Annotated in this window: 53 protein-coding genes (2 of these 53 cut by a window edge); 17 read left to right on the forward strand and 36 right to left on the reverse strand. The window is 66.4% G+C overall.

Annotated features, from left to right (window positions below; genetic code table 11):
- On the reverse strand, window positions 1-966 hold the beginning of the coding sequence (locus AC1MEQ_RS04845; protein WP_479794451.1) for a bifunctional polysaccharide deacetylase/glycosyltransferase family 2 protein. Its footprint begins 1,209 nt before the window's first position; the window shows 966 of its 2,175 coding nt (coding positions 1-966); the start codon lies at window positions 964-966; its stop codon lies beyond the left edge, outside the window.
- Window positions 963-1,244 (reverse strand): hypothetical protein, encoded by a 282-nt coding sequence (locus AC1MEQ_RS04850; protein WP_479794453.1) that lies wholly within the window; start codon window positions 1,242-1,244, stop codon window positions 963-965. The genes AC1MEQ_RS04845 and AC1MEQ_RS04850 overlap by 4 nt, the downstream gene beginning before the upstream one ends.
- Before the next feature lie 195 nt (window positions 1,245-1,439).
- On the opposite strand from AC1MEQ_RS04850, the gene AC1MEQ_RS04855 reads away from it, so the two are divergent.
- Entirely contained in the window at window positions 1,440-2,684 is a 1,245-nt protein-coding gene (locus tag AC1MEQ_RS04855; protein ID WP_479794455.1) for an MFS transporter, read from the forward strand.
- Between the two features lie 9 nt (window positions 2,685-2,693).
- Here the strand turns inward: AC1MEQ_RS04855 and AC1MEQ_RS04860 are convergent, their stop codons facing one another.
- Both AC1MEQ_RS04860 and AC1MEQ_RS04865 read right to left on the reverse strand, forming a co-directional pair.
- Window positions 2,694-3,425, reverse strand: a complete 732-nt coding sequence (locus AC1MEQ_RS04860) for a GAF and ANTAR domain-containing protein (RefSeq protein ID WP_479794457.1) — start codon at window positions 3,423-3,425, stop codon at window positions 2,694-2,696.
- Between the two features lie 162 nt (window positions 3,426-3,587).
- Window positions 3,588-3,929 carry an ArsR/SmtB family transcription factor gene (locus AC1MEQ_RS04865; RefSeq protein ID WP_479794459.1) on the reverse strand — a complete coding sequence of 114 codons (342 nt, stop codon included), beginning with the start codon at window positions 3,927-3,929 and terminating at the stop codon, window positions 3,588-3,590.
- Window positions 3,930-4,028: 99 nt separating this feature from the next.
- Here AC1MEQ_RS04865 and AC1MEQ_RS04870 point away from each other — a divergent pair, with 99 nt between their 5' ends.
- Window positions 4,029-5,072, forward strand: coding sequence for an NAD(P)-dependent alcohol dehydrogenase (locus AC1MEQ_RS04870; RefSeq protein ID WP_479794461.1), 1,044 nt, complete (start codon window positions 4,029-4,031; stop codon window positions 5,070-5,072).
- Between the two features lie 85 nt (window positions 5,073-5,157).
- Here AC1MEQ_RS04870 and pstS read toward each other — a convergent pair whose 3' ends face one another.
- Complete coding sequence (pstS, locus tag AC1MEQ_RS04875; RefSeq protein WP_479794462.1) at window positions 5,158-6,270, reverse strand: phosphate ABC transporter substrate-binding protein PstS; 1,113 nt, start codon at window positions 6,268-6,270, stop codon at window positions 5,158-5,160.
- A gap of 158 nt (window positions 6,271-6,428) precedes the next feature.
- Between pstS and AC1MEQ_RS04880 the strand changes: the two genes are divergently transcribed.
- The 4 genes from AC1MEQ_RS04880 to AC1MEQ_RS04895 are packed head-to-tail and all read left to right on the forward strand — an operon-like array spanning window position 6,429 to window position 8,567.
- Window positions 6,429-6,740, forward strand: a complete 312-nt coding sequence (locus AC1MEQ_RS04880) for a thioredoxin family protein (protein WP_479794464.1) — start codon at window positions 6,429-6,431, stop codon at window positions 6,738-6,740.
- A gap of 34 nt (window positions 6,741-6,774) precedes the next feature.
- Window positions 6,775-7,170, forward strand: a complete 396-nt coding sequence (locus tag AC1MEQ_RS04885; protein WP_479794466.1) for a VOC family protein — start codon at window positions 6,775-6,777, stop codon at window positions 7,168-7,170.
- Between the two features lie 40 nt (window positions 7,171-7,210).
- Window positions 7,211-7,891, forward strand: a complete 681-nt coding sequence (locus AC1MEQ_RS04890; RefSeq protein WP_479794467.1) for a haloacid dehalogenase type II — start codon at window positions 7,211-7,213, stop codon at window positions 7,889-7,891.
- A 31-nt stretch (window positions 7,892-7,922) separates the two neighbouring features.
- Complete coding sequence (locus tag AC1MEQ_RS04895) at window positions 7,923-8,567, forward strand: MBL fold metallo-hydrolase (protein ID WP_479794469.1); 645 nt, start codon at window positions 7,923-7,925, stop codon at window positions 8,565-8,567.
- A 278-nt stretch (window positions 8,568-8,845) separates the two neighbouring features.
- Here the strand turns inward: AC1MEQ_RS04895 and AC1MEQ_RS04900 are convergent, their stop codons facing one another.
- The gene (locus AC1MEQ_RS04900; RefSeq protein WP_479794471.1) at window positions 8,846-10,558 is read right to left on the reverse strand and encodes an ABC1 kinase family protein; all 1,713 of its coding nucleotides are present in this window, start codon (window positions 10,556-10,558) and stop codon (window positions 8,846-8,848) included.
- Window positions 10,559-10,563: 5 nt separating this feature from the next.
- Window positions 10,564-11,106 (reverse strand): PadR family transcriptional regulator, encoded by a 543-nt coding sequence (locus tag AC1MEQ_RS04905; RefSeq protein ID WP_479796060.1) that lies wholly within the window; start codon window positions 11,104-11,106, stop codon window positions 10,564-10,566.
- 358 nt (window positions 11,107-11,464) lie between these two features.
- On the opposite strand from AC1MEQ_RS04905, the gene AC1MEQ_RS04910 reads away from it, so the two are divergent.
- Window positions 11,465-11,986, forward strand: a complete 522-nt coding sequence (locus tag AC1MEQ_RS04910; protein WP_479794473.1) for a GNAT family N-acetyltransferase — start codon at window positions 11,465-11,467, stop codon at window positions 11,984-11,986.
- A gap of 80 nt (window positions 11,987-12,066) precedes the next feature.
- Here AC1MEQ_RS04910 and AC1MEQ_RS04915 read toward each other — a convergent pair whose 3' ends face one another.
- From AC1MEQ_RS04915 to AC1MEQ_RS04925, 3 genes are all read right to left on the reverse strand, one after another.
- On the reverse strand, window positions 12,067-13,035 hold the full coding sequence (locus AC1MEQ_RS04915; protein ID WP_479794475.1) for a CPBP family intramembrane glutamic endopeptidase: 969 nt from the start codon (window positions 13,033-13,035) through the stop codon (window positions 12,067-12,069).
- 113 nt (window positions 13,036-13,148) lie between these two features.
- Window positions 13,149-13,277 (reverse strand): hypothetical protein, encoded by a 129-nt coding sequence (locus tag AC1MEQ_RS04920; protein WP_479794477.1) that lies wholly within the window; start codon window positions 13,275-13,277, stop codon window positions 13,149-13,151.
- Between the two features lie 191 nt (window positions 13,278-13,468).
- Window positions 13,469-15,241, reverse strand: coding sequence for a PucR family transcriptional regulator (locus AC1MEQ_RS04925; protein ID WP_479794478.1), 1,773 nt, complete (start codon window positions 15,239-15,241; stop codon window positions 13,469-13,471).
- A gap of 128 nt (window positions 15,242-15,369) precedes the next feature.
- On the opposite strand from AC1MEQ_RS04925, the gene AC1MEQ_RS04930 reads away from it, so the two are divergent.
- Together AC1MEQ_RS04930 and AC1MEQ_RS04935 are read left to right on the forward strand one after the other, a co-directional pair.
- On the forward strand, window positions 15,370-16,863 hold the full coding sequence (locus AC1MEQ_RS04930; RefSeq protein ID WP_479794480.1) for a CoA-acylating methylmalonate-semialdehyde dehydrogenase: 1,494 nt from the start codon (window positions 15,370-15,372) through the stop codon (window positions 16,861-16,863).
- 15 nt (window positions 16,864-16,878) lie between these two features.
- A complete protein-coding gene (locus AC1MEQ_RS04935; RefSeq protein WP_479794482.1) occupies window positions 16,879-18,270 on the forward strand; it encodes an aminotransferase class III-fold pyridoxal phosphate-dependent enzyme in 1,392 nt (463 codons plus the stop codon).
- Between the two features lie 75 nt (window positions 18,271-18,345).
- Here the strand turns inward: AC1MEQ_RS04935 and AC1MEQ_RS04940 are convergent, their stop codons facing one another.
- Window positions 18,346-19,512: a 3-isopropylmalate dehydrogenase gene (locus AC1MEQ_RS04940; protein ID WP_479794484.1), complete on the reverse strand. Its 1,167-nt coding sequence runs from the start codon at window positions 19,510-19,512 to the stop codon at window positions 18,346-18,348.
- Between the two features lie 98 nt (window positions 19,513-19,610).
- On the opposite strand from AC1MEQ_RS04940, the gene AC1MEQ_RS04945 reads away from it, so the two are divergent.
- Window positions 19,611-21,149 (forward strand): aldehyde dehydrogenase family protein, encoded by a 1,539-nt coding sequence (locus AC1MEQ_RS04945; protein ID WP_479794486.1) that lies wholly within the window; start codon window positions 19,611-19,613, stop codon window positions 21,147-21,149.
- 52 nt (window positions 21,150-21,201) lie between these two features.
- Window positions 21,202-21,984 carry an SDR family NAD(P)-dependent oxidoreductase gene (locus tag AC1MEQ_RS04950; RefSeq protein ID WP_479794487.1) on the forward strand — a complete coding sequence of 261 codons (783 nt, stop codon included), beginning with the start codon at window positions 21,202-21,204 and terminating at the stop codon, window positions 21,982-21,984.
- 316 nt (window positions 21,985-22,300) lie between these two features.
- On the opposite strand, the gene AC1MEQ_RS04955 is transcribed toward AC1MEQ_RS04950, so the two are convergent.
- From AC1MEQ_RS04955 to AC1MEQ_RS04975, 5 genes are read right to left on the reverse strand one after another with little or no spacing between them, the layout of a single operon-like run.
- A complete protein-coding gene (locus tag AC1MEQ_RS04955; protein ID WP_479794489.1) occupies window positions 22,301-23,692 on the reverse strand; it encodes an amidase in 1,392 nt (463 codons plus the stop codon).
- Window positions 23,693-23,745: 53 nt separating this feature from the next.
- Window positions 23,746-25,548, reverse strand: a complete 1,803-nt coding sequence (locus tag AC1MEQ_RS04960) for a dipeptide ABC transporter ATP-binding protein (RefSeq protein WP_479796062.1) — start codon at window positions 25,546-25,548, stop codon at window positions 23,746-23,748.
- Window positions 25,549-25,562: 14 nt separating this feature from the next.
- A complete protein-coding gene (locus AC1MEQ_RS04965) occupies window positions 25,563-26,420 on the reverse strand; it encodes an ABC transporter permease (RefSeq protein WP_479794491.1) in 858 nt (285 codons plus the stop codon).
- Window positions 26,421-26,430: 10 nt separating this feature from the next.
- Window positions 26,431-27,378: an ABC transporter permease gene (locus tag AC1MEQ_RS04970; RefSeq protein WP_479794493.1), complete on the reverse strand. Its 948-nt coding sequence runs from the start codon at window positions 27,376-27,378 to the stop codon at window positions 26,431-26,433.
- A gap of 21 nt (window positions 27,379-27,399) precedes the next feature.
- Entirely contained in the window at window positions 27,400-28,929 is a 1,530-nt protein-coding gene (locus AC1MEQ_RS04975; protein ID WP_479794495.1) for an ABC transporter substrate-binding protein, read from the reverse strand.
- 219 nt (window positions 28,930-29,148) lie between these two features.
- Between AC1MEQ_RS04975 and AC1MEQ_RS04980 the strand changes: the two genes are divergently transcribed.
- Window positions 29,149-29,898 carry a FadR/GntR family transcriptional regulator gene (locus AC1MEQ_RS04980; protein ID WP_479794497.1) on the forward strand — a complete coding sequence of 250 codons (750 nt, stop codon included), beginning with the start codon at window positions 29,149-29,151 and terminating at the stop codon, window positions 29,896-29,898.
- Between the two features lie 97 nt (window positions 29,899-29,995).
- Here AC1MEQ_RS04980 and AC1MEQ_RS04985 read toward each other — a convergent pair whose 3' ends face one another.
- From AC1MEQ_RS04985 to AC1MEQ_RS05030, 10 genes are all read right to left on the reverse strand, one after another.
- On the reverse strand, window positions 29,996-31,432 hold the full coding sequence (locus tag AC1MEQ_RS04985; protein ID WP_479794499.1) for an amidase: 1,437 nt from the start codon (window positions 31,430-31,432) through the stop codon (window positions 29,996-29,998).
- Complete coding sequence (locus tag AC1MEQ_RS04990) at window positions 31,429-32,712, reverse strand: M20 family metallo-hydrolase (protein ID WP_479794501.1); 1,284 nt, start codon at window positions 32,710-32,712, stop codon at window positions 31,429-31,431. Before AC1MEQ_RS04990 ends, AC1MEQ_RS04985 begins: the two co-directional genes overlap by 4 nt.
- A 77-nt stretch (window positions 32,713-32,789) precedes the next feature.
- Complete coding sequence (locus tag AC1MEQ_RS04995; protein ID WP_479794503.1) at window positions 32,790-34,133, reverse strand: MFS transporter; 1,344 nt, start codon at window positions 34,131-34,133, stop codon at window positions 32,790-32,792.
- Window positions 34,134-34,221: 88 nt separating this feature from the next.
- The gene (locus tag AC1MEQ_RS05000; RefSeq protein WP_479794505.1) at window positions 34,222-35,136 is read right to left on the reverse strand and encodes a LysR family transcriptional regulator; all 915 of its coding nucleotides are present in this window, start codon (window positions 35,134-35,136) and stop codon (window positions 34,222-34,224) included.
- A gap of 320 nt (window positions 35,137-35,456) precedes the next feature.
- Complete coding sequence (locus AC1MEQ_RS05005) at window positions 35,457-36,503, reverse strand: PDR/VanB family oxidoreductase (RefSeq protein ID WP_479794507.1); 1,047 nt, start codon at window positions 36,501-36,503, stop codon at window positions 35,457-35,459.
- Between the two features lie 36 nt (window positions 36,504-36,539).
- Complete coding sequence (locus tag AC1MEQ_RS05010) at window positions 36,540-37,346, reverse strand: amino acid ABC transporter ATP-binding protein (RefSeq protein ID WP_479794509.1); 807 nt, start codon at window positions 37,344-37,346, stop codon at window positions 36,540-36,542.
- Complete coding sequence (locus tag AC1MEQ_RS05015) at window positions 37,343-38,338, reverse strand: amino acid ABC transporter permease (RefSeq protein WP_479794511.1); 996 nt, start codon at window positions 38,336-38,338, stop codon at window positions 37,343-37,345. Before AC1MEQ_RS05015 ends, AC1MEQ_RS05010 begins: the two co-directional genes overlap by 4 nt.
- 9 nt (window positions 38,339-38,347) lie before the next feature.
- Window positions 38,348-39,283, reverse strand: a complete 936-nt coding sequence (locus AC1MEQ_RS05020) for an ABC transporter substrate-binding protein (RefSeq protein WP_479794513.1) — start codon at window positions 39,281-39,283, stop codon at window positions 38,348-38,350.
- 153 nt (window positions 39,284-39,436) lie between these two features.
- Complete coding sequence (locus AC1MEQ_RS05025; protein ID WP_479794515.1) at window positions 39,437-39,883, reverse strand: hypothetical protein; 447 nt, start codon at window positions 39,881-39,883, stop codon at window positions 39,437-39,439.
- Between the two features lie 2 nt (window positions 39,884-39,885).
- Window positions 39,886-40,935 carry a Rieske 2Fe-2S domain-containing protein gene (locus tag AC1MEQ_RS05030; protein ID WP_479794517.1) on the reverse strand — a complete coding sequence of 350 codons (1,050 nt, stop codon included), beginning with the start codon at window positions 40,933-40,935 and terminating at the stop codon, window positions 39,886-39,888.
- Between the two features lie 158 nt (window positions 40,936-41,093).
- On the opposite strand from AC1MEQ_RS05030, the gene AC1MEQ_RS05035 reads away from it, so the two are divergent.
- The 4 genes from AC1MEQ_RS05035 (at window position 41,094) to AC1MEQ_RS05050 (ending at window position 43,853) form a co-directional block, all read left to right on the forward strand.
- Complete coding sequence (locus AC1MEQ_RS05035) at window positions 41,094-41,747, forward strand: GntR family transcriptional regulator (RefSeq protein WP_479794519.1); 654 nt, start codon at window positions 41,094-41,096, stop codon at window positions 41,745-41,747.
- The gene (locus tag AC1MEQ_RS05040) at window positions 41,716-41,844 is read left to right on the forward strand and encodes a hypothetical protein (protein ID WP_479794521.1); all 129 of its coding nucleotides are present in this window, start codon (window positions 41,716-41,718) and stop codon (window positions 41,842-41,844) included. Before AC1MEQ_RS05035 ends, AC1MEQ_RS05040 begins: the two co-directional genes overlap by 32 nt.
- A gap of 14 nt (window positions 41,845-41,858) precedes the next feature.
- Window positions 41,859-43,151 (forward strand): M20 metallopeptidase family protein, encoded by a 1,293-nt coding sequence (locus AC1MEQ_RS05045; RefSeq protein WP_479794523.1) that lies wholly within the window; start codon window positions 41,859-41,861, stop codon window positions 43,149-43,151.
- A gap of 144 nt (window positions 43,152-43,295) precedes the next feature.
- Complete coding sequence (locus tag AC1MEQ_RS05050) at window positions 43,296-43,853, forward strand: LysR substrate-binding domain-containing protein (protein WP_479794524.1); 558 nt, start codon at window positions 43,296-43,298, stop codon at window positions 43,851-43,853.
- On the opposite strand, the gene AC1MEQ_RS05055 is transcribed toward AC1MEQ_RS05050, so the two are convergent.
- The 8 genes from AC1MEQ_RS05055 to AC1MEQ_RS05090 form a co-directional block, all read right to left on the reverse strand.
- On the reverse strand, window positions 43,839-44,879 hold the full coding sequence (locus AC1MEQ_RS05055) for a CPBP family intramembrane glutamic endopeptidase (RefSeq protein WP_479794526.1): 1,041 nt from the start codon (window positions 44,877-44,879) through the stop codon (window positions 43,839-43,841). The two genes, AC1MEQ_RS05050 and AC1MEQ_RS05055, sit on opposite strands and share 15 nt — an antisense overlap.
- An 83-nt stretch (window positions 44,880-44,962) precedes the next feature.
- Window positions 44,963-45,976 (reverse strand): sugar phosphate isomerase/epimerase family protein, encoded by a 1,014-nt coding sequence (locus AC1MEQ_RS05060; RefSeq protein ID WP_479794528.1) that lies wholly within the window; start codon window positions 45,974-45,976, stop codon window positions 44,963-44,965.
- A gap of 38 nt (window positions 45,977-46,014) precedes the next feature.
- Entirely contained in the window at window positions 46,015-47,136 is a 1,122-nt protein-coding gene (locus AC1MEQ_RS05065; RefSeq protein WP_479794530.1) for a Gfo/Idh/MocA family protein, read from the reverse strand.
- Between the two features lie 31 nt (window positions 47,137-47,167).
- Window positions 47,168-48,007: a carbohydrate ABC transporter permease gene (locus tag AC1MEQ_RS05070; RefSeq protein ID WP_479794532.1), complete on the reverse strand. Its 840-nt coding sequence runs from the start codon at window positions 48,005-48,007 to the stop codon at window positions 47,168-47,170.
- Window positions 48,000-49,004 carry a carbohydrate ABC transporter permease gene (locus AC1MEQ_RS05075; RefSeq protein ID WP_479794534.1) on the reverse strand — a complete coding sequence of 335 codons (1,005 nt, stop codon included), beginning with the start codon at window positions 49,002-49,004 and terminating at the stop codon, window positions 48,000-48,002. Before AC1MEQ_RS05075 ends, AC1MEQ_RS05070 begins: the two co-directional genes overlap by 8 nt.
- A gap of 44 nt (window positions 49,005-49,048) precedes the next feature.
- Window positions 49,049-50,374 carry an ABC transporter substrate-binding protein gene (locus AC1MEQ_RS05080; RefSeq protein ID WP_479794536.1) on the reverse strand — a complete coding sequence of 442 codons (1,326 nt, stop codon included), beginning with the start codon at window positions 50,372-50,374 and terminating at the stop codon, window positions 49,049-49,051.
- An 88-nt stretch (window positions 50,375-50,462) separates the two neighbouring features.
- Window positions 50,463-51,572, reverse strand: coding sequence for a Gfo/Idh/MocA family protein (locus AC1MEQ_RS05085; protein WP_479794538.1), 1,110 nt, complete (start codon window positions 51,570-51,572; stop codon window positions 50,463-50,465).
- On the reverse strand, window positions 51,569-52,372 hold the full coding sequence (locus tag AC1MEQ_RS05090; RefSeq protein WP_479794539.1) for a sugar phosphate isomerase/epimerase family protein: 804 nt from the start codon (window positions 52,370-52,372) through the stop codon (window positions 51,569-51,571). Before AC1MEQ_RS05090 ends, AC1MEQ_RS05085 begins: the two co-directional genes overlap by 4 nt.
- A gap of 250 nt (window positions 52,373-52,622) precedes the next feature.
- On the opposite strand from AC1MEQ_RS05090, the gene AC1MEQ_RS05095 reads away from it, so the two are divergent.
- On the forward strand, window positions 52,623-53,813 hold the full coding sequence (locus AC1MEQ_RS05095) for an ROK family transcriptional regulator (RefSeq protein WP_479794541.1): 1,191 nt from the start codon (window positions 52,623-52,625) through the stop codon (window positions 53,811-53,813).
- A 118-nt stretch (window positions 53,814-53,931) separates the two neighbouring features.
- On the opposite strand, the gene AC1MEQ_RS05100 is transcribed toward AC1MEQ_RS05095, so the two are convergent.
- Window positions 53,932-55,029 (reverse strand): DNA cytosine methyltransferase, encoded by a 1,098-nt coding sequence (locus AC1MEQ_RS05100; RefSeq protein ID WP_479794543.1) that lies wholly within the window; start codon window positions 55,027-55,029, stop codon window positions 53,932-53,934.
- A gap of 49 nt (window positions 55,030-55,078) precedes the next feature.
- A protein-coding gene (gene drmB / locus AC1MEQ_RS05105; protein WP_479794545.1) for a DrmB family protein crosses the window boundary here: on the reverse strand, window positions 55,079-56,492 show its 3' portion. Its footprint extends 407 nt past the window's final position; the window shows 1,414 of its 1,821 coding nt (coding positions 408-1,821); the start codon falls outside the window, past its right edge; it ends in the stop codon at window positions 55,079-55,081.

Genomic DNA, 56,492 nt, shown 5'->3' on the forward strand with positions numbered 1-56,492 from the left:
CAGCACCAGGGTGACGGAGATGGCGCCGACGACGACGTCGGTGATCCGGATGCCCCACAAGAACGCCTGGCCGGTGACCTCATCGGTGACGGTGGCGTCGGTCGTCGTGTCCACTCCGATGGAGTCCCCGACGGTGGTGAAGTGCTGGCCCGCCGACGAGTCCAGCGCCGTGGAGAGCGCCTGGACGGTTTGGGTCCTGTTGCCGCCGCCGTCGTGCATCAACACGGTCTCGCCGCGCACCCCCGGCTGGGTCAGCTTCTGGGCGATGACCTCGGCACCGGGGCGTTCGTCGTCGCCGCTGTCGACGGTGGACAGCGCGGTGAGGTAGCCCTCGTCCGCGACGGTCTGCATGGCGGACCATTGGTCGTTGGTGACGTCCTCGTTGCGCGAGGTGTAGGGCAGGCGCAGCAGGGCCGGAGCCTGCCCGGTGATGCCGGCCACCGCCTTCTCGGCGGCGCGGACCTCGAGCCGGCGCTGCCAGGTCGGGGCGACGGCCAGGTCGGCGTGGGTGAGCGTCTGGATGCCGATCTCGTGTCCTTCGTCCACGATGCGCCGGGTCAGGTCGGGGTTCTCGATGGCGGCGTCGCCGGTGACGAAGAACGTCGCGTGGACCCCGTGCTCGCGCAGCACGTCGAGGATGCGCGGCGTCCACTGCGGGTCGGGTCCGTCGTCGAAGGCCAGCGCCACGCTGTCCTTCGCGGGGGTGGCGGTGTGGACGCCGTCGCCCACGGGGTCAACGACCGGCCCGCCGTGGCTCACGGCCCGCGGGACGTCGCCGGAGGCGCGGCTGGTGGCGGCCGGGGGCTGGTCGATCCCCGACATGTGGTTCATGTACCCCTCGGCGGCCATGGCCAGCCCGAGGGTCAGCACGACGACGGCCATGAGGAGCCAGTGCGTCTTGATGCCGCCCGGACGGCGGGTCCGCCGGGCCCGGCGGGCCCGGCGGGCCCGATGCACGCCGCTCACCGGCGGGTCTGCTGCGCCAACGGGGACGGGTGTGCGGCGACATGGTGTGCCGGGGCCGCGGCCCGCGGCTGGTCCTGGGCCGGCAGGTCGGGGGTGTCGACGGTGGTCCCGCCCAGGAAGGCCATCAGCATCAGGACCACGTAGGTCGCCATGAGGCCGATGACGAGCGCGCCGATCTGCTTGCCGCGCCGCAGGCGTCGGCCGGTGGGATCGACGAAGATCGGGTCACTCGTGGTGGCGGGCGTGCTGCGGGCGGAACGTTCGGTGGTAACTGGCATCGCCCATCAACGCTAGGGCAAAAACCGAAATGTCACAAAATGATCACGACGGCGGCGCCGGGCTCCGTGCGCCGGCCCGGGGCCGGTGACGGCGCGGCCCCCGGCGGCAGCTGCAGACGGGCCGTGCACTGCGGACTATGATCCGAATCACCGGTGATGCACCCCACCGGGGTCGACGAACAGGGCAGGTGAACCATGTCCGGAACCGGAACCGGATCCGCACCCCGGCCCGCCGTGCGGATGACGGCCTGGTCGTTCATCCTCGCCTTCGGCTGGATCAGCCTGCTGGGTGACTTCGTCTACGAGGGCGCCCGCTCCATCACCGGCCCGTTGCTGGCGTCGCTGGGCGCATCGGCCGTCCTGGTGGGCCTGGTCACCGGTGCCGGAGAGGCGGTCGCCCTGTTGTTGCGGCTGGTGTCGGGTCCGCTGGCCGATGTGACCCGCCGCTTCTGGATGTTGGCCATCACCGGCTATGTGCTGACCGTCGTCGCCGTGCCGCTGCTGGGCTACTCCGCTGCCCTGTGGGTCGCCGCCACCCTGGTCATCCTCGAGCGCGTCGGGAAGGCGGTACGCAGCCCGGCGAAGGACACCATGCTCTCCCACGCCACCTCGGCGGTGGGACGCGGGAAGGGGTTCGCCGTCCAGGAGGCCATGGACCAGGCCGGCGCCGTCCTCGGGCCGCTGGTCGTGGCGGGCATCCTGGCGCTGACCGGCAACGACTACGGCCCCTCGCTGCTCGTCCTGGCCATCCCGGGCGTCGCCCTGCTCGCCGTGCTGTTCTGGGTCCGGGCCAGGGTTCCGGCCACCGAAGCCTACGAGGTCCATCCGATCGCAATCGCCGAATCCCCGGCACGGCCCTCCGGCGCGCGCCCTGCGCCGCTGCCGCGGGAGTTCTGGTGGTATGCAGCCTTCACCGCCTTGACCGCCTCGGGATTCGCCACGTTCGGCGTATTGTCCTTCCACATGGTCGAACAGGGCATCATCGCCGCCGCGGCGGTTCCCGTCGTCTACGCGGCGGTGATGGGCGTCGATGCCCTGGCGGCGCTGGCCACCGGGTGGCTGTATGACCGCCACGGGGCGCGGGCACTGCTCCTGTTGCCCGTCGTGGCGGCCCTGGTTCCGGTGTTCGCGTTTGCCGGCAGTGTGGTGCCCGTGGTCGTCGGTGCCCTGCTGTGGGGATGCGTCATGGGTATCCAGGAGTCGACCCTGCGCGCCACCGTCGCCGACATCGTGGGTCCAGCGCGCCGGGCCACGGCGTACGGGATCTTTGCCGCCGTCGTCGGAGCCGGCGCCCTGGCCGGAGGCGTCCTGGCGGGATCGCTGTACGAGGTGTCCCCGACGGCGCTGGTCCTGGTGACCATCGGCGTCCAGCTCGCCGCATTGCTCGTGCTGCTGCGGACCCTGAGGCACCGGCGAGGGGCGGTGCCCACCCCCGGATAGGGCCCCGGGCTACCGGTCGAAGTGGGTGACCGGCTCCTTCTCGCCCGAGCTGCCGACGATGACGGCGGCGATGTCGCGCAGCTTGATGTTCCGGCTGCCCGATGCCGACTTCAGCACGCCGAGGGCCTCCTGCTGGCTGCAGTGGTTCTGGCCCATGATGATCCCGACCGCCAGGTCGATCGTGGTGCGCGACTTCATCGCCTCCAACAGGTCGGCCTCGGCCTCCCGGTGTTGGGCCAGCCGGACGGACAGGGCCAGCGCCTGCGAGGCCTGGCGGGCATATTCCTGCGCGACGGCGATGGACTCGTCCGTGAATTTCCCGACCTCGCGTGCATACACGTTCAGGGCCGCGTGATCCCCCGAATCGAGGTCGAACGGGACGGCCAACGCCGAGCGGATGCCGTGCCGGCCGACGTCACGGGCATACTCGGGCCACCGGGCATCGTCCTGCAGGTCGGGGGACACGACCAGCGACTGGGTGCGGGCGGCCGTCAGACAGGGCCCGTCCGCGTACTCGTACTGGACCTCGTCCATCGCCTGGGCGAGCTCGCTGCTGCTCGCCACGGTGCCGGCACGCTTGTTCCGCAACAGGGTGATCCCGCAGAGCACCTCGTCGTCGGGGCTCGACAGCTCCTGGACGGCCAACCGGGTCACGGCGTTGAGGAAGGCCTCGATCTCGTCGAATTCCCGGATGACCCCGTACAGGTACTCACTGACGGTGGAGGTCGCTGATGCTGCCATGCTGGGGTTTTCCTTCTCGAAGCACGTATCGGGGCTCAGCATCGGATCCGCCCCCCGCCTTACCTTTGCTGCATCAATTGTCCGCTGCACCGGGGCAAAATGCCAACACGGCAAACCGGGGCACGACGGCGATGCACCGCTCTCCGGGTTCCTCCCGGGCCGCTACGGGGTCGGCAACCCCGCCCCGGTCGGCGCCTCGGCCCCGACGATCGCGGCCAGCAGCCCGGGGAAGCGCTCCTGCAGGCAGGTGGTGCGCAGCGAGTTGAGGATCGCGGTGCCCCGGTATTGCTGTTCGATGATCCCGGCCAGGCGCAAGACGCGGAAGTGGTGGGTCGCCGTGGACCGGCTGACGGGCAGTTCGAAGGCGATGCAGGCCTGGTCCTCGCAGCCGCCGGCCAGCTGGACGACGATCCGCCGGCGCATCGGGTCCGCCAGTGCGGACAGGACGGCGTCCAGGTTCAGCTCCACGACGTCGGGGTGCTCCAGGGTGCGGGGGGTGCTCATCATTCCAATCCATCTTCGACACGGTTCCGAATTCGCTACGACGATGATCATCGTACTACGCTGTCCATCGTACTTCCGTCCCCCACCCCGAAGGACACCATGAAGACCGTCAACGCCTATGCAGCACCCGCGGCCGGGGCACCCCTGGCCCCCACCACCATCGAGCGCCGCGACGTCGGCGCGAACGACGTGCTGATTGACATCAAGTACGCCGGCATCTGCCACTCCGACATCCACACCGTCCAGGGCGACTGGGGTCCCCAGCAGTACCCGCTGGTCCCCGGCCACGAGATTGTCGGCTTCGTCTCCGAGGTCGGCTCCGACGTCACCACCCACCAGGTCGGTGACCGCGTCGGCGTCGGCTGCATGGTCAACTCCTGTGGGCAGTGCAAGCAGTGCCAGCGCGGCGAGGAGCAGTTCTGCACCCAGGGCAACACCGGAACCTACGGTGCCGTGGACCGCGACGGCACCATCACCCAGGGCGGCTACTCCACCCATGTCGTCGTCGACGCCGGCTTCGTCCTGACCATCCCCGAGGCCCTGGACTTCGCCTCCGCGGCCCCGCTGCTGTGCGCGGGCATCACCACCTATTCCCCGCTGCACCACTGGAAGGTCGGCCCCGGATCCCGCGTCGCCGTCGTGGGCATGGGCGGACTGGGCCACATGGGCGTGCAGATCGCCCACGCCCTGGGCGCCGAGGTCACCGTCCTGTCCCAGACGCTCTCCAAGGAGGCCGACGGCAAGCGTTTCGGCGCCGACCACTACTTCGCCACCAGCGACCCGGAGACGTTCACGCGCCTCGCCAGCTCGTTCGACTTCATCCTGAACACGGTCAGCGCCGAGATCGACCTGGACGCCTACCTGTCGCTGCTGGACGTGGACGGCACCATGACCAACGTCGGCGCCCCGCCGGCGGCACTGCCGGTCACCCCCTTCACCCTCATCGGCGGGCGCCGCTCCTTCGCCGGCTCGCTCATCGGCGGCATCCGCGAGACGCAGGAGATGCTCGACTTCTGCGCCGAGCACGGCATCAACGCGGCCACCGAGCTCATCGGGGCCGACCAGATCAACGAGGCGTACGAGCGCGTGCTCTCCTCCAAGGTCCGCTACCGCGCCGTCATCGACACCTCGACGCTCGGCTAGCAACACAGCACCACTGAGTACGACGGCGGCGCGAAACTTGCGCCGCCGTCGGTGCGTTAAGTCGGTGCGTTAACGCGGCGGCCGGCTAGCGGAGGCTGATGGAACCGATGGCCGCGCGCGCCTTCTCGGCCAGCGCGTCCGGCATGGGTGCGCTGCCGACGGATTCCGCTGCGAGCCTCTGCCCTTCCTCGCTGACGACATGCCCTCCGAAGGCCTTCACCAATTCCACGGTGTTCGCGTCCACGTAGGACGTGCAGTAGATCTGGTAGGAGACCAGCACCAGCGGATATGCGCCGGCCGCGGTGGTGGTCCGGTCCAGGTCGAGCGCCAGATCGTTTTCCCCGGCGCCGTCCACCTGGCTGGCCGCTTCGACGGCTTTCGCCGCCGCCTCGGCTCCCACCTCAACAAAGTGGTCTCCGACTTTCAGCCGTGCCTTGCCGGTCTCGTCCCCGGTGACGGAATCGTCGACGTAGCCGATGGCCCCTTCGGTGCGGGTGACGGTGCTCATGACCCCGGAGTTTCCCTTCGCGTTTTCCCCGCCCAACGCGGAGGGCCATGATCCGCCGGCCTCCTCCGTCCAGGTCCCGGGGGCCGTCGCGTGGAGGTAATCGGTGAAGTTCTCGGTGGTCCCCGAGTCGTCCGAGCGGTGGACCGGGGTGATCGCCATGTCGGGCAGGTCCACGTTCTCGTTCAGGGCAGCGATGCGTGGATCGGCCCATGAGTCGATCTCGCCGCGGAAGATCAAGGCAGCAGTTTCGGGGTCGAGGTCGATTTGCTTGATCCCGGGCAGGTTGAAGGCCATGGCGATCGGCGAGATGTAGGCGGGGATGTTCATGGCCCCGCCTGGCCCACAGGCCTGCCGGGAGGCCTGTTGCTCCTCCGCGTCAAGGTAGGCGTCGGAGCCGGCGAAGTCCAGGCCTCCCGCCAGGAAGGCGGTACGTCCTGCCCCGGAACCCGCCGGGGAGTACTGGACCTGGACCTCGGGGTTCTCCGACATGAAGCTCGACATCCAGGTGGCCATGGCCGCGCTCTGGGCCGATGACCCGACTCCGGTGATGGTTCCGGAAAGGTCCGAGGAGTTTTCTTCGGCGGCCCGGCGCTGTTCCTCCCCCAAGGGGTAGTCGGAGCCGCAGGACGTCAGCAGGAAGGCGGCAGCGGCACAGAGCACCAGGCTCTTTGTTTTTCTTACGGTTTCCACGGTTCGACCCTCTCATGGGCGTTGGTGGGTTTGGTGGTGGTGCGCCGGGCAACGGCGCGGCGCGCCCCGCGGACGATCCGTCCCGGCATCGGGACGGCGCCGGGTTGGGCAGGACTGCGCGCGTCTCCATGGCGTACCGATAGGTGGAAAATGGATTCATGAAGGTTGAACTCCTGTGCATCGAAGACTGCCCGAACTCCGACGAAACCCAGGCTCGGATTGTTGCTGCCCTGGCCGAGGCAGGCAGGCCGGATGTGGAGGTGATCCGCACGGTAGTGGAAGGTGCAACCGACGCGGGGGCCTCGTTTGCCGGCTCCCCCACGATCACGCTCGACGAGGTGGACCTCTTTCCCGGAGCCGCCCCGGTCAGCGAATTGTCCTGCCGCGTATACCAGACCCCGAACGGGCTCGCCGGACTACCGACCGTGGAACAGATCCGCGCCAGGATCCAAGAACGCATCGCCCACTGACCGATCCGTCGATGAAGACGTTTAGGCTGAAGACATGAAAATCCACCTGACGAGCGTGATGGTCGACGACCAGGCCAAGGCCGAGAAGTTCTACACCGAGGTCCTCGGCTTCGTGGTCAAGCACGACATCGACCTGGGAGCCGACCGCTGGCTGACCGTGGTCTCCCCCGAGAACCCCGACGGCACCGAGCTGCTGCTCGAACCCAGCGGGCACCCGGCGGCGAAACCGTTCAAGGACGCCCTGGTGGCAGATGGCATCCCCTTCACCCAGTTCGCCGTCGACGACGTCCACGCCGAATTCAAACGCATGAGCGCCCTCGGCGTGCGCTTCACCCAGGAACCCACCGACATGGGCCCGGTGACCACCGCAGTCTTCGACGACACCTGCGGCAACCTCATCCAGATCGCCACGCTCCCCGCCGGGGCATGACGGCGACCACCCAGGCCCACCCCCGGGAGGCAGATCATCCATGAAACACACCACCATCCTGTTCGACGTCAACGAAACACTGTCGGACATGACGCCCATGTCCCAGCGGTTCGTCGACGTCGGCGCCCCGGGCAGTCAGGCCACTCTGTGGTTCGCCCACGTCCTGCGCGACGGCTTCGCCCTCACCTCCTCCGGTGACCTGGCCACCTTTGCCGACATCGGAGCAGAAATCCTGCGGGGGATGTTCGCATCGATCGAGTTGGACCGCGACACCGAGGCCGCGGTGCGCCACGTCATGGAAGGCTTCATGGCCCTCGGTGTGCACGAGGACGTCCCGGAGGGGATTCGGGGATTGGCGTCGGCCGGCTACCGGCTCGCCACCTTGAGCAATGGCTCGGTCAAGGTCGCCCAGAAGTTGCTGGGTGATGCGCAGGTGCGCGATCAATTCGAGCTGCTCCTCTCCGTCGAGGACGCTCCGCTGTGGAAGCCGGCAGCCGCCGCATACCGGTACGCGGCCACCACATGCCGGTCCGAACCGTCCGGCATGGTGCTCGTCGCCGTGCACCCCTGGGACATCCACGGGGCCTCCCGGGCAGGGCTGGCCACGGCATGGCTCAACCGCACCGGTGCCGGCTACCCCGCCCACTTCCGGATCCCCGACTACACGGTGTCCAGCCTCCGGGAGTTGCCGGCCGAACTGGGTCGTCGCAGCAGCCCTTGACAGGGATTTTAGCCGCGGCCTACTTTGACCCATGGACTCCCCCGGTTCGACCAGCGTCACGGCCGTCCATGTTGGCGATCTGCTCGCCGAGGGCGAGCTAATGCCCGTCTACGTGCACGTCATCGACCATCCCGACGGGCGCGTGCTCGTCGATACCGGGATGACCCGGCTCCATCCCGCGGTGGCCGACCTCGACCCCCGCCTGAAACCGCTGGACCAGCAGGACTTTGACCTCGCCGGCGTCGACATCGTCGTCAACACCCACCTGCACTTCGACCACTGCGGTGGCAACCACCTCTTCGCAGGGCGGCCAATATACGTTCAACGCCAGGAGCTCGAGGACGCCCGCACCCACGACGACTACACGATTCGTGAATGGGTCGATCCGTCCGGTGTGGAATACGTGCCCGTCGACGGCGAGCTCGAGCTGCTCCCGGGGATCCGCCTTGTGCCGGCACCCGGCCATACCCGCGGATCCCAAATCGTCGTCATCGAGACCGGTCAACACCCGGTCATCATTGCCGGTGACACGGCCGTCTGGTTCGGAGAGCTCGATGAGCCCCAGACCGAGGGCCAGCACCTGATCCGTTCACTCGACCCTGCGCACGTGTGGCTCGCGCACACGCACCAGCCCTGGCGACCCGGGACGCCCGACGAAGCTACATCGCGGGTTTGACCTGCGAAGGACCGCCGGCAGGGCGGTCACGGTGTCGCCGACCCTTTTCCCGTGGCCCTCAGACACCTCGGCCCCCACGATTGCGGCCAGCAGGCCCGGGAAGCCCTCCTTCTGGCACGGACCGGCTGACCGGCAGCTCGAGGGCGACCGAATGCATATTGACTGTGATGCGTACATTCGCAGCTGTCGCAAAGAACCTCACAGCGTCCCCGCCACCACGGGCCGGGGCCACGCTGCGTGGCGGGAACCGCACCATTCTGCGGCACGAGGCGGGATGCCTAGGGTCCGCGGCGCCCCACCCACAGGCCGTGCGCCAGCGGCAGTACCGATACGCCCATCAGCACGGTTCCGAGCACCTGGTCATCCGGCCGGACCAGCGCTCCGGCAACGAGCAATGCAGCGAAGACCAGCGCCGAGATGGCCCGGCGCGCCGTCCGCTCGAGCCGGGCGACCTGGCGTTCGAGGCGCGGGGTGGCCACCGCGAGCGAGCCGTCCTCCAACCGGGCGACCAGCCCGTCCAGGCGCCGGGGCAGCCGCACCGCCATGCCCGCCAGCTCAACGGCCTGTTGGGAAACGTCCTGCACGATGTTGCCGCGCTCCTCGCGCAGCAGCTGTGCGGCATAGGGTTCGACGGTGTCCCAGAGATTGAACTGCTGGTCCAGCGAGCTGCAGACGCCGGACGTCAAGGACATCGCGCGGATGATGAGCAGGAAGTTCTCCGGCAGCTGGAAGGGCAGGGAGCGGACCACGTCGCCGAATTCGACGGCGAAATCCCGGAATTCGCGCGGATCCACCTCGCGCAGTTCGGCGAAGCCCATCCCGCCGAACCGCGCGAACAGGTGCGTCATGGCACGCTCGAGCTCCGCGGTATCGGACGAGGGCATGAGCACGCCGACCTCGCCGATGGCGGACACCAGCCCCTTGCCGTCGCGCGACGCGGCGGCGATCAGCAGTTTTCGCAGCCCGCGCCTGGTGCTGGGCGGGACCTCCCCCATCATGCCGAAGTCGATGAACGTCAGCTTCCAGGCCCGCCCGGCCGCCGATTCGCCGGTGGGGGTGACGAAGATGTTGCCGGGGTGCGGATCGGCGTGGAAGAAGCCGCTGCCGAACAGCTGGTCAAACATGACCGAGGCGAACGCCGGCGCCACCTGCGCCGGATCGATGCCCGCAGCGCGCAGTCCCTCGAGGTCCGTGATCTTGATGGCCGTGACGTCTTCGAGCGTCAGCACGCGGCGGCTGGTGCGCTCCCAGACGATACGGGGCACCGCGACATTGTCGTTCCCGGCGAACTCCTCGGCGAAGCGCTCGGCTTGCGCGGCCTCATGCAGGTAGTCAATCTCCTCGAGGCTGGTCTGCGCGAATTCCTCGACCAACGCCGGCATGTCCGCGCGGCGGGATACCAGGCGGATGCGGCTCAGCCAGCCGCCGACCTTGCGCAAGGCGGCGAGGTCCACGTCGACGATCGCCTCGATGCCCGGGCGTTGGACCTTGACGATGACCTCCGCCAGACCGGCGTCGGCAGCGGCCTCGGGGAGCAGGTGCGCCCGGTATGCCTGGCCCAGCGACGCGGCGGCAACCGGTGTCTCCTCGACCCAGGTGAACACGCGATCCAGCGTCGTCCCCCATTCGGCCTCGGCGAGGGCGCGCACTGCGGAAAACGGGACCGGGGGCACCTCGTCCTGCAGCCCCTCCAGTTCCGCGGTGATCTCCGGCGGCAGCACATCGAGCCGGGACGAGAGGAACTGCCCGACCTTGATCATCAGGCCGCCCAGTTCCACGGCCAGCGCGTGGAAGCGTTGCGCGAAGCGGCGCATCCGCCGCGCCCGCGAACGCTCGGCGACCCCGGCCAACCCGATCCGGGGCAGGAACAGCTCGAACCACCAGATCATGGCCAGGTGCCAGGCCGCGAAACGCAGGATCCGGCGGTATCGTGCGCGGGTGTTCCCGGCGCCCGATGCCGGATGTGCCGGGCGAGGACCCACCGACGCCACGTGGGTCAGCCTTGGGCGAGGATCGAATACAACCGCCGGCGCGCCTCGTCGAGCACCGCGACGGCCTCCTGCACTTGTTCCGGCGAGCCGGTGCGGCCCACTTGCGAGGCCGCCTGGGCGAGTTCGAAGCCTGCCTTGGGCAGGGCCGCGAAAGCGGTGCCCGGCGCGGATCCCGCCGGCTCCCACGGTGCCGGGCCCTCGGCGTCCGCCAGTTCCTCACGGCCCGCCTCGGTCAGGGAGTAGATCTTGCGCCCGTTCGATTCCTCGGCGCTGATGAATCCCTCGTCGGAGAGCAGCTGCAGGGTCGGGTAGACGGAGCCGGCACTGGGTTTCCAGTTGCCACCGCTGCGCTCTTCGATCTCGCGGATGATCTGGTAGCCGTGCATCGGCCGTTCCCCGAGCAGCGCCAGCACTGCCGCGCGCACCTCGCCGCGTCCCGCACGGGTGCCCGAGCGCTTTTCGAACCGTGACCGCAGGTCCTCGACGGCCTGCCACACGCCATCGAAGTTGGCCCCGCCGAATCCGCCAGTCGGTTGTGAATTGTGCATCATGGTCTCCTCCGTCGTTCGCCACCGATCGGGTAGCGATACTCAACGATATATCGCTGAGTCTGCGGTGCCTAGGGCCGGAGGCTGGCCACAACGTCCCCCGGGAGACGTCCCCGGGCGTCCCTGCGGCGCCGGATGTCCGGCGGAGTCACCTCCGCCACCGCGGGGCCGTTCTTCCGCCGGATTGCGAAATACTCCTGCTATCTGCTTATGCTGTAACCGGTTCAGCAGCGGGCCTCCACTTCTGTCAAGGAGCCGTGTTCCTCTGAACCCTTCAATCCCCTCGCATCGATGCCGCGTGGCCCCCACCGCGGATCCCTCGCCGGCCGCCACGCCCGCGACGGAGGTGGCGTAGCGCATGCCCATCGCCATCGAGAACATCCGCGAACAGTTCCAGTACCAGATCTTCAAGGCTGGCGAACTGGCGGGATTCGTCCAGTACAGCATGGACGGTGCGGACATGTGGGTTCTGCACACCTCCATGGACCGCCGTTTCAAGTCGGCACTGCTGACTGACATGCTCATCCACCACGTCTTGACGGACGCGCACGCCAGCCGGCTGGCGGTCCTGCCGTTTTGCCCGGCGGTGCGCGCCTTCATCGCGGAGCATCGGGAGTACGCCTTCCTCGTCACGCCCGAATGGCAGGACCGCATCCCCTCGCCCGCCCACCACAAGGCCGAAGCGGACTCCACCATGCCGCTCGACTTCGTCCGGCTGACGGGCTCGCGTCGCACCCAGCACCTGGACACGACGTTGGGTTCCGTGGACGTCACCCAATACATCAGCGGCGAACCCGGTTCCATCGCGCTGGCCCACCTGCGGGATCCCGAGGCCCTCGCCCAACTTCAGGATCCCGAGCAGCAACCGGCCGAGGGGTAGCGCATACTGGTCCACGACGGCGGCGCGGGATTTGCGCCGCCGTCCTGCATTCGGCGGTCGGGTATACCGCTGCCGCGATGCTAGCGCGTGGACGCCAAGCCAGACCTCAACCAGGTGGTCCGTTGGATTTTCCGGTTCCGCGCCAGGCGGGTAATGACGAGGATGGACGCTGCCAGCATCGCCATGGAAATGAGCAGGTCCACGAACCCCACGTCTTCGGCGTTGGCGTCCACGGCACCGAAGGCGACGAGTACGAAGATGCCCGTGTTGTTGGCGATGTGGAGGGCAATCGCGGCCTCGAGTCCGCCGGTGCGCCAGGTCAGCCAGCCGGCCGCGACGGCAAAGAGCGCGACGTCGATCATGCCCAGCAGTTCGTAGTCGTGGCCGAGCACGAACAGCGGCACGGGCACCAGGATGGCGAAGGCAGGATGCCGTAGCCAACCGCCCAAGGTCTGCATCAGGTACCCACGGAAGACATATTCCTCGGCCGTAGCCTGGATCGGCACGAGCACCAGCGCCACGGCCAGCACCACCAAGGTGCCCGTGCCGTCGAACCGCGCAGCAGGGTCGCCGGCGCCGGCACCGGGAAGGGCCAGGGAAATCCCCTGGGCGATCAGCGTGACTAGAAAGGCCACGCCCAGGCAACGCAGCAGCCACGTCCACCGGATGCGGCCGGTAATCGACGACAGCAGCCCCAGGGGTTTCGCCCCCAGCACCAGCGTCGCCAACCAGAGGGCGGGCCACATCAGGATGATGGACGACAACGTGACGACCAACGTGAAGGGGTCGTTCAGGTCCAGCGTGTCCGGGCCGCCGAAGAAGCCATCGACCGCGCGTCCGAGATCTGGGATGATCATCCCGGCAATGAGCAGGATGACCATACTTATGAGGAAGAACGCGGCGTAGAAACCCGCGCCCAGTGCGCCGACCACCAGCGGCTTCCACCAGCGGTAGGCGGGCCACACGCGCGTCAGACGGTGGTAGGCCAGCCCTGGCAGATCGGTGTCTCCGGGGGCTTCCGGACGGTGGATGTCGGCGGAATGTGTCATGGCGACCATTCTTCCCCGCGGAAGTGGCGGCACCCGTCTTCCGTCCGGACGATCTTCGGAGTGGTCCCGCTGTACGATCCCCGTCATGACAATATTGCGCCGGCGGCCGGGCATCAGCCGTTGGTGGGGGCTGCCCACCGCGGCTGCGGCCAGGATCGTCCACGCGCGATGTAGACCAGTCCCACCCAAAACAACATGGCCGCGGTATTACCCATGACGTCCTGGGGTTTCAGCTTGGACATTGGCTAGCGCCATCGAAGCAATCGGTCGTGGCGCCGCCTTGAGGCCGATACACCTGCGTCAGCTCGAGCCGGGGTCGGCCCGGCATTCAGCGCGGAAAGTTCCGGCACCGCGGCATCAAAGGCCGACGCAAACTCCCCAGGTCGTCCGCTGCACGGGTTCCGGACCCTATTCCGTGGGGTTGGCGCCACGTTCAGCGCCGAGGCAAACGGCGGCCCGTCTTGGACTGCTGCAGCCACAGGATCGCAACGTGCAACGCGGTGCGGGATTCCGGGTCGTCGAGCGATACGCCGAGTTTCTGCTCGAGGCGGGCCAGCCGCGGGTAGAGCGCCTGCCTGCTCATGTAGCCCGAGCGCGCCAACTCTGATTTGTTGCCTCCATGGCTCAGGAACGCCTCGAGGAGTCCAAGTGAGGCGTCGTCCCCGGCCTCGAGCAGGCCGGAGAGTTCCGCGCGGGCAAACAGGCGTACGCGGGGGTCCTCGGCGAGCACCGAGAGCAAACCGCGAAGCCGTACGTCGGCGAAGCGGTAATAGCGGCGCTCCCGGATCTCGAGGGTCGCCGCGATTTCGGCCACCTGGTGGGCCTCATCCAAGCGTCCGGCCGCATTCACCAGCGAGCCGCTCGACGCACCAACTCCGACAGAGGCCCGGGCCAACTCCGGCATGGCGGTGCCGAAGATCCGTTCCAACCCCGGCGATTCGAGTTCACGGGCGGGCACGGACAGCAACAAGCCCACGGCGCCCGCATGGATACTCGCCGCCAACACCGGAAGACGCGCCGAGGCCGCCGCGCCCTCCACCCAACCGAGCAATTCGCGCTCGCGCAGTTGGAGACCCGTCGGCGATTCGGCCGGGCCCCTGTCCAACCGGACGACCACGGGGACATAGACCGCGCCTTCGGCCAGCCCCAGGGCGGCGGCACGGGCCAGCGCTTCCTTCTCCCCCGGCGCCGGCGATTGGCGGAGTTCGTGCAGCAGCCCGGATCGGGCCTGGTGCAGCAATTCGGCACGATCCCGGCCGGCCATGCGGGCCATCGTCAACGCCTGGCCGGCACGTTCCAGGACCTGGACGGCATCCGCTTCATCCGCACGCCTGGCGGGGACCACCAGCCGACCCCACCGCTGACCGGTGACGCCGACGGGGGTCTGGAGCCATGAACCCCCTGCACCATCGGCCACCTCCCCCGCGTCGCCGTCACGACCGGCCGCCGCGGCGCCGGGACGTGGGGCATCGGCGGTCGTCGCGCCGCTGAAGGGGATCAGTCGGGACTGCTCCTGCCACCCCTCCAGCACCTCGACCGATCCCCTCCCGGCCGCATTGAACGAAAGCACGCGATGTCCGCCGTCCTCAAACACCACGGGCACGTCGAGCAGCTCCGCCGTCTGATCCACGATGTCCTGCTCCGTGGCGTGGCGCAGGCTCAGCGACGTGTAGACCTCGTGGACGTGGCGGGCCCGCTGCAATCGCGAGAGCTGCTGGTCCATCAGCATGCGGTGCACCTGCTCCGTCACCTGCACGTAGCGGACCCGGGAATGCAGGAGGACGACGGCGCCTGTGGAACCCCGTGCGGCTTCCCGGATGGTGGCGGCAGAACGCTGCGCGTCGACTCCACCTCCGCCGACGATCTCCACCACCACCGCGGCAGCGCCTGCAGTGAAGAATCGCTTCAAGAAGTCCCGGGCCGCCGGAACCGAGTGGCGGAAGCTCATGCCCGTCGTCAGGACGAGTTCCCCGCCGTCCAACAGTGCACTCGTTTCCGCATCCTCGGCAATGTGCACCCACCGGACGGGGCGGGGTAGTGCATCGGCGCCGGCCAGGACCTCGGGATCGCCCCTTTGGAGCACGTCCATCGCCAGCACGTCGGCCACTCTCAATCCGGTGGCGGGAACACCGGACGCCATCGGGTGTTCGGAAGGCACCGTGCCGACGGCTTCGTCAGCGGGACCGGCTGTGGACGAGTTGGTCATTGACACACTGTATCGCCAATCGGAAAACCCTTGACGAGTTGTCTGTTCACAAGGTGTCCGCCAGCGAGCACGATAGGTGGTAACGCCGCGCGTCCCCGCGGCCACCGAAGCGTCGAAAGGCCCACCCCATGCAGACTGTCTCCCACTGGATCAACGGCTCCACGGTCGATCCCGACCCAGGCGGACGCTTCGCCGATGTCACCAACCCGGCCACCGGCAAGGTCACCTCGCGCCTGGCCCTGGCCGATCAGGAAACGGCCATCGCGGCCATCGCCAGCGCCCGGGCCGCCTTCCCCGCCTGGCGCGACACCTCACTGACCCGCCGCGTGCAGATCCTCTTCAACTTCCGCGAACTGCTGAACCAGCGCAAGGGGGAGCTGGCGGCGATCATCACCGCCGAACACGGAAAGGTCCTCGATGACGCCCTGGGTGAGATCGCGCGCGGCCAGGAAGTCGTCGAATTCGCCTGCGGCATCCCCCACCTGCTCAAGGGCGGCCACACGGAAAACGCCTCCACGAAGGTCGATGTCCACTCCATCCGCCAGCCGCTCGGTGTCGCCGCGATCATCTCCCCGTTCAACTTCCCGGCCATGGTGCCCATGTGGTTCTTCCCGATGGCCGTCGCCTCCGGCAACACGGTCATCCTCAAGCCCAGCGAAAAGGACCCCACCGCGGCGAACTGGATGGCCGAACTCTGGAAGGAAGCCGGCCTGCCCGACGGCGTCTTCACCGTCCTGCACGGTGACAAGGTGGCCGTTGACGCGCTGCTCGATTCGCAGGACGTGTCCTCGGTGTCCTTCGTGGGATCCACACCGATCGCCCAGTACGTCTACGAACGCGCCTCCGCCACGGGCAAACGGGTCCAGGCGCTCGGCGGGGCGAAAAACCACATGCTGGTGTTGCCCGACGCCGATCTGGACCTGGCCGCAGACGCTGCCGTCAACGCCGGATACGGCGCCGCGGGCGAACGCTGCATGGCCATCTCCGCGATCGTGGCCGTCGAATCCATCGCCGACGCACTCGTGGCCAAGATTGCCGAGCGCACCCGCGGCCTGCGCATCGGCGATGGCACCCGCGGAACCGACATGGGGCCGCTGATCACCGCGGCACACCGCGACAAGGTCGCCGGCTACATCGACGCCGGCGAAGCCGACGGCGCCACGCTGGTGCTCGATGGACGCACCTGCACCCCGGATGCCGAAGGCGACGGCTTCTTCCTGAACCCGAGCCTGTTCGACCATGTCGGCACCGACATGTCCATCTACACCGACGAGATCTTCGGCCCGGTCCTGTCCGTGCTGCGGGTACCCGGCTACGACGAGGGCGTCGAGCTGATCAACAACAGCCCCTTTGGCAATGGCACCGCGATCTTCACCAATGACGGCGGTGCCGCACGGCGCTTCGAGAACGAGGTCCAGGTCGGCATGGTCGGGATCAACGTACCCATCCCGGTTCCGATGGCCTACTACTCCTTCGGCGGCTGGAAGAACTCGCTGTTCGGCGACACCCACGCGTACGGCGACGAGGGCGTGCACTTCTTCACCCGCGGCAAGGTCGTCACCACGCGCTGGCTGGATCCCAGCCATGGCGGCATCAACCTCGGCTTCCCCCAGAACTCCTGACGAAAGGGACCCACCATGAGCACCCAGGCATTGAACAGCACGACGACGGGGCCAACCGAAGCGGAACTGGCTGCGGGACGCCGGGCCCACGAACTCGACCGCGCCCATGTCTTCCATTCCTGGTCCGCCCAGGACCAGCTCACCCCGATGACGATCACCAAGGCCTCCGGCTCCGAGGTCTGGGACGGGGAGGGCAACCGTTTGATCGACTTGTCCTCCCAGCTGGTGAACACCAACATCGGCCACCAGCATCCCGCCGTCGTCTCCGCGATCCAGGAGCAGGCCGGCAAGCTGTGCACCATCGCCCCGTCCCACGTGAACGACGCCCGCTCCGAGGCCGCCCGGCTCATCAGCGAGCTGGCACCCGGGGACCTGAACCACGTGTTCTTCACCAACGGCGGTGCCGATGCCGTGGAGCATGCCATCCGCATGGCCCGCCTGCACACCGGCCGGCGCAAGGTCCTCGCCGCCTACCGCAGCTACCACGGCGGCACGGACCTGGCGGTGAATGTCACCGGGGACCCGCGCAGGTTCCCCAACGATGACGGAGGCGCCGGCGTCGTGCATTTCATGCCCGCCTACACCTACCGGTCCTACTTCGGCTCCACGACGGAAGCCGAGGAGACCGAGCGGGCGCTGCGCCACCTCGAGGACATGATCATGCTGGAGGGCGCGGGGAACATCGCGGCATTGATCCTCGAGTCGATCCCGGGCACGGCGGGCATCTACCTGCCGCCGCCCGGCTACCTGCACGGGGCGCGGGAACTGGCCCGCAAATACGGGATCATGTACATCGCCGACGAGGTCATGGCCGGGTTCGGGCGCAGCGGCGAATGGTTCGCCGTGAACCACTGGAACGTGGAGCCGGACCTGATGGTCTTCGCCAAGGGCGTGAACTCCGGCTACGTCCCGCTGGGCGGCGTGCTCATGTCCGATGCGGTCTTCGATACCTTCCGCAACCGCGCCTATCCCGGAGGGCTCACCTACTCCGGGCACCCGCTGGCCTGCGCCGCAGCCGTGGCCACGATCAACGCCATGCGGGAGGAGGCCATGGTGGAGAACGCCGCGCGGCTCGGTGAGCACATCATCGGCCCGGCCCTGCGGGCGATGGCCGAACGGCACCCCTGCATCGGCGAGGTCCGCGGCACGGGCTGCTTCTGGGCGATCGAGCTGGTCAAGGACCGCGGGACCCGTGAACCGCTGGCACCGTACGGTGGCTCCTCGCCGGACATGAACGAACTGGTCGCGGCCCTGAAGGCCGGTGGCGTCCTGCCGTTCGCCAACTTCAACCGCATCCACGTGGTCCCGGCCCTGAACATCCCCGACGATCTCCTGCGCGAGGGCCTCGCGGTTCTGGACCAGGCGCTGGACATTGCCGATGCAGCGGTGCAGGAGACGGCACGGTAGGACGACGAAAAGGGCGAGTAGCCGCAAGGACAAAGGCCGGTGCCTTCCGCGAGGGGACGGTACCGGCCCTGCCCGTCAGCGCTTCGCGGCTAGCGCCATGCCGTCCATGACCGAGCAACCCGCGAGCAGCGGCATCGATCCCGCCGCCGCCTCCTCCAGTGCCCCGGCCATGCGCCGGCCAACGTCTTGGGTGGATCCACCCATCCCCTGCCGGCCGGGCCCGTCCATGGTTCCCAGGACATGCACGACGGCGGTTTCCACCGCGCGCGCGGCATCCGCCTCGCCGAGGTAGGCCAGGCACATGGCCAGCGACAGCACGGCCCCTGCAGGATTGGCCAGGCCCTGGCCCGCGATGTCCGGAGCCGAGCCGTGGATCGCTTCGAACATGCTCGGCGCGTTCCCGTCCAGGTTCAGGTTCGCGCTCGCGGCCACGCCGAGCCCGCCCTGGATCACGGCGCCCAGGTCAGTGATGATGTCCCCGAAGAGGTTGTCGGTGACGACGACGTCGAAGCGCTCCGGGGTCAGGGGAAGGTGGAAGCACATCGCGTCCACGTGGACGTAGTCGGTCTCCACCTCCGGATAGCGTGCGGCGACGTCGTTCACGGTGTCCTGCCACAGCTTTCCGGCCTCGACCAGGATGTTCGTCTTATGGCACAGCGTGAGCTTGCCGCGACGCGCCGAGGCCAGCCGGAAGGCGTAATCTACGACGCGCTCGACACCGGCGCGCGTATTCACGGACTCCTGGACGGCCACGGCGTTCGGCGTCCCGGCGTGCACAGTGGACCCGCGGCCGACGTACGCGCCCTCGGTGTTTTCGCGCACGATGACCATGTCGCAGCGTTCGGGTTCCAGGTCGGCAATCGGCGTCGCGACCCCGGGGTAGAGGCGCACGGGGCGCAGGTTGACCGCTTGCTCGAAGCCCTGGCGCATCGCGAGGATGAATCCGCGTTCAAGGATCCCGGGGGCCACGGACGGGTCGCCCATGGACCCGAAGAGAATGGCGTCCTTGCCCTGGAGCCGCTCGCGCATGGCCCCATCGAAGAGCTCGCCAGTGGCCAGGTAGTGCCGCGCCCCGGCGGGGATCAGCTCGCGATCGGTCGAAAATCCGAAGAGCGACTCCGCAGCGTCGAGCACTTCCAACGCGCAGCCGGTGACCTCGGGGCCGATCCCGTCCCCCGGCACGACGGCCAGTGAGTACTTGCGCTGTTCCGACGCATAAGCGTTCCCGGATGTCATTGTCATTGCCTCCACCTCAGCATAGCTAGTAGTCTGCTTATATTACTGGTAAGACCACTCAATCAACAGAGGGCCGCCGTCAGAGCCCGGAACAGGACCAGCCCATGGGCGTGCATTCCCCCTTCCCCACCGGACTGGCCGCAACCCTGCCGATTGGCAACGCGGGCATCCCCGCCCCTGCGCAGACGGAGGTTCTCTTCCCCTACGACGGTTCAGTCATCGGCCACGCTCCGGTCGGCGATTCCACCAGCGCGGCCCTGGCCCTGGACGAGGCCAGCACCGCGGCACGGGACATCGCCGCGGCCGCCACCGGCACCCGCAGGTCGCTGCTCGCCGGCATCCACGATGCCCTGGCCGGCCGCGCCGACGAGCTGAAACGGCTTCTGGTGCTGGAAACCGGCAAGCCCGCCATCGACTGCGGCGTGGAAATGGCCCGAACGCTGACCACCTGGCAGGCAGCTGCCGAGGAGGTGTCGCGCATGACCGGCGAGACCGTGCCACTGGACCTGCAGCCGTTGGGCGCCGGCATGCTGGGTTACTACACCCGCCGCCCGGCCGGCGTCGTCGTCGGCATCGCCGGCTTCAATTACCCCGTTCTGCTGGCCAGCCACAAGATCGCCCCGGCCCTGGCGGCGGGCTGCCCAATCATCATCAAGCCCTCCCCCGACACGCCATTGGCCACCCTGTGGATGGTCGAGCTGATTCGCGACGTCCTGGAGGCGCACGGGCTGCCCCGCGCCACCGTGCAACTGGTCAACGGAGGCGTCGACGTCGGGGAAACGCTGGTCGAGGACCCGCGCGCGGCCGTCGTCTCCTTCACCGGGTCGGCCGCCGTCGGGCACCGGATTGCCCGCTCCGCCGCGCCGCGCAAGGTGGTGCTCGAACTGGGGTCGAACACCGGCCTCATTGTCGACGCCGATGCCGACCTCGACGCGGCCGTGGACGCCGTCATACGCGGCGGGTTCTACGCCAACGGCCAGGCCTGCATCTCGGTGCAGCGGGTGGTGCTCGTCCAGGACATCGCCGCGGACTTCACGGCCAAACTCGCAGACCGCCTGCCCGAGGTCCTCGTCGGGGACCCACGGGATGCCCAGACGCGCGTGGCGCCGGTCATCAACGCGGCTTCCGCGGAGCGTATTACCGCCTGGGTGGACGACGCCGTGGCCGGCGGGGCGCGCATCGTCGCCGGCGGCGTCCCTGGGCCCGACCACGCCGCAGCCGCGGCGGGCGGCCATGTCCCGGCAGCCGGTGCGGTGTCGGAGTCCCCGCGCCACACGAACGCCTCGCTGGTCCATCCAACAGTGCTCGCCGGCGTCGCGCATGATTCCCCGCTGTGGTGCGAGGAGGTCTTCGGTCCCGTCGTGTGCCTGGACACCGTCGCCACCATGGAGCAGGCCATCGATCTGGTCAACGACTCGCGCTACGGTTTGCAGGCCGCGGTCTACACGCGCTCACTAGCCAATGCGTTCGCCGCGGTGAACCAACTGGAGGTCGGCGGCGTCGTCGTCAACGAGATCCCTGGATTCCGCTCGGACATCATGCCGTACGGCGGGGTCAAGGATTCGGGCATCGGCCGCGAGGGACCGCGCTGGGCCATCGAGGAATTCACGGTCTCCCGCATGGCCATGATCCGCCCCGCCTGATTTGTACTCCACCAACTATCCGTACCATCCGGCATTTTCGAAGGGACCACCCATGGGCACAGGAACCGACTACGGCAGGCTCTTCCGATTGGACGGGCGAACCGTCATGATCATCGGCGCCGGAAGCGGCATTGGCCGCGAATCAGCCCTCGCACTGGCCGCGCACGGCGCGCACGTCATCTGCGCCGACCGAAATCTCGACGCTGCCGCCGAGACCGCGGCTCTGGCCGGCGGCGGCGCCGACAGCCGCGAACTCGACGTCACCGACGCCGACTCGGTGGCAGCCGCCGCGGACGCGCACCCGGACCTCGATTCGCTGGTGTTCACGGCCGCGACCAACGTGCGCAAGCGCATAGCCGACTATTCGATGGAGGAGTTCGACCGGGTGGTGAACCTGAACCTCCGGGCCTCCTTCGCGCTTATCCGGGCGTTCGCCCCCACCATGGCCGCGCGCGGCGGTGGCTCGATCACGGGTTTCACATCCATCCGGGCATCGGTGGTGGAACCGGGCCAAAGCGTCTATGCCGCCACCAAGGCCGGACTGCTGCAGCTGTTGAAGACCGCCGCCGCCGAATTCGGGCCCCAGGGCGTGCGGGTGAACGCCATCGCGCCCGGTGTGGTGGAAACCCCACTGACGGCGCAGATCACCGCTGACCCGGAGTGGTACGACGCCTACGCGTCCAAGAGCGCGCTGGGCCGCTGGTCCCGACCCGGGGAACTGGCTGGCGCCGTCGTCTACCTGTGTTCGGACGCCGCCAGCTTCGTCACCGGCACCACGCTGACCGTGGACGGCGGATGGACGGCGATCGACGGGCGCTTCACCCCACCGGCCTGACGTTTGCGCAGAATCCGGGAATCCTCCAGCGGGAACGCGGGCAACACCGCCTTCCGGTCCGTGGGCAGCGCGGTTTCGCGGACATCGGCCCCCGCACCTCCCGGCCTTGACCGGCCGACCCTGCGGTGTCGGTTGCAACCACCGCCATCCACGGAGATCCGGGTTCTGGAAAAGCCGCGCCATGACGTCGCCCGGGCCCCGGCCGGGCTGGCGGCCCGCGCATCGGGCCAGCGCCCGGGACAGTTGACGACGACACCGGGGCACTGTGCCATGACCTGCCGGCAAACCGCGCAGCAGCCCCAATAACCATGCGCCGCTACGGGATCAGCGACCAATCCGGAGCCGCGTCGCCGCGCACCGTCTCGTACCAGGCCGCCGACGCCAGCACCCTGTCGTCCGCGCCGACCCGACCGGCCAGCTGCAGCCCAATGGTGCGCCCGTCGGAGGTGAAGCCGCAGTTCACGGTCGCAGCTGGCTGACCTGACATGTTGTAGGGCAAGGTGAAGGAAATGTGCGCCATGGGGAGGTCCGGATCGTTGACGGGCATGGGGTCCTCAGCGGGGAACGCGGCCATCGGAGCGACCGGGGAGAGCACCAGGTCGAAGGGCGCGGTTGCGGCACGGGTGACCTGCTGGACCTCGGCAAAGCGGTGGTAGTGGCGCATGGTCGCGGCGCCGTCATAGTCCTTTCCACCGGAGCACCAGCGCGCGACGTACGGCAGCACCTTCTCCCGGGCTGACGGGTCCAGGGCGCTGTAGTCCGCCCAGGAGCGGGTTCGCCAGAAGGCGTCGATACCGGCGAGCTGCTCGGCGGTCATGAACGGGGACAGTTCCACAACGGTGGCCCCGGCGGCCGCGAAGAGCTCCCCGGCGCGCTGCACGGCGGCGGCCGTCTCCGGCTCCACCGGGGCCCCGGATCCGGCATCGAGTTGCAGCGCCACGCGCAACCCGGCGGGGTCGGCCGGGCCCGCAGCCCAGTCCATGGCCGGGTAGGGGCGGGTGGAGTAGTCCCGGGCATCGGGTCGGGCGATGACGTCCATCAGCAGGGCGGCGTCGGCGGCCGATCGGGCCAGCGGGCCAGCGGCCCGGCCCAGATACGGAGCATGCAGCGGCACGAGTCCGGCGCTCGGCTTGAGCGTGGCCAGCCCGGCCCAGGTCCCCGGGAGCCTGATGGAACCGCCGATGTCGGTGCCCACGTGCAGTGGCCCGTACCCGGCAGCTGCCGCGGCGCCGGCGCCGGCGCTGGATCCGCCGGTTGTCAGTGCGGGGTCCCAGGCGTTGCGGCTGATCCCGTGCAGCGACGAGACCCCCGAGGAGAGCATTCCCCAGTCGGGCATGGTGGTGGAGCCGAGGATGACCATGCCGGCCTCCAGCAGCCGGTCCGTGATCGGGGCATTCTCCGTGGCCACGGGCGGGTTGGGCAGGGCAGTGCCGGAGGGAACGGGGATGCCGGTACGGGGGATGTTCTCCTTCACAGTGACCGGCACGCCATCGCACGCCGAGAGCTGCCGGCCCTTGGCCCAGCGGGTGGCGGAGGCCTCCGCGTCGCGGCGCACCTGCTCCGGGTCGTGGCGGTAGAACGCGTTGAGCACCGGCTCGCGCTCGGCGACCCGGGCCAGCACCGTCTCGGCGACCTCGCGCGGGTCCAGCCCCCGGCGATAGCCGGCGGCGAGGTCCGCTGCGGAAAGGTCAAGCGTTTGCTGCGTCATTTGGGGGCTCCTTGGTGCGTTCTGCGGGTCGATCGGTGCGGTGGCGGCCGCCGTCATTCGGGTTGGTCGTCGACCAGTTCGCGGGCCAGTACCTCGGCGCGCAGGTTCATCGAACTGGCGACGAGCTTGCGGGTGTAGGGGTGCTGCGGATTGGTGTAGATGGCCTCGGTGTCCCCCGCCTCGACGATTTCTCCGCTGCGCATCACCACGACGCGGTCGCAAAGATGGCGGACCACCGCGAGGTCGTGGGAGACGAACACCAGGGTGAGCCGGTACTGCTCGACCAGGTCGGACAGCAGGTTCAGCACCTGCGCGCGGACGGAGACATCCAGCGCGGAAACCGGCTCATCGGCGACCAGGATCCGCGGGCGGCAGATCAGCGCGCGGGCGATCGAGATGCGCTGGCGCTGGCCGCCGGAGAACTGGTGCGGATAGCGATCCAGGGTCTCAGCGCCGAGCCCGACGGCGTCGAGCATCTCGGCGGCCATGGCCCGGAGTTGGGCGGGTGTTTCGTTGCGCCCGGGCACCAGCAGCGGCTCGGTGACGATGTCGGCCACCTTCATCCGCGGATCCAGCGAGCCCATCGGGTCCTGGAAGACAATCTGCAGTTCCTGGCGCAGCTGCACCAGGTCCGCCTCGCGGGCGCCGGCGACCTCATTGCCGGCGACGACGGCGGAACCAGAGGTCGGGCGGTCCAGTCCGGCCAGGATGCGCAGCAGCGTGGTCTTCCCGGATCCGGATTCACCCACGACGCCCAGGCGTTCCCCCGCGCGGACCTCGAAGTCTACCGACTTGAGCGCGTGCACCGCGGTCGGCTTGCCGAACAGCGACGTGCGCCCGCGGGTGTAGGTGCGGTCCAGGTTGCGGACGCTGATGACCGTCGGCTTTGCCGGTTGTGCGGGCAGGACGGCGGCCGCCGCGGCATCCGCGGCATCCGCGGCAGAGCGCACACGGGCTTCCTCTACCGTCGGCGGGATATAGGCCTCGGAGGAGGCGACGGTGAACAGCTTCCCGTCGCGATCGGTGGCTTCCAGGTCGCTGGCCGCGAGCAGACCGCGCGTATAGGGGTGCCGGGGACGGGAGAAGATGTCCTCCGTGGCTCCCTGTTCGACGATGCGGCCCTTGTTCATGACCAGCACCCGGGTGCACATGTTCGCCACGACAGCCAGATCGTGGGTGATGAACAGCAGGCCGGTGCCGCGCAGAATCACCGACTCCAAGACCAGGTCCAGGACTTGGCGCTGGACCGTGACATCCAGTGCGGTGGTGGGTTCGTCGCACAGAAGCAGTGATGGGTCGTTGGCCAATGCCATGGCGAGCATGACGCGTTGGCGCTGCCCGCCGGAGAGCTGGTGCGGGTAGGCACGGGCGGCCTCTGCGGGGTCGGGCAGCTTCACCGAGGCGAGCATCGCGATCGCCTTCGCGTGGGCTTCGCGGCGCGAGGAGACGGTCTTGTGCTGCAGCATGATCTCGGCGACCTGTGCCCCGGCGCGCATGAGCGGGTTGAGCGCGGTGAGCGGCTCCTGGAAGACCATGGCCATGTCGCGACCGCGGATCCGGCGCATCGTGGTGTCCGGTGCGTCCACGAAGTTCGCCTCGTGGCCTGCCAGGGTGATCGCCCCGGTGGCACACAGACCGTCGGGCAGCAGGCCCATCAGCGCCGTGCTGGTCAGCGATTTCCCGGATCCGGATTCACCGATCAGGCCGATGCGCTCGCCCTGGGCCATCGCGAAGTTGACGTCCTCCACCAGCGTGAACCCGCCGGTCTCCACGCTGAGGTGTTCAACGTTCAGCAGCGTGCCAGCCGGTGCGACGTCGTCGTGCGCGGCGGCAGGCCGACCTGTCGTGCCGGGCATCTCCTGCGGCGTGCTCATCGTCGTTCCCCGTTCAGTTTCGGATCGAAGCGGTCCCGCAGGCCGTCCCCGAGCATATTGAATCCCATCACGGCGATAGCGATGGCTGCCCCGGGCCAGACGGCCATCATCGGCTCGGTGCCCCAGAATTGCTGCGAGGCCTGCAGCATGCGGCCCCAGGACGGAATCGGCGGGGGCGTTCCCAGCCCGAGGAAGGACAGTGCGGCCTCGGCGAGCACGGCGAGTCCGAAGGTGACCGAGCACTGCACCACGACCATCCCGACGATGTTCGGCATGACATGGCGCGAGGCAATCCGTGGCCCCGGCTGCGAGGACGCACGTGCCGCCTGCACGTATTCGGTGCTCATCACCTGCAGCGTGCCCGAACGCGCTACGCGGGCGAACCCGGGGATGGAGCCGATGCCGATGGCGACCATTGCCGTCATCGTGCTGGCCCCGAAGACCGCGGAAAACACAATGGCGACCAGCAGTGCTGGAAAGGCGAGCAGTACATCGGCGAAGCGCATGGTCACCTCCTCGACGGCACCGCGCTTCATGCCGGCGATGATGCCCAGCGGGGTGCCGACCAGCAGGGCGATCGCCACCGCCGCCAGGCCGACGAGTAGCGTGATCCGGGCCCCGGCGAGGATCGCCGAAAATATGTCGCGGCCGAACTGGTCAGTGCCCATCAGGTGCTCGGGGCCGGAGCCCTGGAGCCGGTCCGCCGGCATGGCCTGCACCGGGTCGTAGGGCGTCCAGAAGATAGACAGGATAGCGGCGAACAGCACCAAGCCCACCAGGACCGCGCCGATGATCATATTGATGCCCCACCGGCGTCGTGCCTTTGCCGGAATGAGCGCTGTCGAGGTGGTCATCACGTGCCCCTTAGGCCGATTTTCGGATGCGCGGGTCGACGACGGTGTACAGGACGTCGACGGCCAGGTTGATGATCAGCGTGATGCCTACCAGCACCATGACGATCGATTGGACGGCGAGCATGTCCCGGTTGGCCACCGAATCCAAGAGCATGGAGCCCAGCCCCGGGATCGCGAAGACCTTCTCGATGACCACCGCTCCGATGATCAGGGCGGCCATCTGCACCGAGGTGACGGTGATGACTGGAATCGCCGCATTGCGCAGCCCGTGCCTGACCAGGGCCTGCATCGGGGACAGCCCCTTTGCGCGGGCGGTGCGAAGGTAGTCCTCGCTCATGACCTCCAGCACGGCCGAGCGCACGTAACGGGTCAGGATCGCTGACTGCACAGACGCCAGAGCAATGACCGGCAGCGTGACCCGGGACAAGAAGTCGGCGAAGTCCCGGCCCGGGGGCGTCCACCCATTGGCCGGGAACCAGCCCAGCCCCAGGGCGAAGACGACGACGAGCATGATGCCGGCCAGGAAGCCGGGGATCGCGATGCCCAGCTGGCTCACCGCGCTGACGATTGCCCCGGAGGCCTTACGGTGCTTGACCGCCGCCAGCGTCCCGAACGGGATCGAGATGATCAGCGACAGCAACATCGCCAGCACCACCAGGATCAGCGAGACCTGCACCCGGTCGGCGATCAGCGGGCTGATGTCGCTGCGCGTGACGAATGACGTGCCGAAATCACCGGACGGAAGGCCGGACACCCAGTCGAAGTACTGCACGACCAGCGGGCGGTCGGTCCCGAATTCATGTTGCTTCTGGGCCAGCAGTTCCGGCGTCGCATGCTCGCCGAGCGCAATCCGGGCCGGGTCGCCAGGGACCGCCCGCAGGAGCAGGAAGACCATGACGGTCGCGGCGATGAAGGTGGCCACGAACCGCAGCAGGTTCGTGAGGATTCTGGGAATCATGCGGGTGGTCCTCCCTTGCGGTTACTTCCAGCCGATGTCGGTCAGGTCCAGGGCCTCGGTGACCTGGTTGGCCGGGATGCCGGTGACGTCCGCCTTGGCGACGACGACGTTCGGGAAGATGAACAGCGTGTCAGCCCCGGCGTCGTCGACGATGCTGCGCACGACCTTCTTCATGCCGTCCGCGTACCCGCCTTCATCCGCCTGGTCCGCCTTTTCGGCGAGCGGTGCGATCTTCGAGTTGTCGAAGCCGAGGTAGTAGTCGGGGTTGTTGAACATGGTCAGCACGTCCCGTGCCTCCACGGCCAGCACCACGGACATCTGGTAGTCGTGCTTCGTGAACACCTTGTCCAGCCAGACAGCCGGGAATTCGGCGGTCTCTATCGTGGCGTTGATGCCGACGTCCGCCAGCTGCGAGACCACAATCTCGGAGATCGCCGCGGCGTAGGGACGGGTCGGGACCGTGAACGTGATGTCCAGGTTCTGGACCCCGGCTTCCTTGAGCAGGGCCTTGGCCTTCTCCGGGTTGTGCGGGTATACGCCGTTCAGGTCCTCATAGTAGGGGTCGGTGGGCGGGACGGGACCGCCGACGACCGTGCCCAGTCCGTTCCAGGCGGTGTCGACGACAGCTTGGCGGTCGATCGCGTACATGACGGCCTGGCGGACGCGCACGTCGTCGAACGGCTTGGCCTTGTTGTTCATCGAGAGGACGATCTCGCCGTTGGAGGTTCCCTCAATGACCTGGTAGGCGGGGTCGCTCTGGAAGGAGTCCACCAACTCGGGGGCCTGCATGTTGTAAACGACGTCCACGTCACCCGAGCGCAGGGCGTTGGTCGTGGCGATGGCGTCGCCGAAGTAGCGCAGGGTCGCGTTCTTGACCTTCGGAGCGGTGCCCCAGTATTCGTCGCGGGCGGCGAGTTCGATCGAGGCGCCCTTGGTCCAGGATTCGAGTTCGAACGGGCCGGTGCCGATCGCCTGGTTCGCCAGGTCGTCCACTCCAGAGGGGTCGAACATCGCGCCGACGAGGGAGGTCATGTTGAAAAGCCAGGCATTGGAGGGCTGCTTCAGCGAGACCGTGACCTCAGTGGGCGAATTGACGGTGACCTTGTCCACGATGTCCATCTTGGACTTCATGCCGGAGACCCATTTGTCCGACTGCACACGCTCAATGGAGAACTTGACGTCATCGGCGTCGAACGCCTCGCCATTGGAGAACTTGACGCCATCCTGCAGCGTGAAGGTGTAGTCCTTGCGATCCGGGGACAGCTCCCAGGACTTGGCGAGCAGCGGCTGGATCTTCCCCTCCTGGTCCACCTCGACCAGGCCCTCGTAGACGTTGGACATCAAGGCCTGCGGGATCGCGGCGCCCGCCGTCGTGGTGAAGTCCAGGTTCACCGGCTCGCCGGTGAGTGCGACGACGATGTCGGTTTTCGCTCCACCGCTCGCGGCATCGCCGGCGCCTGAGCCCGCATTGCAGCCGGTCAGGGCCAGACCCGCAGTGACGGCCAGTGCCGATAGGGTCAGTGTTTTCTTGCCTAGGCTGCGCAATGGCATGTCCTGGTCCTTTGCTAGTACGACGTCCTGATCCGTGAACTGTTCGGTCGCCCGCGCACCTTCCGGAGTGCCGACCATTCCATTGTGATGGAGGTTACAACAGAAAGCACGAATATTTCTACCCAGTTCGATGGTAAGACCAGTTTGGGTAGTGCCGAGTATGCTGGAGCCAGCGCCGCATGCCCAGCGCCCACGTCCGCACCACCGAGAGGCAGCACCGTGACGACGCAATTCACCCCGGCCGTTCCGGTCCGCACCTACGAGCGGGTCGTGGAACAGATCGAGACCGCCATCACCTCGGGCAGCATCAGCCCCGGCGACCATCTACCCTCCGAACGCGAACTCATGATCCAGTTCTCCGTCTCCCGGCCCACGATCCGCGAGGCGCTGCGCGTGCTGCAGTCCATGGGGTTGGTTGAATCCAAGCCCGGCGGACGGGGCGGCCCGAAGGTACTCGAGCCCTCCCCCGCCACCATGATCCGCTCCTTCGCGACCATGGTGCGGTTGGACTCACTCTCCATGACAGAGCTGGTGCAGTTTCGTCTGGTGCTCGATTCCTCGGCCTGCCGACTGGCGGCCGCGCTGCACACCGAAGGCCAACTGGAGCAGATGCGCTCGTGCATCGAGCGCATGGAGACGGAGGTTGGCAAGGACGCAGAGGCCTTCGCCCGTGCGGACATGGATTTCCACCTCACCGTCTGGGAGGCCAGCGGCAACGCCCTGCTGGCCATGTGCGGACGCGCCGTCGGCGGGGCGATCCTGGAACTGATCACCCAGCAGCTCAAGTCCTCCGGCTCCACCGAACGAACCGAGGCCGAATCTGCGGCCCTGGACCGCGGTATCTTCGACGCCATTGCCGCCGGGCTGCCGGCGGAGGCCGGGCGCCGAGCACGCCAAGCCATCCATGACCGCTACGCTTCGCTACTGCCGGCCTCGGACGCCCCCGGCTTGGACGCCCTGTTGGACTAAGCGGGATGCCGTGACGGGACCGCACTCACCGCCCGCGAAGCCGAAGCCCGAATGGCATGTTCATGGCCGTCTCCGTCCACACCAGCGGGTCCCCACCCTAGATCGGCGGGAACCTCCCCGCCCAGGGCCGGACTTCCTCGATCGCGGCACCGACCCGGAACACCGTGTGGTCGTCGTACGGGTGACCGACGATCTGCACGCCGGTGGGGATGCCGACGTCGGCCATGCCGCTGGGCACGGACAGTACCGGGCAACGGTTGGCGATATTGAACGGCGCGGTCATGTGGGCCTGCCAGTAGTGCTCCAACTGCGTTCCGCCGACGTCGATGCCCTCGAGGTAGTCGCCGTCCGCTTCCAGGGCGGGGATTGCCGAGGCCGGCGCCAAGAGAACGTCAAAGCCGACCATGGCGGCCGCCAGCTCCGCCTGGATCCGATGCTCCTCGCCCAGGGCATCAAAGAGCGTATGCCGCTCAGCGGCGGCCCGGGCATCGGCCATGAATTGGCGGGTGTAGGTGGCGAGCAGTTCCTCACTGCCCGCGGTGGCCTGTTCCATGGCGGGACCCAAAATGTGCCCGAAATGCGTGAAGATCGTTTCGCCGATGCTCCGGCTACTCCAGGGCAACTCGATCTCCTCGACCACGGCGCCGGCGGCGGACAGTGCCGCGGCGACGGCCCGGGTATTGGCCTCGACGTCGGGAGCGACCGGGTAGTCCCCCAGGCGGATGCACAGGGCGATCCGCAGGCCGTCGACGGCTGCCGGCTCGGTGGGAATGGGCGCGGCGGTGGCTACGGTGTTGTGGTCCGCCGCGTGTGGTCCGGCCATCACATTGGCCAGTAGCGCCGTGTCCGCCACCGATCGGGCCATCGGCCCGTCCCCGCGGTACCAATCCGATGCGAGCGGACCGAGGCCGGGTATGCGGCCGTAGGGGGCCTTGAAGCCCACGGTGCCGGTGAACGACGCCGGCAGACGCGTCGAGCCGGCGATGTCGGAGGCCGTGGCCAGCGGGGTCATGCCGGCGGCCAGGGCGGCGCCCGAACCACCGGAGGAGCCTCCGGGCGAATAGTCAGGGTTCCACGGGTTGCGGGTCACCCCCCACATGGGGCTGTGGGTCACGGTCGCACAGCTGAATTCCGGTGAGGTGGTGCGGGCATGGATGATGCCACCCGCAGCCAGGATGCGGTCCACCACGGGGTGGTGGGCGGTGGCACGGACGCCGGATTGGGCGAGAAGGCCCTGGCTCAAGGTGCGCCCGGCGATGGCGTGCTTTTCCTTCGCCGCCACCGGGAGCCCGAGCAGTGCCGACCCGGAATGACTCGCTGCATCGCGGTGCTCCGGTCTCCGCCCATAGTGTGCCTCGGCGCTGCGGGCGGCGAGGAGTGCGTCGTCGAACATGGTCTCGGTGAACGCATTGACGGAAGGGTTTGCCGCTGCAGTCCGGTTGATGACCGCTTCCATCAATTCGACCGGCGACAGCTCGCGCGAGCGGAACAGTGCCAGCGCCTCGGCGGCGCCCAGGTAGTGCAAGGTCGTCATTGTCCGGCCGCCGCACCGACCCGGGCATCATGCGCGTCATCTGTCGCAGGCGCCAACGCGCCGCCGACCAGTTCCATGGCAACTGCGGCCAGGGCATCAACACCGGCCACCATGTCCGCGTCCGTGGTGAATTCGCGTTCACAATGCGAGACCCCGTCCACGGAGGGGACGAACATCATGACCGACGGAACGAGCTGGTTCATCGCCACCGAGTCGTGTCCGGCCATGGTCTGGATGCGCCGCACACCCAGCCCCAGGTTGGCGGCGGTCTTCTCGACCAGTTCCACCGCCGACTCCGGAAAATACTGGTTGGCACGGATGTCGAAGTCCCGCACGTTGATGCGGATATCGTGCTCCGCGGCCAGCTCCTGGATCTGCCGAAGCAGGGTCGACCGTGCTGCCTTGACGATTTCGGGACTGTTCGACCTCAGGTCAGCGACCAGACGCACCCGTCGGGCGACGACGATGGGCGAATTGGGTTCCAGTGTCAGCTGCCCCACGGACGAGACCAGGGCTTCCGGGGCAAAGTCGCCCGTGACGTCGTGGACCATGAGGATGACCTTCGACGCGGCGACGAGGGCGTCGTGGCGATCCGCCATGGCCGTGGCACCGGTGTGTGACTGTTCGCCGAGAACCTCGATGTCCAGTTTCTGCGTGTACCAGCTCGCATCGACGGCGCCGATGGCCAGTCCCTCACGCTCGAGGATGCGCCCCTGTTCGATGTGGATCTCGGCGTAGCGGGCCACCTCGGGCGCCCGGTCCTCGCCCAGATAGCCGATGGACGCCAGCGCCTCCCGCACGCTGATGCCCTGGAGATCGCGCACGTCGAGCATTTCCTGGGCGTCCATGATTCCGGCGTAGACAGAGCTGCCCATGATGGAGGGGGCGAAGCGCCCGCCCTCTTCGTTGAACCAGTTGACCACTGCGAGGTTGAAGGGCGGCGTCTCCGGGGCCGTTTCCATTTCCCGTTCGACCCGCTGCGCTGCGTGCAGGGCGGCAACCACCCCGTACGCCCCATCGAAACGACCACCCAACGGCTGGCTGTCCAAATGCGAGCCCAGCAGGACGTACGGAGCCCCGGGCCGAAAGGTCAGCAGTGCGAACATGTTGCCAATGCGGTCCACGCGCACCTCCCAGCCGCGGGCTGCTGCAAATTCCTTGAACCAGTCGCGGGTTTGGCGGTCTTCGTCGGTGGCTGCTTGTCGATCAACGCCGTGGTCGTCGGTGGCGCCAATCGTGGCGACATGGTGGAAATCGTGCAGGAACGCTTCTGCGGTCATCGTGGTGCTTCCTCGGTCTAGTGGGATGTTCGGGCGGCGGCAACCGGAAGGGCTGCCGCGGTGGTCACGGCGGGCTCCTAGCCGAGTCGGCCGCGGGTCTCGGGGACCCTGGTCAGCGTCAGCAGCAGGAAGACGACGACGGCGGCACCACAGACCCAGAAGGCCGGCGCAAAGGCGATGCCGGTGGCTCCAACAAGCCAGGTGCCGATGAACGGCGCGGTGCCTCCAAAGAGTGCGTACCCGACGTTGTAGCTCACGGCCGCCGAGGTGAAACGAGTCCGCGTGGTGAAGATTTCGACGAAGAACGTGTAGCAACCGCCACCGTAGATGCAGAGCGGGACAACGAAGAGCAACTGCCCCATGATGGCCAGTGGCAGCGAACCGCTGGTCACCAGCAGGAAGCAGGGGAACGCCAGCAGGGCAAGTGCCGCGGAACCGGCGATCAACATCGGTTTGCGTCCCACCTTGTCGCCGATGAGGCCGCCGACCGGCAGCAGCAAGGCATAGGTGAGCATGGCGACGCCATTGGCGATCAGCGATGCTTCGCGGCTCAGGTCGCCCGTGGTCTGGACGTAGGGAACGAAGTAGCCGGAAAGGAAGTAGAAGCCCATGGCGGTCAGCCCCATGACAAAGATTACCTGGATCATCTGGACGCGGTTTTCGCGGAATGCCTCCCGGACCGGGCTGTACTCCTTATGGTCGACCTTGGCTGCAACCTGTTTGAACGCCTCGCTCTCCTCCGTCTTGGAGCGGATCCATACGCCCACCAGGGACAGTGGGAGCGCCAGCAGGAACGGGATGCGCCAGCCCCACGCGGTGAAGGAGTCGTCGGACATGCCCTGGCTCAGCAGCAGGATCAGGACACCGGCGAATACGGAGGGCAACGCGGTGGCCGCCAGCGTGATGTTCAGCCAAAATCCCCGACGATGCACCGGAGCGTGTTCGAAGACGAAGGCCGGCGCGCCAACGGATTCACCGCCCGCGGAAAAACCCTGGACCAGGCGGCACAGCACCAGCAGTGCCGGCGCGAACCAACCGATGCTGCCGAACCCGGGCAGCAGCCCGATGGCGGCGGTGGCCGCTCCGATGAGGACCAGGGTGACGTAGAGGACCTTCCGCCGCCCGATTCGATCTCCGAGGGCGCCGAAAAAGAGGCCGCCGATCGGGCGCGCGATAAAGGCGACGCCGAAGGTGGCGAAAGTCGCCAGCAGGCCCACCGCTTCGCTGCCCCCGGGGAAGAAGAGGTGGGACAGCGTGACGGCCGAGAGCGCATACAGCGCAAAGTCGTAGAACTCGATGAATTGTCCGACGCTGCCTCCGGCCAAAACACGGAGTTGCATACGACTGGCCGTCCCGGACCGGCTAAACGCATTCGCCGCGGCGGTATCGGCTTCCTTGGAACCCAGATTTTTGGTTGTCATGGCGACCAGTATTCGTGATCGGGGTCACAGGGGTCTAATTCATAATTTATGCATTTCGCATCGGTTTTTCCGTTGCGAGGGCAGGACGTTAATCCGTGTGCCCATAGATATCGCGGCAGACCTCGGCGAATGCCTGGGCTCGCCGTGTCGGCCGCGTTGCCGCCGGACGGACCAGCATGACCTCGATCCCGGGCACGTGGTCCAGCACCCGCAGGAGCACCACGGGTGCTCCGACGTAGGTGAGATTGTGGACCAGTTTCTGATTCAGCACCGAGTACCCGTGGCCGCTGGCCACGAAGGACCGGACCGTTTCATATCCGGACGCACGGTGGCGGATACGGGGATCGACCCCCGCGGCAGCGAAGACCCGGATGTAGTACTCGCGGGTATGGGGGAGGTCGAGCAAGATCAATGGTTCCTGGGCAAACTCGGCCAGGTGGACCCCCTCGTCGCCGCGCCCGGCCAACCGATGCTCCTCATGGACCATGGCATGGACCGGGATGCGTTGGAGGACCTCCGTGTCGAATCCGTCCCCGAGTCCGAGGTCGTACATCAAGGCGAGTTCGCAACGCCCCTCCAACAAGGCCGAACGCACGTATTCCTGATCGCCCTCGATGAAGGAGACGTTCACGCTGGGATAGCGGGCCTCAAATTCACGAAGGATCACCGGCGCCCGGAACGGGGCCAGAGGCGCGAAGACACCAACCGTGAGCTCCCCCGATAGCGTCGTGGCCATGCCGCGCCCGGCGTCGTAGAGCAGATCCGCATGTTCCAGGAAGGGATTGACGTCTTGGGCAAATTGACGGCCCGCCGCGCTGAGGGTCAGCCCACGCTGGGGACGCCGGATGAACAATTGAACGTCGAGTTCCCTTTCCAGGGCGGCGATCGCCGACGATAGGGCGGACTGCGTGATCCTCAGTTCACGAGCGGCTTCGGTGATGTTCTCCCGCTGGGCGACGACGGCAAAGTACCGCAGCTGGATCAGGGTGAAGGACTTGCTCATGTCGCTCATTGTTCCATTCGGCCGGGCAACCCGACCGCGCCCTCCGGATCATTAGATGGGCAACCCCATGAATGCCAACCATGGCTGACGACGTCACCGAGTTCGTTCCTAACGTTACCCACCATGCACCCGGAACGGCGCGCCACGTCCGAACGGGAACCGCTCCCGCAGCGTGGACCGTTGCTGCCCCCTCGGGTCGACCGCCGTGGTGGAAGGCAGCGGCAGTCGTTGTCCACGCTCGCTCCACCAGGAATACGGTTGGGCCAATGAGGACCGAGGCCCCCCGGGATCCGCCCATTGGACGAGTTTGTCCTCGCCCGTTAGATGTCGAGCCTCAACCGGCAGCCTCCGCAGGCCCGGGACACGCAAATCATCATGGTTTCCGAGGCCGCCCTTTCGTCCTCTGAGAGCAGGCTGTCGCGGTGGTCCACCATGCCCGAGATGACCCCGGTCTCGCAGGTGCCACAGATTCCCTCGCGGCATGAATTCAACGGTGCGTAGCCGCACTCCTCGAGCGTTTGCAGGATGCTTTGGTTCGCAGGAATTTCAACCTCGGTCCCGTCATTGAGTTCCACAGTGAACTTTTCGGACCCTGTTGTGTTTTCGTGGGCATCGGCGTCGCCGTTGGAGGCCCCAGCCGTATCACCGGATATAGTCACGGATGCTGCGGGATCCAAGACAAACCGCTCGACGTGCAGCAATGCCGGCGACCGCCATGTTCGAGCCGCGGCGAGCAGTACGCCAAGCAGCCCGCCGGGGCCACAGGCATAGGCCAACCCCCCGTCGGATGGGGCCTCCAGATGCGGGGCGAGGTCAAAACGCCCGTCGACGTCATCTGCATGGACGCGCACCTTGTCACCAAATTCGAGTAGCTCGTCCCGGAAAGCCATGGACTTCTTGCTGCGGCCCAGATAATCCAACGTCCACGGAACGCCACGTTCCTCTGCCTCCCTGACCATCGCGAGAATGGGGGTGATGCCGATGCCGCCTGCGAGGAACCGGTAGGCACTGGCCGGAGCGAGTACAAAATTGTTGCGCGGTCCCCGGACGCCGATGGCCGATCCCGGACGTAGCGCCGTGTGCACGAATTCCGATCCTCCTCGGGAAGCATTCTCATGCAGCACTGCCACACGCCACGGCTCCCCCGGCCGTGAACACAGCGAATACTGGCGTACGAGCCCGGAGCCCAGGACGACGTCGAGGTGTGCACCGGGTTCCCATTTCGGAACCGCCCCGCCATCTGACGGCTCGATCTCGATCGAGAGCACCCCCTCCGCCTCCAGGCGCATGGCCCTGACGATGGCATCCCGCACCGGGCCGGGTGCAGTACGGCCCCTAGTGGCGGGTTTCAGGTCGGTGGTAGTCACATGGTTCCTTTCATTCTGCGACGGCGAGCCCGGGGCCTAGTGCCCGACGGAGGAAACGAACGCACGCGTGCGGCCATGGACGGGGTGGTCGATGACCTGGGCGGGATCGCCCTCTTCGACGATGTGTCCATCGGCCATGAAGACCACGCGGTCGGCTACTTCCCGGGCAAAGCCGAGCTCGTGGGTCACCACGACCATCGTCATGCCGGAAGCGGCGAGGTCCTTCATGACCTTGAGGACTTCCCCCACCAGCTCGGGGTCCAGGGCGCTGGTCGGTTCGTCGAAGAGCATCACCTTGGGTTCCATACACAGCGCCCGTGCAATGGCCACCCGCTGCTGCTGTCCACCGGAGAGCTGACGGGGATATGACTTTTCTTTCTCCGACAATCCCACCTTGGCCAATAGCGCGCGGGCCCGTTGCGTGGCAACACTCTTCGATTCGCCCTTGACCTGGCGTGGAGCCTCGATCAGGTTTTCCAGGACGTTCATGTGCGGGAACAGGTTGAAATGCTGGAACACCATGCCGATGTCGGTTCGCTGGCGGCAGATCTCGCGGTGGGATTGTTCATGGAGCTTGGTCCCGCGCAAGTTGTAGCCGATGACATTGCCGTCCACGCGCATGCGGCCGCCGTCGACCGTTTCCAAATGATTAATGCACCGAAGCAGCGTGCTCTTGCCCGAGCCGGACGGACCGATCAGGCAAATGACCTCGCCTGGCGCGACCGACAGATCGATGCCCTGCAGGACGTCGAGCGGACCGTACGATTTGTGGATACCCCGTGCTTCAATCATGGGACCGGTTTGTCCCTCGTGCAGATCGGGCTGTATGGCTGCGGTGCTCATCGTTCCTCCTTGCTGGGTTGGGAAGCCAACGTCGCCGGCCTTGGGGAATGGGTCCCGAAGTAGCGTCGCACCGACTGCCACGGCGTCGGCGGCAGTTGCCGGAAGTTCCCCCGGGCGAAACGGCGTTCGAGGTAGTACTGACCGATGGACAAGATGGTGGTGGCCAGCAAGTACCACAGGCTGGCCACGATCAGCAGTGGGATCGTCTCGAAGTTGCGGGCGTAGATGATTTGCGAGCTGTAGAGGATATCCGGAACCGAAATCACCGAGACCAGCGACGTGGTCTTGAGCATGCCGATCGTTTCGTTGCCCGTTGGCGGGATGATGACCTTCATTGCTTGCGGCAGAACGATCCGCCACATCGACTTGAGCTTGGTCATGCCCAGGGCCTCCGCTGCCTCCGTCTGGCCCGAGTCAACCGAGATGATGCCGGCTCTAACAATCTCGGACATGTAGGCCGCCTGGTTCAGCCCCAAGCCCAGGATGGCGGCCGTCAATGGACTGATCAGGGCATTGGCGTCCAGCTCAACACCGGGCAGACCGAGCGTGATCACGGGATAGAGGGCGGCCAAGTTGAACCAGAAGAGCAGCTGCACCAGGACCGGCGTTCCACGGAAGAAGTAGACGTAGAACCCGGCAGCCGATTTCACCACGGGGTTCAAGCTGAGCCGCATCACGGCCAGCAACACCCCGAGCACGATGCCAATGACCATGCTGATGGCGGTCAGCTCAAGTGTGACCAGGAGCCCTTGGCCGATGGAGAAGTCGCGGATGTACGCGGCCACGACGTCCCAACCGAAGTTGGGATTCGTCAGGACCGAGCGCAGCACCAGAGCTGCGAGGAGGAGAACGACGACGGCTGTCACCCATTGCCACGGATGGCGGGCCTTGACCACTTGTAGGTCGTCGTCAGCGCCGAAGTCTCCGCTATCCGGCACGATCTTCGTGTCCAGTTTCGATGCGGGAGTGAGTTTCTCGGTTTCCATGCTCATCCCGACTGCCTACTTGCTGTACTTCGCGAAATCGGCGGCATCGATCTGGGTTCGGGTGGGAACCTTCCATTCCGCGTAGACCCCCGCGTATGCCTCGGAGTCAATCAGGTCCTCCATGGCCTTCCCCAGCGCCTTCGTCAACTGTGAGTTCTTCTTCACAGCCATGCCGACGCCGGCGCGCTGGTAGTCCTCGTCACCGGCAACCTCGAACTTTCCGCCGGATTCCTCGCCTTGGAATGCCAGGGAGACGGAGTCGGAGAGGATTGCGTCCACGCGTCCGGAAATGAGCGCGAGGTTTGCGTCAGACTGGCCCGGGAACGTCTGGATGTCGATGGCAGGCTGTCCGTCAGCGACGCAGTCCTTCGAGAACTTCGGCCCCTGCGTCAGCGCCTGGATGGAGCCCTTTTGGGCGGCGATCGATTGCCCGCACAAGCTCTTGTCGGCCAACGAGAGGTTCTTGGGGTTCCCCGTTGCCACGCCTATCGCAGTTCCTCCGGCCATATAGGGGACGAAGTCGACCGCCTTCTGGCGTTGGGGAGTGATCGAGAAGGACGAGACACCGACGTCGTACTTGCCCGAGGTGAGGCCGGGCAGGATCGTATCGAAGGTCGCAGCGGTGTGTTTGGCCTTCAGCCCCAGGCTGTCGGCGACGAGGTCGGTCAGGTCAATGTCGAAACCGATGAGCGTCGTGTTGTCCGTATCCATGTACTCGAACGGCGGGTAGGTCGGGTCCGAGGCAAAGACGATGGTGCCTGACTCGCGAATCGAGTCGGGTAGCAATGCCCGGGCCTCTTCATTGACGGGGACCGTGGAGCTGGCCGCTGACGGCCCTGCTTGCTGGCTTGCGGGGTCCGGAGTGGACTCTGCGGAGGCATTGGTGCAGGCGGCAAGGCCCAGGGCGCTGGCGAGGAGGAGGGGAATGACTGCTGCAGGGCGGCGATTCATGGAGAACATGATGACCTTTCACGGTTCAGCGGTGCTTGGTGGGTGGTGGTGCCGTGGTGCTGGTTCAGTCGCAATGGTGCTGCGTTGTACTGCTGGTGGGCGGGTCGGGGTGAAGACCTGGGGTGGGACCGCTCCCGCCGGGAGAGCGGGAGTTCAGGGGACCCAGCGCAGGGCGCGTGGGCCCGTCGGCGTCAGTTGGAAGACGGTGGCTTCGGAGTCACCACCATCCAGGGAAATGCGGACATCCTCGTCGTCCTCGCCTTCAAGCACGAAGACGTCTCCCGGGCGGATCCAGCGTTCCCACGGCCCGGCTACGGAGGCGACGAGGGCCTGTCCGCCGAGGACCGTGACGACCAGGACCTGGCCGGACGGGCGGTGGACCGTCCGGCTCTCATGGCCGGCGAGATGCGTGTCTTCTGCCATCAGGAAGGCTTCGTCGGTTTCCACGACGGCGACCGGTCCGGTCTCCTCGTCGCGCAGTCCCACGGTCCAGCGCCAGGGGTCGCCGCGTTCATCGGTATCGGGACAGGCGGCCAGTACCCGGTGGCCTCCCGCTGAGTCGTCCTTTCCCAGGGCGTTGGCCCGAACGAGCATCCACATGGTTACCGCGCCCCCGCCGTGACGGGGGTAGGGGACTTTCCGGATTGTCCCTTTGCCTCGGCGCGAAGGAGTGCGGCGAGGATCCGCCGCGCCTTGGCGACGCCACCATCCTGGGCGATGAGGACATCGAATTCGCCGACCGGCCGGGCCTGCATCCCCTGTTCCTGGGCTTCAAGGGCGTCGGCATCCTCCTGGAGGACCGTGGCCAGGCCGTCCTTGAGCTGGTCGGTCGCCTCCGTGTTCTCGACGGCGAAATTGCGGCTGAACGCGTAGTAGTACCAGGAGTTGTGCGAGTCGATGGGCGTGATGCCGTTCAGCACCTTGATGAGGTAGCCCTCCTCCCGTGGCTTTCCCTCGCCCGTGATACCGGAGTGCAGGACATGCAGGTTGGGCACGAAGAACTCGGTGCAGTGGAAACGATCGTAGTTCCCGCTAATGCCCATGGTCTCTGCGTACAGCGGAGGCGCCGCTACGGAGGGCATCAGGCGATCGACGTTGACCACGTTGCCCTCGACCTCGACGGTGATGCCGTGCTCGTAGATGTAGTCGTCTCCGACCGTGGTCTTGTGCAGGAAGGATTCGTGCGTCAGGTCCAGGAGGTTGTCGTGGATCAGATCGGCACGGCATTTGAAGTGCACGGAGTGCGTGACGGTCGCCCAGTCGGGATCAACCATCCAATGCGTGTCGGGGATGTCGGCCGGGTCGGCATCCTCGGGATCTCCCATCCAGATCCACACCCAGCCGTCCTTCTCGTGGAGCGGGTAGGAAGCAACACGTGCCCTTTCGGGGATGGTGCTCTGCGCCGGCACCTTGGTGCAGGCCCCGTCAGCGCCGTAGGTGAAGCCGTGGTAGCCGCACTCGATGGAGTCGCCGATCGTCCGTCCAGCCGACAGTGGGAAGGCGCGGTGTGCGCAGCGGTCGGCCAGGGCAACGGGCTTGTCGCGGCTGGTTCGGAAGAGCACGACTGGCTGCTCGCAGATGACGCGACGTGTGGGTTGGCGCGTGACCTCCGTGCTCCAGGCCGCCACGTACCAGGTATTCAGAACGTACATTTCATTCCCTTCTCGAATGTGTATACACTGTATTCAGAACGAAGTTGTGATGTCAATCACTTTTTCGAGAAGATAGAAAACGCGGGGACCATCGACAACGGGACCAGCGTCCGGCAACCGCCGGAAGAGCTCGATCGCCAGGAGTGAGGAATGCGGAGATGAGCGAAGCAGTTATGGGCCAGCCGCTGGCTGCCCAGGTGTACGAGGCCGTGAGCGACGACATCGTGGCCGGACGGCTGGCTCCGGGGACGCCGTTGGGCCAGGTGCAGCTGGCTGCGCGCTTTGACGTGTCACGCACTCCCGTCCGCGATGCACTCACGCAACTGACCACCGATGGCCTGGTTCGGCTGGTTCCCGCCAAGGGCTATTTCGTCAATGATCTTTCCCGCAACGACGTCAGCGACGTCTTTGCAGTGCGCTTTGCCTTGGAGTCACTCGCTTTCCGAGAAGCATTCGGTCATCACACCCCTCGCCAACTACACCACCTGAAGATGCTGGCCTCGGAAACCTTGTTGGCGAGCTCGGACGACGGCACCGAGGTTTTCGATATTTCCCTGCAGTTCCACCGGTCGCTCATGGAGCCCTGTGGCAACCCCTACCTGCTGGAGGTGCTCTCCGACGTCTGGTCGCATCCGATCCAACGTCGCATCACCCTCACCTACCGCCCCGGCCCCGAGCACATCCAGCGCATCGCCGACGACCACGCAGCCATCGTCCGGCATCTGGAGGAGGATGACCTCGAAGCAGGGCTCAAGGTGCTCCAGGACTGCCATAACCCCGATGACCATCGGGGGGCACCGCTGGCGATCTAGCGTCGCCCGCCGCTTCTGCCTGCTGGCGTTGGCCGAACTGGTCGCCCTGCAGGCCAATGCCCCCACCGCCGTACGTCTGGCTACTTCAAACACCTAGGAACGGGAGTCTCCATGAACCACACACCAACCATCCACGCCGGCGAGAACAGCCTGGGTCCGGCCACGGCAGCACCAGTCGTCACGGCCGTGGACGAGCCGGCGTTGTCGGGCCTGGCCGCCGACGCTGAATCGTTGGCGCAGGAGCTGGTCGAATTGCGTCGGGAGATCCACCAGCAGCCTGAGCTGGGACTTGACCTTCCCCTGACGCAGGCTTCGATCTTGCGCCGCCTGGAACGGCTGGAAGGCCTGGAGATCAGCACCGGTTCGCGCCAGAGTTCAGTCACTGCCGTGCTTCGCGGCAGGGCAGCATTCGAGGGTGAACGGCCGGTCATCCTCCTCCGCGGGGATATGGATGCCCTACCCGTGCTGGAGGAGACCGGCTTGGACTTCTCGTCCGCCGTCACCGGCCACATGCATGCCTGCGGCCATGACCTGCATGTCGCCGGACTCTATGGGGCAGCACGGCTGCTCCACGACCGTCGCGACGACCTTGTCGCCGACGTAGTCTTCATGTTCCAACCCGGCGAAGAGGCCTATCACGGCGCCCGCTACATGGTGGAAGACGGCGTCCTCCAGGCCGCGGGCCGTCGTGTTGACAGCGCCTATGGGTTGCACGTCTTCTCGGCTACGTACGACTCCGGGGTCTTCTACTCCCGCTCCGGTACGCTCATGGCCGGCTGCGAGGAGTTTTTCGTGACGATACACGGAGCTGGCGGCCATGGGTCGCTCCCCCACTTGGGCAAGGATCCCGTTCCGGTGGCCGCCGAAATCATTGTGGCGCTCCAGACGCTGATCACCCGCGGCTTCAACGTGTTCGACCCGGTAGTTGCCACTGTCGGCCGTCTCGAAGCGGGCACGGCGGGAAACATCATCCCCGACACCGCGACCTTCGACATCAGCCTCCGGCTGTTCTCCCCGGAAAACAAGAAGAAGCTGCTCGCCGATGTTGCGCGATTGGTGGAGGGCATCGCTTCGGCACACGGGCTGAGCGCCAGCTACAGCTTGGCCCCGGATTATCCGGTCACCATCAACGACGATACGGAGCACCGCTTCGCCCAGGACACCATCAAGGCCCTGTTCGGGGAAGAATCCTTCCGCGAGCTGGAATTCCCCATGACCGGATCGGAGGACTTCTCGCACGTTCTCAACGAGGTCCCGGGAGCCTTCCTGGTCCTGGGGGCCAGAATTGGCAACTCCGCGGAAACGAACCACTCTCCGCGCGCCGACTTCGACGAACTTGTACTTCCCCGGGCTGCGGCAGCTCTTGCCGGGCTGGCACTGGCCAGGCCCGGTTGGCGTTGCTGAACGCGCTGAGCCTACGGCGGCTTCATGTACAGGCGAGCTGAATGGATAACTGGTTCGTACCTGACCGTCCTGCTGGTCGGACAGTCGGTTCGGCGTTGACACGACCACCGGCTGGCGGCGCTCGATGAGATACCGCTATCGAAATTGGCGCACGAACCCTGGGCGTCCTTCCCCGCCACCAAGGGGTCGAATGTGCGGGACATGGGCCTTCGTTTGGCACACGAGGCGGGTTTCACCCCGCGTATCGCCCAGGAGGCGCCGGATTCCTACGCCGTCCTGGGGTTGGTCGCCGCAGGTGTCGGCATCTCCCTGAAAGTGTCCTCCGTCCGGCACATCGAAATCCGCGGGCTGGTCTACTGGGACCTCGCCGGGGAACCGTTCTTCCTGGCCGCGATCCTCAATATGGCGTGGCGCCCCGAATCGGGCGACGAGACGGGCCCTGGACATCATGGAGGATGTGCTGCCGTCGCCAGAGCCGCCAAGGGGTCGCATTTTGGACTAAGCCCCTCTATCTCCCCAGCGGCGTTTATGTCCCGCACACCCCCTTTCTTGCATCACTGTCCCGGACAGTGGCCGCCGCTGGCCTCGCCGCTACGACGCGAACCGCGACCACCGATCCCAGTTCTACAAACGGCTGGGATCGGTTCTCGGGCCAGCGCAGTAGAACCGATCGACCGCCATGGATCGCTAATACCCGTTTGAGGACGGCGCATCCCCTGTCGTCGCCGGATGTGGCCCGCCGTATTCGTGGTCGGCGATTGGCCGCACCGGCACGGCCTGCCGTGTGCGCTGGATCTTTCGGGTGCGCGCCAGCCGGAGAATGAGCAGGACGGAGACCACGGACATCGCCAGAGACAGGAGCAGTTGCACGGGGCCGACGTCATCCGCGTTGGCGTCCGCGGCTCCCCAGGCGCTGAGCGCGAAGATGGCGACATTGTTGACGACATGCAGCGCCAAGGCCGCCTCGAGCCCTCCGGTACGCCACGTGAGCCAACCGGCCACAACGGCAAACACGGCAATGTCGACCATGCCCAGCAGCTGGTAGTCGTGGCCGAGGACAAACAGCGGAACCGGGAGCAGGATGGCAAAGGCTGGGTGTCGGAGCCAGCCGCCGAGTGTCTGCATCAGGAAGCCGCGGAACACGTATTCCTCGGCGGCCGCTTGGAGCGGCACCAACAGCAGGGCTACAGCCAACAAGGCCAGGGATTTGCCCTGGTCGAACACCCGGGGTACCCCGGTCACGTCGGTGCCCGGCAGGACCAGGACGATGGCCTGCCCGACCACGTTGACCACGAGGCCCACGCCCAAGCACCAGAGCAACCACCGCCACCGCAGCCGTCCGGCGACCGAGGACAGCAGCCCCACGGGTCGGGCACCAAGAATCCGGGTCGCCGCCCACAGGCAGGGCAGCATCAGGGCGATGGACGACAACATCAGGACCAGGGTCAGCGGATCGTTCATGTCCGGGGAGCCCGACCCCTCGATGAACCCGAGCACCTCCCGGCCAAAGCCCGGGATGAGCAGACCAGCGACCGCCACGGCCATCATGGCTGCCAATGAAAGCACGAGCAGGATCGCCAGGTACATCGCCGCCCCGATCACGGCGACAATCAGTGGCTTCCACCACCGGTAGGCGGGCCAGCCCCGCGCCAAGCGATGGTACGGCAGCGCCGGAGGTTGGTCGGGCTGCGGGGGCCGCTGGTGGTCCAGGGCATCTGCGGTCGTCATGGCCTCCATCCTTCCCGAAGGAAGGACCGCCTGCATCCATCGAGCGGACTACTTGTGGACAACCCCCAGCGGGTGCCGGCGGACTACTGGTTCGAGAACGCCGCGTCGAATGAGGCCGTGGGCCGCTTCCACAGCAGCTCGCGGATCTTCCCAACCGCCTCGCGGGCGCCGTGCAGCCGGTCCATGCCGGCGTCTTCCCATTCCACCGAGATCGGTCCGTCGTAGCCGATGTGGGCCAACGCCCGGAAGGCGTCCTCCCACGGGATGTCGCCGTGGCCGGTGGACACGAAGTCCCAGCGCCGGCGTGGGTCCCCCCAGGGCAGGTGGGAGCCGAGGATTCCATTGCGGCCCATCGGCGGGCGCAATCGGGTGTCCTTGCAGTCCACGTGGTAGATCCGGTCGGCGAAGTCGGTGATGAACCCGACGGTGTCGATCCCCTGCCAGAACATGTGGCTGGGGTCCCAGTTCAGCCCGAACGATTCCCGGTGGTCGATGGCCTCCAGGGTGCGCACGGTGGTCCAGTAGTCGTAGGCAATTTCCGACGGATGCACCTCGAGAGCAAACTTGACCCCTTCGTCGTCGAACACATCCATGATGGGGTTCCAGCGGTCGGCGAAGTCCTGGTAGCCGGCGTCGATCACCTCTCCGGGCACGGGCGGGAACATGGCCACGTACTGCCAGATCTTGGAGCCGGTGAAACCCACGACGACGTCGGCGCCGAGTTTGCGGGCCACGCGGGCCGAGCGCTTCATGTCCTCGCTGGCGCGTTGGCGCACGCCCTCGGGTTCGCCGTCGCCCCAGACGTAGGGGCGCAGGATGCCCTGGTGGCGGAAGTCGATGGGGTCATCGCACACCGCCTGGCCGCCGAGGTGGTTGGAGATCGCCCAGACCTTCAGGCCATACCGGTCCAGGATCTCCAGCCGGGAGGCCAGGTAAGCGTCGTCCTCGTCGGCACGCTGCAGGTCCAGGTGGTCGCCGGAGGCGGCGATCTCCAGTCCGTCGTAGCCCCAGTCGGCGGCGCGGCGGGCGAGCTCCTCGAACGGCATGTCGGCCCACTGGCCGGTGAACAGGGTGACGGGCTGCGGGGTCTCGGTCATGGAGGTTCTCCTCGAAGGGGCGGTCGGGGGCTCTAGGTTCACAGTATGTGCTGCACGGTGCGGTGGTCGGAGGCTGCGGAGACATCCACCCAACTGTTGCTGCGGGAGGATTCCAGCACGGCGGCGGTGAGTATGGCCGCGCGCAGCCCGTCCGCGAAGGTCGGCAGTCCGGCGGGCGCTCCCCCGGCGATGGTCGCGTAGGTGTCGGCGACGAAGGCATTGAAGGCGTCAAGGTAGCCCATTGGATGGCCGGCGGGAACCACCGAGAGGCGCACGGCGTCCTCGACCAGCGACGGGGCATCGCGGGCCAGGGTCGTGGAACCCCCGCGACCGCCGAGCCAGAGCTCGTCGGGGTGCTCCTGGTCGAAGACCACCGACCCCGCAGTGCCGCCCAATTCGAGGCTCAGCGCGTTCTTCCGGCCGGCGTTGACCTGCGAAACCATCAGGCTGCCGATGGCCCCGCCCTCCATTTCCACGATGCAGACAGCCGCGTCCTCGGTGTCGACGGGTCGCCCGCCCCGGGCGGCGTGGGCGATACCGAGCCGGGCGTTGATGCGCACGATCCGCTCCCCGGCAATGAACTCCAGCAGGTCCACCAGATGGGATCCGATGTCGGCGAAGGCGCGTGATGGCCCTCCGGCGGCGGGATCGACGCGCCAGTCGGTGTCGTCCTCGCGGAGCATCCAGTCCTGCAGGTAGTCCCCCCGCACGGTGAGCAGCCGGCCGATGCCCCCACCGGCCGCCTCGTGGCGGGCCTGGCGGGCCATCGGATGGAACCGGTAGATGAACGGAACGGTGGCGGTGACTCCGGCCCGGGCGGCGAGTTCGGCCAGCGCCGAGGCCTCCTCGGGGGCGATGGCCAACGGCTTCTCGCATACGACGTGCTTGCCGGCCTCCAGCACGGCGCGGGCATGCCCGGCATGCGTGGCATTCGGTGAGCAGATGTGCACCACGTCGACGCGTTCCAGCAGCTCGTCCAGGGTGGTCGCAGCATGGCGGATGCCCAGGGCGGCGGCGGCCCGCATGGAACGCTCGGGCCGGGAGGAGAGCACCGAGACGACGTCGGCACCGGAGGCCCGGGCGGCTTGGGTGTGGATTCTTGCCATGAAGCCGCCGCCGATGATGCCGACCTTCAGCGGGGCCGTGGATGGATGGCTCACAAGGCCCTCCTTCGGGTGGGTTCGGAGCGAGTCATTTCACGGATCCCGCGGAGAGTCCGGCCACCAGGTGGCGCTGGACGAGCATGAACCCGATGAGCACCGGGAGCGAGACGACGACCGAGGCGGCCATCAGCTGGTTCCAGTAGACGTCGGTCTGGGAGGCGTAGGAGCGCAGGCCGATCGCCAGGGTGCGGGTATCGGAGTTGGTCAGCACCGACGCGAACAGGACCTCGCCCCAGGCCGTGATGAAGGAGTAGACGGCCACCGCGATGATGCCCGGCCTCGCGACCGGCAGCACCACGCGGATCAGCGCGCCCAGGCGTCCGGTGCCGTCGATCATCGCCGCTTCCTCGAGCTCCTTGGGGATGGAGGCGAGGAACCCGGTGAGCATCCAGATCGCGAACGGAAGCGAGAAGGTCAGGTAGGTCAGGATCAGGCCCAGATACGTGCCGGAGAGCTGCAGTCCGACCGTGCGTTCGATCTGCGTGAAGATGAGGAACAGCGGCAGCAGGAACAGGATGCCCGGGAACATTTGGGTGGAAAGCACCACCAGGGAGAACGTGCGCGCCCCCTTGAACTGGAAGCGGGACAGCGCGTAGGCCGCCATCACGGCCAAGACCACGGAGAAGAAGGTGGCGCTGACGGTGACGATGAGGCTGTTGACGAAGTAGTCGGCCAGCGGCACGGTCTTCCAGATGTCCAGGTAGGGCTGCAGGGTGATGGTGCTGGGCCACCAGGTGAACAGCCCGCGCACGTCCTCCAGCGGTTTGACGCTGGTGATGAGCACGACGTACAGCGGCAGGATGACGACGATCGACAGCCCGAGCAGCCCGAAGGTGCGCAGGATGCGGAATCCACGGGTCTCAAGCATTGGGTCCCTTTCCCTTCGGCATGACAAGTCGGATGTAGAACGCGGAGACGATCAAGAGCACGACGAGCAGCACCACGCTCATGGCACCGCCGACGCCGAAGTTCCAGTTGCTGAATGACTGCTGGTAGATCAACGGCGAGATCAGCGTTGCCTCCGGTGGGGAGGCCGGCCCGAACAACACGTACGGGACGTTGAATTGATTGAAGATCCAGAGCGAGAGCATCAGCAGCAGCACCGCGTTGGCCTGCCTGATCATCGGCAGGGTGATGTTCGTGAACTGCTTCCACAGGCTCGCCCCGTCCAGCGCGGCCGCCTCGTAGACCTCCCCGGGGATGTTCTGCAGCGCGGCCAACAGCATCAGGAAGGCGAACGGCCAGAACTGCCAGACCGTCACGATCACCATGACCCAGAACGCGTTGGACCCCAGCAGCCAGAATGGCCGGTGGTCCAGCAGCCCCAGGTCGTCGACCAGGATCCGGTTGATGACCCCGTCACGCTGGTTGAACATGAACGCCCAGGCGATGGTGCCCACGTAGCTGGGTAGCGCGTATGGGACCAGGAACAGGGTCCGCAACAGCCCGCGGCCCCGGAAGCTCGAGGAGAGCAGGACCGCAGCGAACATCCCCAGCGCCCAGGCCAGCCCCACCACGATGACCGTGAACAGCAGGGTCCGCCCCAGCGCCCCGTAGAACTGGGTGCCGATCGGGCTGGAGGGACTGAGCCCGGCGACGAAGTTCTCGAATCCGATGAACGGTGCCTTGACCCAGTTCGCGATGCTCAGCTGGGTCAGCGCGATGAAGGCGATGTAGACCCCGAGGATCATCGGGATGATGTGGATCAGCAGCTCCATGATCGTCGCGGGGGCGACCATCAGGTACGGGAACGGGTCCTTCTTGCGCTTGCGTGGCGTGGCCGGCGGCGCCGGCCGCCCCTGGGTGGGGGTGGCCGGCTCCGCCTCGGTGTCACGACGGTCCCCGGCTTCGAGGGTGGGTCCCATGGTCTATCCTTTCGGCCGTTTCGGGGCGGGTGGGGCGGGCGTGCTCACATCTGGGAATTCGCGTTTTCGAGCGCCTTCTTCACGTCGGCCTCGGTGACCTTTTCACCTTGGGCGATCTGGGCGAAGAGGTTCTTCACCGCGGTGCCGACCAGGGTCTCCATCTGGCTCTCGGAGGGGTACAGCGGCATCGGCTGGGCGTGGTTGGCGAGGATGTCCTTTTTCAGAGAGATCTCCTCGGACTGGAAGGCCGGGTCGTCGTAGGCCGCGGTGACCACGGGCAGTGCCGTGTATTCCTTGTTGAGGTACTTCTGCTCGGAGTCGCTGGTCAGGTGCTTGACGAAGTCGATAGCTGCTTCCTTGTTGTCCGAGTTCTCGAAGACGGAGACGTTGATGCCGGCGACGTGGGACTGCGTGCCCTCCAGTCCGGTGGCATCGGCGGTCATCATGGGGACCGGTGCTGCCTTGTAGTCCTTCATGTCCCGGGCGTTCAGCGTCTTGCCGGGGGCCTGGTCGAAGAACATGGCCGACTTGCCGGCGGCGAAGTCCTCGACCATGTCGGATCCGTTCTGGGCCTCGGCCATCGACGGATTGACCACGCCATCCTCGCCCATCAGCTGGACCCACTGGTTCACGCCCTTGACGACGCCGTCGGAGGCGAACTGCGGGTTGCCCGACTCGTCGTAGAGGGCCGAGCCGTTCTGCAGGCCACGGATGAACGCTGCGTGGGCGTTGTTGGTCACGGAGGCCCCGGCGAGGGAGACGCCCCACTGGTCGGTCTTGCCGTCCTTGTTGGTGTCCTTGGTCAGCTTCTTGGCGTCGGCGACGAACTCTTCCCAGGTGGCCGGGGCTTCCTTGATGCCGGCCTCCTTGAACATCTTGGTGTTGTAGTACATGGAGTAGCTCAGCCCGTAGAGCGGGACGGAGGTCGGGGCCTTGCCCTCGGCGCCGCCGGTGGCCCAGCTGGTCTGCACGAAGCGGTCCTGCCCGCCGATCTTCTCCAGGGCGTCACCTTCCCACGGCATGAACGCGCCGGAGGCCTGCAGGGACACAGCCCAGGTGTTGCCGATGTTCAGCACGTCGGGGCCATCGCCGGAGGAGACGGCGGTGAGGATGCGGTTGTAGAGGTCGCTCCACGGGATGACCTCGAGTTCGACCTTGGTCCCGGTCTCCTCGGTATAGCGCTCGATCGACTTCTTCAGCACGCGCTCGTCGTCGGTGACCGACGTGCCCTGGTTCGAGGCCCAGTAGGTGATGGTCCCGCCGGCCTGTGCGTCGCCGCTGTTGGCCGAGCTGTTGTTGCCACAGGCCGATAGGCCCAGCGACATGGCGCCGATGGAGAGGACGGCAGCCCATTTCATGGTGCGTTTCATGACGGTTCTCTTCTTCTCTTCAGGTGGAGCGATGGTGGATGTGGTGCGGTGATGGAAAATGCACGACGGCGAAGCTCGCCGCGGGTGCTCAGGAGACCGTGTTGCTGGCCCGGGAGGGATCCCAGTCCGCCTCGAGCGGGGCGGAGATCTGCACGGTGGAGGTGACGTCGACGAACTGTCCGGTGTCGGCGGCCTCGACGAGGGAGGCCATGGCGTCCAGGACGTGGAAGGCCAGGTCGCCGGGGACTCGTTCGGAGCGGTCTTCGCGGATGGCCTGGGCTAGTTCGGCGACGCCGGTACCGCGGGTGAAGAAGGAACCGGTAGCTTCGACGACACGTGGATCGCCATCACCCGTGTGGATGGTGGTCTCGCCGTCGAACATGTTGGGGTCGGGGAACACCGCAGTGCCCTCGGCTCCGGCGATCTCGACGAACCCGGCGCGCGGCAGCTTGGAGTCAAAGCTGAACACTGACTGCGCGCTGGCCCCGGATTCGAAGTCGATCAGAGCGCTGACATGGGTGGGGACCTCGACGACGAAGTCGGTGCCGGCCTTGGGACCGGAACCGATGGTGCGCGAGCTGCGGGCCTGGGAGGACAGGGCGGCGACGCGGCGGATCGGACCGAAGACCTGGATCAACGTGGTCAGGTAGTAGGGGCCGACGTCGAACAGCGGTCCGGCGCCCTTGGCGAAGAGGAATTCCGGGCTCGGGTGCCAGGACTCCGGGCCGGGGACCTGGAAGAGGGTCAGTGCGGTCAGCGGCTGGCCGATGGCCCCGTCGCGGACCTCGCGCAATGCGGTCTGCAGTCCGGCGCCGAGGAAGGTATCGGGGGCGACGGCGACGCGGACTCCGGCTTCCTTCGCGGCTTCCATCAGCTGGCGCCCGGATTCGCGGTCCAGCGCGTAGGGCTTCTCACCCCAGACGTGCTTGCCGGCGGCGACGGCCTGGAGGGCGACCTCGACATGGACGGCGGGGATGGTCAGGTTCACGACGATCTCGACGTCGTCGGTGGCCAGCAGCTGCTCGTAGGAACCGGAAGCTGGAACACCCCACTTCTCGGCCTGGGATGCTGCGCGTTCCTCGTCGAGGTCGGCGATGAAGACGACCTTCAGGTCGGGGAACTGGGTGAGGTTGCCCAGGTACTGGTCGCTGATGGTTCCGGCGCCGACGATGCCCACTCCGGTGGGTGCGGCGCTCACTTGGTGCCTGCCAGGAAGGCGTAGGAGTCGGCCACGGCCTTCAGGACGTCGCCGTCGTGGTCGTCGAGTTCGATGACCCGCAGGGCGTTGGGGGCGGCGGCGAGGATCTTGGCCACCGGCATGGAGCCGGCGCCGACGGCGACCTGTTCCTTGTCGTTCTTGTTCTTGGGGCCGTCCTTGACGTGCAGGGCCTTGACCTTGTCGCCGAGGCGGGCCAGCAGGGCCGGGGCGTCCTCACCGCCGACTTCGGCCCAGTAGGTGTCGACCTCGAGGGCGACTGCGGTGCCGATCTCGTCGGCAAAGATCTCCAGAGCCGCGGTGCCGTCGATGCGGTTCTCGAGCTCGAAGGCGTGGTTGTGGTAGCCGATGGCCAGACCGTGGTCGGCTGCCTTCGCCGCAATGTCCTTCAGGTCGCGGGCGATGCCGGAGATGGATTCGCGGGTGGTCCAGCGGGACTCGTCGATGTGCGGGTCGATGATGGTGGAGATGCCAAGCTGCTTGGCTGCGGCGAAGACGGCATCGAGGTCGGCGTCGATGAGCTTCACGTGGGCGGTGGGTGCGGACAGGCCGAGGCGGGTGAGGTGCTCCTGGTATTCGGCAGCGCGTTCGACGAACGCGTAGGGCTCGACGTTGGTGAATCCGATGCCGGCGATTGCCTCCAGCGTGCCTGGGAGGTCGTCGGCAAGCTGTCCGCGGACCGTGTAGAGCTGGACGGAGAGGCCGGGTCTGACCGAGGCGCCCTGCGCGTCGGTGGGTTTCGGCTGCGGTGTGCGCCGAGTGGTGTGGCCGGACGTTGTCATGGAATGAGCTCCTCTGGAGTGCGCTGTCGGGCAGTTCATCGGCCGTTGCGGCATTCAGCGTGAGCGCTGTCACATCGGCGTTGAACTGAGACTACGAGCACTTTTGACGAACGTCAAGCAAAAGCTGTAAGAATATACTCAGAAGGTTCGTTGCTCCCGACGCCGCGCAATAGAGCGGCGATGACGAAGCGAAATGGCATGATCACTTCAAGCACCTGACCCCGCGGCACAGAGCAAGAAACGAGACACAATGGCGATCGAGACTGCCGAGAACGGCACAGCTGATCTCGCCAAGGCCGGCGAGTTCCTCCAGTTGCTGCGCGATGGGCACCCCCGCACACGGGCCGAGCTGGCCCAGCTGACGGGGATGGCGCGTTCGACCGTCGCTTCCCGTGTCGACACTTTGCTGCAACTGGGCTACGTCTCCCCCGTCGGCGACTCAACATCAACTGGTGGGCGACCGCCATCGCTCTTCGCTCTTAATCCGAACGCGCGAGTCGTCATCGGCGCAGATCTCGGTGCCACCCATGCTCGTGCCGTCTTGGCGAATATGGCCGGTGAAGTCAAAGCAGAGTTCTGGGAGGCGTTGCCCATTGGCAATGGGCCAGAGTCAGTCATCGGCTGGTTGGCGCTCACGATTGGCCGGCTGTTGAAGGAGGCGGGACGCGCCAGTTCGGACCTGGCGGCAATTGGCGTCGGGCTGCCCGGGCCCGTGGAGTTCCAAACCGGCCGACCCGTCAGTCCCCCGATCATGCCGGGGTGGGATGGATATGACCTACCCGCGCGCCTGCATCAGGACTACGACGTGCCCGTGCTGGTCGACAATGATGTGAACATCATGGCGCTCGGCGAGCACAAGGCCAACCTCCCTGACGACCAGGACATCCTCTTCGTGAAGGTGGCCACCGGTATCGGCGCTGGACTCATCGCACACGGGCAGCTGATGCGCGGCGCCCAGGGCACGGCCGGAGACCTCGGGCATGTCCGGGTTCCCGGGGGCCCGGACACCTTGTGCACGTGCGGGAACGTCGGATGTCTCGAAGCAGTAGCGAGCGGTCCAGCCATCGCCAGGAAGTTGAGCCTCGAGGCCGAGCCGGGCCAAAACATCCCCTCGCTGGTGGCGCAACGAGTTCGCGACGGGGACGCGGAAGCGATCGCCGCAGTCCGCCAAGCTGGGAGGGACCTCGGAAGTGTCCTGGCCACCTGCGTCAGCATGCTGAATCCATCGGTGATCGTCGTCGGCGGCTCACTTGCGCAGGTCGGTGAACATCTGCTGGCCGGCATTCGGGAAGTGGTCTATCAACGATCGCTGCCCCTTGCAACGAAGCACCTTCGGATTATCGAGTCGACTGCAGGATCACATGCGGGCGTACTGGGCGCCGTTGCGTTGGCCACAGAGTTCGCCCTCTCCCCCACAGCCATCGAGTTGTCGACGCGGTAGCTCCTCAGCCAACGGCTGCCACGCTTCGTAGCTCAGTGCCGTCGAAGTGGACACTGAAATGGGATGCTTCGAGTGCCCGGCCTTAGCCAGCAATTGCCTGCAGTGTGAGCATTGAATACTACATGCTCTCTGCCAAGAGTCGTCCGATTGCCTTGCCCAGTGGAACTGGTACGGCATTTCCGATTTGTCGAGCTATGCCTGTCCGTGATCCGACGAAACGATGTTCCGTCCCAAAACCTTGAAGTAGTGCTGCCTCGTAGTGCGTAATGGCCCTGTTTTCTTCAGGATGAAGGTAGCGGCCCTTTTCGGGTTTAAAGAATTCGGTTCGAATCGTAACTGAGGGCCGCGTCCAATGCAAACGCCCCATCACGTCTCCCGCTCCGGTCTTGTGTTTCGTCCAGCATGGTGACATCAGGTCGGGATACGCCTCGAGATTGCGGCGATTCCCACCCACAGGGATGACAGCGAAACGATCCAAAGATTTCTTCGTATAGTTTCTGCTCCAGTGGAGATCCCGAACACTGAACGCTCCAGCGTACTCCTTGTTGTTAAACGTGGTCCGACGAGTCGAGAACACATCATCACGATCGGGCGTCCGGGGAACGTCGCCTAATACGTCCTTCACGGTGACGTGGCGTTTCATTCCATTCTCCTCTGCAATCGCAGAGTGCGTGGGCATCGGCATACCCGGAAAGCCAAGGTCCCGATGAAATCCAATTACTACTGTTCGCCGTCTCGATTGCGGCGCTCCAAAGTCTGCAGAATTTAGGACTTCGGCACGAAAATCGTATTCAGGGAGCATTCCGCCCTTGGACGTTTCTTCCTTGAACTGGGCATATTGAGGAGACTTCTTGAACTCTGCAACGTTTTCGACTACGAAGTAGCGAGGTTGAGCCAGTCTGATGGTCCGGGCGTATTCTTTCCACAGGGAGTTCCGTTCGTCCTCTACGTCCTGCTTCCCGAGGCTCGAAAAACCTTGGCACGGCGGCCCCCCCACTATGACATCCGCCAAGGGAACCTGCTCTGCATCGAGCCAGGACTTAATGTCTCCGGCATATACGATCCCCTGGCCGTAAGTTGCCTCATACGACGCCGCCGCAGAGAGATCCCATTCGACAGCCCCTACGGTGCGAAACCGCCCCGACGCGGCATGGAGCCCAGCCGTTAGGCCGCCTGCTCCTGCGAAGAGATCGAGCACCGTAATATCACTTGTCATTCTTCGATCATACGAAACATTTAGTAGTCCGGCTGCCAGCACCCTGGAGTCACACTGCACCGGTTCGCGTCATCTTCCGTGCCGTACGAAGCGCATGCTCGAGCAACCCTGGCACCTCGCCCCCTCCCAGGACCAGTTGGCGGTCTAGGAGGCGGTTACCTGTTTCACACGAAGTCTCACTAATTAGTACGCAGCCGTGGCACGCAGAGAGGTTTAACTGAGCTGCCCCTTGCCTATCGCTTTCGATACAAACGGGATCGTTTGAACATACGTCTGCGTCGTCGAGTGCGGCCAGGAGTAAGGGGAGCAGCAATTTTGGTTCCCCGAGTCGCACGAGCCCACCGAGCGTACCCTGGGCGTCGCCAGCCGCGGTGAAAATAAGGATGCCCGCTGTTCTGTCCCTCCGGTCCGAATTAGCGTAGATCCGTTCTTGCAATGAAGCGGAAGCGTAGCCACTTGCGAAGGCAAGTCGTCGGATGAGGAGGTGTGCGACGGTATGCAGAGCGATGAACCTCGGCTCGGGCACGTCGAGCCTTTGTGCCCACTCCGATTGAACACGGCGTTCCATTAGGATTCGTGCCCTTGCACGCACACCAGGTTCAGACTCCCAAGCTGAAAGGATGTCCTCGTCAAACTGGAGAAAAATACCCTCACCGAACAATTCAAGGGCTGGGTATATGGGCCTATGCTTTGGGTCTTTATCCAGGTCAGAGCGGATGAATTCCGCCTGAGGGCTGTAGCGCCGAAACCCCCTTAGCGCCCGGACCTCGCGCACCCGCCGCACCTGACCAACTCCGGCTAGCGCGACTGGGGCGGCACCAGCAACCTCGCCAAGTCGATCGGAACTCCAACCATCAACAACGAAGTCGCCTACAGACCTATCTCTCCCCCCACTGATCTTCTTCACAAACGCGGCCCACTCACCGTCTTTCAGCTCGGACATGTGAGGGCCTGCATCCGCATCTTCGGAATCCGCAGCGGCAAGTACCGTTTCCACATCCGCCCCAATTTCCTCCGCAATCCACTCGGCGATTTGTTCGGATTTCGGCCCGCCGTTGTCATCAACGAGTCGTTGAAAAAGGTCATGCGCACGCACCCTCTCAAGGAGTTCCAAGGACCGCGACTTCTCCTCCGGGATGTCAAGCGCCGACACCCTCTCCGCAATGTAGTTACCTGTTGCTCCGCGCTGAACGGCAACTAGATGTGATTCGCAAGTGTGCACCACCGAGTTTTCGTCCTCCCATGGTTGTCGACCTCCACAGCGGATTCCGTCTCGGAGAAGAGATTCTTTGCCAACGAGTTCTGCCATAGAGCGGGACCGCGAACATTTCCCGCAGACAACGCGCAGCGACGCGAGGCCCTCTCCGTGCTTGCTCGAGCGCTCGAATCGGAGTTCTCTGTACGCGCGACAAAAGCGGACGGTTTCAGTAACTCCTTCATCGTTGCCACGGTGAGCCCACATG

The organism is Arthrobacter sp. ASL1 (assembly GCF_056680475.1).

Coding starts and splice junctions, on each gene's coding strand:
- AC1MEQ_RS04915 (WP_479794475.1), bottom strand. CDS start 13,035: ATGACACATTCCGCCGACATCCACCGTCCGGAAGCCCCCGGAGACACC.
- AC1MEQ_RS04930 (WP_479794480.1), top strand. CDS start 15,370: ATGCAGACTGTCTCCCACTGGATCAACGGCTCCACGGTCGATCCCGAC.
- AC1MEQ_RS04870 (WP_479794461.1), top strand. CDS start 4,029: ATGAAGACCGTCAACGCCTATGCAGCACCCGCGGCCGGGGCACCCCTG.
- AC1MEQ_RS04995 (WP_479794503.1), bottom strand. CDS start 34,133: ATGACAACCAAAAATCTGGGTTCCAAGGAAGCCGATACCGCCGCGGCG.
- AC1MEQ_RS04925 (WP_479794478.1), bottom strand. CDS start 15,241: ATGACCAACTCGTCCACAGCCGGTCCCGCTGACGAAGCCGTCGGCACG.
- AC1MEQ_RS04920 (WP_479794477.1), bottom strand. CDS start 13,277: ATGTCCAAGCTGAAACCCCAGGACGTCATGGGTAATACCGCGGCCATG.
- AC1MEQ_RS04890 (WP_479794467.1), top strand. CDS start 7,211: ATGAAACACACCACCATCCTGTTCGACGTCAACGAAACACTGTCGGAC.
- AC1MEQ_RS05015 (WP_479794511.1), bottom strand. CDS start 38,338: ATGAGCATGGAAACCGAGAAACTCACTCCCGCATCGAAACTGGACACG.
- AC1MEQ_RS05045 (WP_479794523.1), top strand. CDS start 41,859: ATGAACCACACACCAACCATCCACGCCGGCGAGAACAGCCTGGGTCCG.
- AC1MEQ_RS04850 (WP_479794453.1), bottom strand. CDS start 1,244: ATGCCAGTTACCACCGAACGTTCCGCCCGCAGCACGCCCGCCACCACG.
- AC1MEQ_RS04865 (WP_479794459.1), bottom strand. CDS start 3,929: ATGAGCACCCCCCGCACCCTGGAGCACCCCGACGTCGTGGAGCTGAAC.
- AC1MEQ_RS04860 (WP_479794457.1), bottom strand. CDS start 3,425: ATGGCAGCATCAGCGACCTCCACCGTCAGTGAGTACCTGTACGGGGTC.
- AC1MEQ_RS04950 (WP_479794487.1), top strand. CDS start 21,202: ATGGGCACAGGAACCGACTACGGCAGGCTCTTCCGATTGGACGGGCGA.
- AC1MEQ_RS04955 (WP_479794489.1), bottom strand. CDS start 23,692: ATGACGCAGCAAACGCTTGACCTTTCCGCAGCGGACCTCGCCGCCGGC.
- AC1MEQ_RS05000 (WP_479794505.1), bottom strand. CDS start 35,136: ATGAGCAAGTCCTTCACCCTGATCCAGCTGCGGTACTTTGCCGTCGTC.
- AC1MEQ_RS04940 (WP_479794484.1), bottom strand. CDS start 19,512: ATGACAATGACATCCGGGAACGCTTATGCGTCGGAACAGCGCAAGTAC.
- AC1MEQ_RS04960 (WP_479796062.1), bottom strand. CDS start 25,548: ATGCCCGGCACGACAGGTCGGCCTGCCGCCGCGCACGACGACGTCGCA.
- AC1MEQ_RS04880 (WP_479794464.1), top strand. CDS start 6,429: ATGAAGGTTGAACTCCTGTGCATCGAAGACTGCCCGAACTCCGACGAA.
- AC1MEQ_RS05100 (WP_479794543.1), bottom strand. CDS start 55,029: ATGACAAGTGATATTACGGTGCTCGATCTCTTCGCAGGAGCAGGCGGC.
- AC1MEQ_RS04895 (WP_479794469.1), top strand. CDS start 7,923: ATGGACTCCCCCGGTTCGACCAGCGTCACGGCCGTCCATGTTGGCGAT.
- AC1MEQ_RS04990 (WP_479794501.1), bottom strand. CDS start 32,712: ATGACCGCAGAAGCGTTCCTGCACGATTTCCACCATGTCGCCACGATT.
- AC1MEQ_RS05060 (WP_479794528.1), bottom strand. CDS start 45,976: ATGACCGAGACCCCGCAGCCCGTCACCCTGTTCACCGGCCAGTGGGCC.
- AC1MEQ_RS05070 (WP_479794532.1), bottom strand. CDS start 48,007: ATGCTTGAGACCCGTGGATTCCGCATCCTGCGCACCTTCGGGCTGCTC.
- AC1MEQ_RS05095 (WP_479794541.1), top strand. CDS start 52,623: ATGGCGATCGAGACTGCCGAGAACGGCACAGCTGATCTCGCCAAGGCC.
- AC1MEQ_RS05035 (WP_479794519.1), top strand. CDS start 41,094: ATGAGCGAAGCAGTTATGGGCCAGCCGCTGGCTGCCCAGGTGTACGAG.
- AC1MEQ_RS05020 (WP_479794513.1), bottom strand. CDS start 39,283: ATGAATCGCCGCCCTGCAGCAGTCATTCCCCTCCTCCTCGCCAGCGCC.
- AC1MEQ_RS05010 (WP_479794509.1), bottom strand. CDS start 37,346: ATGAGCACCGCAGCCATACAGCCCGATCTGCACGAGGGACAAACCGGT.
- AC1MEQ_RS05025 (WP_479794515.1), bottom strand. CDS start 39,883: ATGTGGATGCTCGTTCGGGCCAACGCCCTGGGAAAGGACGACTCAGCG.
- AC1MEQ_RS04855 (WP_479794455.1), top strand. CDS start 1,440: ATGTCCGGAACCGGAACCGGATCCGCACCCCGGCCCGCCGTGCGGATG.
- AC1MEQ_RS04945 (WP_479794486.1), top strand. CDS start 19,611: ATGGGCGTGCATTCCCCCTTCCCCACCGGACTGGCCGCAACCCTGCCG.
- AC1MEQ_RS04885 (WP_479794466.1), top strand. CDS start 6,775: ATGAAAATCCACCTGACGAGCGTGATGGTCGACGACCAGGCCAAGGCC.
- AC1MEQ_RS04935 (WP_479794482.1), top strand. CDS start 16,879: ATGAGCACCCAGGCATTGAACAGCACGACGACGGGGCCAACCGAAGCG.
- AC1MEQ_RS05080 (WP_479794536.1), bottom strand. CDS start 50,374: ATGAAACGCACCATGAAATGGGCTGCCGTCCTCTCCATCGGCGCCATG.
- AC1MEQ_RS04965 (WP_479794491.1), bottom strand. CDS start 26,420: ATGACCACCTCGACAGCGCTCATTCCGGCAAAGGCACGACGCCGGTGG.
- AC1MEQ_RS05055 (WP_479794526.1), bottom strand. CDS start 44,879: ATGACGACCGCAGATGCCCTGGACCACCAGCGGCCCCCGCAGCCCGAC.
- AC1MEQ_RS04910 (WP_479794473.1), top strand. CDS start 11,465: ATGCCCATCGCCATCGAGAACATCCGCGAACAGTTCCAGTACCAGATC.
- AC1MEQ_RS04905 (WP_479796060.1), bottom strand. CDS start 11,106: ATGCACAATTCACAACCGACTGGCGGATTCGGCGGGGCCAACTTCGAT.
- AC1MEQ_RS04985 (WP_479794499.1), bottom strand. CDS start 31,432: ATGACGACCTTGCACTACCTGGGCGCCGCCGAGGCGCTGGCACTGTTC.
- AC1MEQ_RS05090 (WP_479794539.1), bottom strand. CDS start 52,372: ATGACAACGTCCGGCCACACCACTCGGCGCACACCGCAGCCGAAACCC.
- AC1MEQ_RS05030 (WP_479794517.1), bottom strand. CDS start 40,935: ATGTACGTTCTGAATACCTGGTACGTGGCGGCCTGGAGCACGGAGGTC.
- AC1MEQ_RS05040 (WP_479794521.1), top strand. CDS start 41,716: ATGACCATCGGGGGGCACCGCTGGCGATCTAGCGTCGCCCGCCGCTTC.
- AC1MEQ_RS05075 (WP_479794534.1), bottom strand. CDS start 49,004: ATGGGACCCACCCTCGAAGCCGGGGACCGTCGTGACACCGAGGCGGAG.
- AC1MEQ_RS04970 (WP_479794493.1), bottom strand. CDS start 27,378: ATGATTCCCAGAATCCTCACGAACCTGCTGCGGTTCGTGGCCACCTTC.
- AC1MEQ_RS04975 (WP_479794495.1), bottom strand. CDS start 28,929: ATGCCATTGCGCAGCCTAGGCAAGAAAACACTGACCCTATCGGCACTG.